This window comes from Roseateles chitinivorans (genome assembly GCF_002761755.1).
Lineage (GTDB): Bacteria > Pseudomonadota > Gammaproteobacteria > Burkholderiales > Burkholderiaceae_C > Roseateles > Roseateles chitinivorans.
This window is the reverse complement of record NZ_PEOG01000025.1, coordinates 1-57,671: the sequence shown is the minus strand read 5'-3', so window position 1 is coordinate 57,671 and position 57,671 is coordinate 1. Positions and strand designations below refer to the sequence as shown.

General features: G+C 70.2%; 48 protein-coding genes (1 of these 48 running past the window's edge). 27 read left to right on the top strand and 21 right to left on the bottom strand.

Annotated features, from left to right (window positions below; all coding sequences use genetic code 11):
* The 4 genes from CS062_RS11215 to rocF all read left to right on the top strand — a co-directional run.
* Window positions 1–1,022: the 3' portion of a trypsin-like peptidase domain-containing protein gene (locus CS062_RS11215; RefSeq protein WP_099861726.1), read on the top strand. 142 nt of this gene lie to the left of the window's left edge; 1,022 of the gene's 1,164 nt are visible here — the last part of the coding sequence; its start codon lies beyond the left edge, outside the window; its stop codon occupies window positions 1,020–1,022.
* A 3-nt stretch (window positions 1,023–1,025) separates the two neighbouring features.
* Window positions 1,026–1,775, top strand: coding sequence for a HesA/MoeB/ThiF family protein (locus CS062_RS11210; protein ID WP_099861725.1), 750 nt, complete (start codon window positions 1,026–1,028; stop codon window positions 1,773–1,775).
* A 96-nt stretch (window positions 1,776–1,871) separates the two neighbouring features.
* Window positions 1,872–2,780, top strand: a complete 909-nt coding sequence (locus tag CS062_RS11205; protein WP_099861724.1) for an LOG family protein — start codon at window positions 1,872–1,874, stop codon at window positions 2,778–2,780.
* Between the two features lie 41 nt (window positions 2,781–2,821).
* Window positions 2,822–3,742: an arginase gene (gene rocF / locus CS062_RS11200; protein ID WP_099861723.1), complete on the top strand. Its 921-nt coding sequence runs from the start codon at window positions 2,822–2,824 to the stop codon at window positions 3,740–3,742.
* Between the two features lie 66 nt (window positions 3,743–3,808).
* On the opposite strand, the gene CS062_RS11195 is transcribed toward rocF, so the two are convergent.
* Both CS062_RS11195 and CS062_RS11190 read right to left on the bottom strand, forming a co-directional pair.
* On the bottom strand, window positions 3,809–4,702 hold the full coding sequence (locus CS062_RS11195; RefSeq protein WP_099861745.1) for a ketopantoate reductase family protein: 894 nt from the start codon (window positions 4,700–4,702) through the stop codon (window positions 3,809–3,811).
* Between the two features lie 60 nt (window positions 4,703–4,762).
* Entirely contained in the window at window positions 4,763–5,587 is an 825-nt protein-coding gene (locus CS062_RS11190) for a DUF429 domain-containing protein (RefSeq protein WP_099861722.1), read from the bottom strand.
* A gap of 180 nt (window positions 5,588–5,767) precedes the next feature.
* On the opposite strand from CS062_RS11190, the gene CS062_RS11185 reads away from it, so the two are divergent.
* On the top strand, window positions 5,768–7,450 hold the full coding sequence (locus CS062_RS11185) for a GGDEF domain-containing protein (protein ID WP_099861721.1): 1,683 nt from the start codon (window positions 5,768–5,770) through the stop codon (window positions 7,448–7,450).
* An 84-nt stretch (window positions 7,451–7,534) separates the two neighbouring features.
* Here CS062_RS11185 and CS062_RS11180 read toward each other — a convergent pair whose 3' ends face one another.
* From CS062_RS11180 to hutC, 7 genes are all read right to left on the bottom strand, one after another.
* The gene (locus CS062_RS11180) at window positions 7,535–9,091 is read right to left on the bottom strand and encodes a methyl-accepting chemotaxis protein (protein ID WP_099861720.1); all 1,557 of its coding nucleotides are present in this window, start codon (window positions 9,089–9,091) and stop codon (window positions 7,535–7,537) included.
* A gap of 117 nt (window positions 9,092–9,208) precedes the next feature.
* Window positions 9,209–10,765: a methyl-accepting chemotaxis protein gene (locus tag CS062_RS27280; protein WP_158238752.1), complete on the bottom strand. Its 1,557-nt coding sequence runs from the start codon at window positions 10,763–10,765 to the stop codon at window positions 9,209–9,211.
* Between the two features lie 88 nt (window positions 10,766–10,853).
* Window positions 10,854–12,242, bottom strand: coding sequence for a formimidoylglutamate deiminase (hutF, locus tag CS062_RS11170; RefSeq protein ID WP_099861718.1), 1,389 nt, complete (start codon window positions 12,240–12,242; stop codon window positions 10,854–10,856).
* Complete coding sequence (gene hutG / locus CS062_RS11165) at window positions 12,239–13,063, bottom strand: N-formylglutamate deformylase (protein WP_099861717.1); 825 nt, start codon at window positions 13,061–13,063, stop codon at window positions 12,239–12,241. Before hutG ends, hutF begins: the two co-directional genes overlap by 4 nt.
* Before the next feature lie 87 nt (window positions 13,064–13,150).
* On the bottom strand, window positions 13,151–14,383 hold the full coding sequence (gene hutI / locus CS062_RS11160; protein WP_233218019.1) for an imidazolonepropionase: 1,233 nt from the start codon (window positions 14,381–14,383) through the stop codon (window positions 13,151–13,153).
* A complete protein-coding gene (locus CS062_RS11155) occupies window positions 14,380–14,934 on the bottom strand; it encodes a HutD/Ves family protein (RefSeq protein WP_158238751.1) in 555 nt (184 codons plus the stop codon). Before CS062_RS11155 ends, hutI begins: the two co-directional genes overlap by 4 nt.
* Before the next feature lie 88 nt (window positions 14,935–15,022).
* On the bottom strand, window positions 15,023–15,778 hold the full coding sequence (gene hutC / locus CS062_RS11150; protein ID WP_099861715.1) for a histidine utilization transcriptional repressor HutC: 756 nt from the start codon (window positions 15,776–15,778) through the stop codon (window positions 15,023–15,025).
* Window positions 15,779–15,878: 100 nt separating this feature from the next.
* Here hutC and CS062_RS11145 point away from each other — a divergent pair, with 100 nt between their 5' ends.
* The 4 genes from CS062_RS11145 (at window position 15,879) to CS062_RS11130 (ending at window position 22,134) form a co-directional block, all read left to right on the top strand.
* Complete coding sequence (locus CS062_RS11145; protein ID WP_099861714.1) at window positions 15,879–17,330, top strand: purine-cytosine permease family protein; 1,452 nt, start codon at window positions 15,879–15,881, stop codon at window positions 17,328–17,330.
* Window positions 17,331–17,381: 51 nt separating this feature from the next.
* The gene (gene hutU / locus CS062_RS11140) at window positions 17,382–19,067 is read left to right on the top strand and encodes a urocanate hydratase (RefSeq protein WP_099861713.1); all 1,686 of its coding nucleotides are present in this window, start codon (window positions 17,382–17,384) and stop codon (window positions 19,065–19,067) included.
* A gap of 55 nt (window positions 19,068–19,122) precedes the next feature.
* Window positions 19,123–20,682 carry a histidine ammonia-lyase gene (gene hutH, locus CS062_RS11135; RefSeq protein ID WP_099861712.1) on the top strand — a complete coding sequence of 520 codons (1,560 nt, stop codon included), beginning with the start codon at window positions 19,123–19,125 and terminating at the stop codon, window positions 20,680–20,682.
* Between the two features lie 81 nt (window positions 20,683–20,763).
* Window positions 20,764–22,134 carry an alpha/beta hydrolase gene (locus CS062_RS11130; RefSeq protein ID WP_099861711.1) on the top strand — a complete coding sequence of 457 codons (1,371 nt, stop codon included), beginning with the start codon at window positions 20,764–20,766 and terminating at the stop codon, window positions 22,132–22,134.
* Window positions 22,135–22,178: 44 nt separating this feature from the next.
* On the opposite strand, the gene clsB is transcribed toward CS062_RS11130, so the two are convergent.
* The 3 genes from clsB to nudB all read right to left on the bottom strand — a co-directional run bounded on the left by clsB (window position 22,179) and on the right by nudB (window position 24,795).
* On the bottom strand, window positions 22,179–23,453 hold the full coding sequence (gene clsB, locus CS062_RS11125; protein WP_233218018.1) for a cardiolipin synthase ClsB: 1,275 nt from the start codon (window positions 23,451–23,453) through the stop codon (window positions 22,179–22,181).
* A complete protein-coding gene (locus CS062_RS11120; RefSeq protein WP_233218020.1) occupies window positions 23,450–24,157 on the bottom strand; it encodes an endonuclease/exonuclease/phosphatase family protein in 708 nt (235 codons plus the stop codon). Before CS062_RS11120 ends, clsB begins: the two co-directional genes overlap by 4 nt.
* A gap of 119 nt (window positions 24,158–24,276) precedes the next feature.
* The gene (gene nudB, locus CS062_RS11115) at window positions 24,277–24,795 is read right to left on the bottom strand and encodes a dihydroneopterin triphosphate diphosphatase (RefSeq protein ID WP_099861709.1); all 519 of its coding nucleotides are present in this window, start codon (window positions 24,793–24,795) and stop codon (window positions 24,277–24,279) included.
* Window positions 24,796–25,126: 331 nt separating this feature from the next.
* On the opposite strand from nudB, the gene CS062_RS11110 reads away from it, so the two are divergent.
* The 3 genes from CS062_RS11110 (at window position 25,127) to CS062_RS11100 (ending at window position 26,847) form a co-directional block, all read left to right on the top strand.
* Entirely contained in the window at window positions 25,127–25,540 is a 414-nt protein-coding gene (locus CS062_RS11110) for a hypothetical protein (protein ID WP_099861708.1), read from the top strand.
* A 2-nt stretch (window positions 25,541–25,542) separates the two neighbouring features.
* Window positions 25,543–26,079, top strand: coding sequence for a cell division protein FtsI (locus CS062_RS11105; protein WP_099861707.1), 537 nt, complete (start codon window positions 25,543–25,545; stop codon window positions 26,077–26,079).
* A 69-nt stretch (window positions 26,080–26,148) separates the two neighbouring features.
* Complete coding sequence (locus CS062_RS11100) at window positions 26,149–26,847, top strand: flagellar basal body L-ring protein FlgH (RefSeq protein ID WP_233218017.1); 699 nt, start codon at window positions 26,149–26,151, stop codon at window positions 26,845–26,847.
* 91 nt (window positions 26,848–26,938) lie between these two features.
* Here CS062_RS11100 and CS062_RS11095 read toward each other — a convergent pair whose 3' ends face one another.
* On the bottom strand, window positions 26,939–27,412 hold the full coding sequence (locus tag CS062_RS11095) for a hypothetical protein (RefSeq protein ID WP_099861706.1): 474 nt from the start codon (window positions 27,410–27,412) through the stop codon (window positions 26,939–26,941).
* A 370-nt stretch (window positions 27,413–27,782) separates the two neighbouring features.
* Between CS062_RS11095 and CS062_RS11090 the strand changes: the two genes are divergently transcribed.
* On the top strand, window positions 27,783–30,722 hold the full coding sequence (locus tag CS062_RS11090; RefSeq protein WP_099861705.1) for a hypothetical protein: 2,940 nt from the start codon (window positions 27,783–27,785) through the stop codon (window positions 30,720–30,722).
* Window positions 30,723–31,401: 679 nt separating this feature from the next.
* Here CS062_RS11090 and CS062_RS26175 read toward each other — a convergent pair.
* Complete coding sequence (locus CS062_RS26175) at window positions 31,402–31,947, bottom strand: hypothetical protein (protein WP_158238750.1); 546 nt, start codon at window positions 31,945–31,947, stop codon at window positions 31,402–31,404.
* Between CS062_RS26175 and CS062_RS11085 the strand changes: the two genes are divergently transcribed.
* Window positions 31,915–36,204: a type I secretion C-terminal target domain-containing protein gene (locus tag CS062_RS11085; protein WP_158238749.1), complete on the top strand. Its 4,290-nt coding sequence runs from the start codon at window positions 31,915–31,917 to the stop codon at window positions 36,202–36,204. The two genes, CS062_RS26175 and CS062_RS11085, sit on opposite strands and share 33 nt — an antisense overlap.
* A 23-nt stretch (window positions 36,205–36,227) precedes the next feature.
* Here CS062_RS11085 and CS062_RS11080 read toward each other — a convergent pair whose 3' ends face one another.
* From CS062_RS11080 to CS062_RS11060, 5 genes are all read right to left on the bottom strand, one after another.
* Window positions 36,228–37,514, bottom strand: coding sequence for a hypothetical protein (locus tag CS062_RS11080; protein ID WP_143742312.1), 1,287 nt, complete (start codon window positions 37,512–37,514; stop codon window positions 36,228–36,230).
* Between the two features lie 47 nt (window positions 37,515–37,561).
* The gene (aspS, locus tag CS062_RS11075; protein ID WP_099861702.1) at window positions 37,562–39,355 is read right to left on the bottom strand and encodes an aspartate--tRNA ligase; all 1,794 of its coding nucleotides are present in this window, start codon (window positions 39,353–39,355) and stop codon (window positions 37,562–37,564) included.
* Between the two features lie 164 nt (window positions 39,356–39,519).
* Window positions 39,520–40,194, bottom strand: coding sequence for a DUF502 domain-containing protein (locus CS062_RS11070; RefSeq protein WP_099861701.1), 675 nt, complete (start codon window positions 40,192–40,194; stop codon window positions 39,520–39,522).
* Between the two features lie 20 nt (window positions 40,195–40,214).
* Window positions 40,215–40,559: an FmdB family zinc ribbon protein gene (locus CS062_RS11065; RefSeq protein WP_099861700.1), complete on the bottom strand. Its 345-nt coding sequence runs from the start codon at window positions 40,557–40,559 to the stop codon at window positions 40,215–40,217.
* Window positions 40,560–40,589: 30 nt separating this feature from the next.
* The gene (locus CS062_RS11060; protein WP_099861699.1) at window positions 40,590–42,053 is read right to left on the bottom strand and encodes a high affinity choline transporter 1; all 1,464 of its coding nucleotides are present in this window, start codon (window positions 42,051–42,053) and stop codon (window positions 40,590–40,592) included.
* Window positions 42,054–42,354: 301 nt separating this feature from the next.
* On the opposite strand from CS062_RS11060, the gene CS062_RS26170 reads away from it, so the two are divergent.
* Window positions 42,355–42,576 carry a FliM/FliN family flagellar motor switch protein gene (locus tag CS062_RS26170; protein WP_158238748.1) on the top strand — a complete coding sequence of 74 codons (222 nt, stop codon included), beginning with the start codon at window positions 42,355–42,357 and terminating at the stop codon, window positions 42,574–42,576.
* A gap of 121 nt (window positions 42,577–42,697) precedes the next feature.
* Window positions 42,698–43,417: a sigma-70 family RNA polymerase sigma factor gene (locus CS062_RS11050; protein WP_099861697.1), complete on the top strand. Its 720-nt coding sequence runs from the start codon at window positions 42,698–42,700 to the stop codon at window positions 43,415–43,417.
* A gap of 37 nt (window positions 43,418–43,454) precedes the next feature.
* Here the strand turns inward: CS062_RS11050 and ubiB are convergent, their stop codons facing one another.
* Together ubiB and CS062_RS11040 are read right to left on the bottom strand one after the other, a co-directional pair.
* Window positions 43,455–45,008, bottom strand: a complete 1,554-nt coding sequence (gene ubiB / locus CS062_RS11045) for a ubiquinone biosynthesis regulatory protein kinase UbiB (RefSeq protein ID WP_099861696.1) — start codon at window positions 45,006–45,008, stop codon at window positions 43,455–43,457.
* 11 nt (window positions 45,009–45,019) lie between these two features.
* Window positions 45,020–45,553, bottom strand: coding sequence for a hypothetical protein (locus CS062_RS11040; protein WP_099861695.1), 534 nt, complete (start codon window positions 45,551–45,553; stop codon window positions 45,020–45,022).
* Between the two features lie 192 nt (window positions 45,554–45,745).
* On the opposite strand from CS062_RS11040, the gene CS062_RS11035 reads away from it, so the two are divergent.
* From CS062_RS11035 to CS062_RS10985, 11 genes are all read left to right on the top strand, one after another.
* A complete protein-coding gene (locus CS062_RS11035; protein ID WP_099861694.1) occupies window positions 45,746–47,140 on the top strand; it encodes an undecaprenyl-phosphate glucose phosphotransferase in 1,395 nt (464 codons plus the stop codon).
* Between the two features lie 21 nt (window positions 47,141–47,161).
* Window positions 47,162–48,328, top strand: coding sequence for a porin family protein (locus tag CS062_RS11030; protein WP_099861693.1), 1,167 nt, complete (start codon window positions 47,162–47,164; stop codon window positions 48,326–48,328).
* A 14-nt stretch (window positions 48,329–48,342) separates the two neighbouring features.
* Complete coding sequence (galE, locus tag CS062_RS11025; protein WP_099861692.1) at window positions 48,343–49,365, top strand: UDP-glucose 4-epimerase GalE; 1,023 nt, start codon at window positions 48,343–48,345, stop codon at window positions 49,363–49,365.
* A gap of 122 nt (window positions 49,366–49,487) precedes the next feature.
* Entirely contained in the window at window positions 49,488–50,897 is a 1,410-nt protein-coding gene (locus tag CS062_RS11020; RefSeq protein ID WP_099861741.1) for a mannose-1-phosphate guanylyltransferase/mannose-6-phosphate isomerase, read from the top strand.
* 163 nt (window positions 50,898–51,060) lie between these two features.
* Window positions 51,061–52,341, top strand: coding sequence for a nucleotide sugar dehydrogenase (locus CS062_RS11015; RefSeq protein WP_099861691.1), 1,281 nt, complete (start codon window positions 51,061–51,063; stop codon window positions 52,339–52,341).
* Between the two features lie 57 nt (window positions 52,342–52,398).
* Window positions 52,399–53,457, top strand: a complete 1,059-nt coding sequence (rfbB, locus tag CS062_RS11010; protein WP_099861690.1) for a dTDP-glucose 4,6-dehydratase — start codon at window positions 52,399–52,401, stop codon at window positions 53,455–53,457.
* A 21-nt stretch (window positions 53,458–53,478) separates the two neighbouring features.
* Window positions 53,479–54,360 carry a dTDP-4-dehydrorhamnose reductase gene (gene rfbD, locus CS062_RS11005; RefSeq protein ID WP_099861689.1) on the top strand — a complete coding sequence of 294 codons (882 nt, stop codon included), beginning with the start codon at window positions 53,479–53,481 and terminating at the stop codon, window positions 54,358–54,360.
* Window positions 54,361–54,374: 14 nt separating this feature from the next.
* Window positions 54,375–55,265, top strand: a complete 891-nt coding sequence (rfbA, locus tag CS062_RS11000) for a glucose-1-phosphate thymidylyltransferase RfbA (RefSeq protein WP_099861688.1) — start codon at window positions 54,375–54,377, stop codon at window positions 55,263–55,265.
* Window positions 55,265–55,816, top strand: coding sequence for a dTDP-4-dehydrorhamnose 3,5-epimerase (rfbC, locus tag CS062_RS10995; protein ID WP_099861687.1), 552 nt, complete (start codon window positions 55,265–55,267; stop codon window positions 55,814–55,816). The genes rfbA and rfbC overlap by 1 nt, the downstream gene beginning before the upstream one ends.
* Before the next feature lie 7 nt (window positions 55,817–55,823).
* Complete coding sequence (gene wecB, locus CS062_RS10990) at window positions 55,824–56,981, top strand: non-hydrolyzing UDP-N-acetylglucosamine 2-epimerase (RefSeq protein ID WP_099861686.1); 1,158 nt, start codon at window positions 55,824–55,826, stop codon at window positions 56,979–56,981.
* 129 nt (window positions 56,982–57,110) lie between these two features.
* The coding region (locus tag CS062_RS10985; RefSeq protein ID WP_158238747.1) for an acyltransferase family protein at window positions 57,111–57,671 on the top strand (561 nt) is incomplete at its 3' end.

Here is a 57,671-nt window from a genome sequence, read left to right as displayed (position 1 = left end):
CGCGCGCGGCGGTTCAGTTCAGCTTCGCGGCGGCGGCCCAGGCGGCGTCGCCCGCGGTCGTCGCGGTGCTCGCCAACAAGCCCGCGCCCAGCCAGCGCGAGATCGACGCCGACCCCTGGCTGCGTTTCCATTTCGGCAAGCGGCTGCCGCAGCAGCAACGGCCGCAGACGGGCCTGGGCTCGGGCGTGATCGTCTCGCCGGACGGCTACGTGCTGACCAACAACCATGTCGTTTCGGGCGCGACCGAGATCCGTGTCCAGCTGGCCGATGGACGCGACACCGCCGCGCGTCTGGTCGGCACGGATCCCGAGACCGACCTGGCCGTCCTGCGCATCACCCTGCCGCCACCGCTGCCGGTGATCCATCCCGGCAAGGCCGGCGAGCTGCAGGTCGGCGACGTGGTGCTGGCGATCGGCAATCCCTTCAACGTCGGCCAGACGGTCACCTCCGGCATCGTCAGCGCGCTGGGCCGCACACAGCTGGGCCTGAGCACCTTCGAGAACTTCATCCAGACCGACGCCGCCATCAATCCCGGCAATTCCGGCGGCGCGCTGGTCGATGTGCAGGGCCGGCTGGTCGGCATCAACACCGCGATCTACTCGCGCACCGGCGGCGGCAGCCTGGGCATCGGCTTCGCGATCCCGGTGGACTCCGCCTACCAGGTGCTGGAGGCGCTGGTGAAGGACGGCAAGGTCTCGCGCGGCTGGCTCGGCGTCATCACCGGCGACGTCAACCCGGAGGTCGTGGACACGCTCAAGCTGGCCGTCGATCACGGCGTCCTCGTCAAGGAGGTCTTCAAGGCCAGTCCCGCCGCGAAGGCCGGCCTGGAGGCGGGCGACGTCGTCACCGAGGTCGGTGGCCGGTCGGTGCGCTCGCCGCGGGAACTGGTCAACGTGGTGGCGGCGCTCCGGCCGGAGAGCCAGACGGTGATCGCGGTGCAGCGCGGCAAGGAGCTGCTCAAGCTGCCGCTGCAGGTGGGGCTGCGCCAGCCGCAGACCAACGACGAGACCCCGCCGGAATGAGCCATGGATGACGACCAACTGCTGCGCTACTCGCGCCACATCCTGCTGGACGACATCGGCGTCGAGGGCCAGCAGCGCCTGCTGGACGCGCATGCGCTGGTGATCGGCGCGGGCGGGCTGGGCTCGCCGGCGGCGCTGTTCCTGGGCACGGCGGGCGTCGGGCGCATCACGCTGGTCGACCATGACCGCGTCGACGTGACCAACCTGCAGCGGCAGATCGCGCACAGCCTGGCCCGGGTGGACCAGCCCAAGGCCGAGTCGGCCGCCGCCGGCATCGCCGCCATCAATCCCGAGCCGCGCGTGCGCGCGATCACCGAGCGGGCCGACGCCGCGCTGCTGGACGCGCTCGTGCCGCAGGCTGACGTCGTGCTGGATTGCACCGACAACTTCCCCACCCGCCACCTGGTCAACGCTGCCTGCGTGAAGCACGGCAAGCCGCTGGTCTCGGGCGCCGCGCTGGGCTTCGACGCGCAGTTGAGCGTCTACGACAGCCGCGGGCGGACGTCCCCCTGCTACGCCTGCCTGTTCCCGGCCGACCAGCCGCCCGAGGAGCAGCGCTGCGCGGTGATGGGCGTGTTCGCGCCGCTGGTGGGCATCATCGGCAGCATGCAGGCGGCCGAGGCGCTCAAGCTGCTCGCCGGCATGGGCTCCGCGCTGCCGGGCCGGCTGCTGATGCTGGACGCGCGGCGGATGGAATGGACCGACCTGCAGGTCGCGCGCGACCCGCGCTGCCCGTGCTGCGGCGACCGCTGACAGCGCGCAACAAACCATCGTCCGAGCCGGTGCGCCGCCGCGCGAGACGAACAGAAATTAAGTGCCAACGCCCGTAAGCTCCCGGGCCATCGAATCATGATCAGAAGCGACAAACTCACCGCCCGCAACTTTCCCTCCGCCCAGGAGGAGGCCGAACAGCAAGCGGCCTTCGATGCCGCGTTCGACGCCAATCCGCCGCCTGCCTACCGGCTCGCCTTCACCGACACCGACTTCCTGGTCCGTCCGGAACTGCGGCCGGTGCGCATGCAGCTCGAGCTGCTGAAACCGGAACTGGTGCAGCAGGAGCTGGACATCCAGTCGACGGTGGTGATCTTCGGCAGCGCGCGCATCGCCGACCGCGAGTCGGCGCAGGCGGCCGTCGACGCCGCGCGCGCCGCCAAGGACGAAGCCGCGCTCCAGCGCGCCGAGCGCCGCCTGGTGATGAGCGGCTACTACGAGGAAGCGCGCAAGTTCGCGCGCCTGATCACCGAGCACACCAAGGACTTCGCGCATCCGCTGTACGTCGTCACCGGCGGGGGCCCCGGCATCATGGAAGCCGGCAACCGCGGCGCGCACGAAGCCGGCGGCCGCAGCATCGGCCTGAACATCGTGCTGCCGCACGAGCAGCGGCCCAACCAGTACATCACCCCGGAGCTCTGCTTCCGCTTCCACTACTTCGGGCTGCGCAAGATGCACTTCCTGATCCGGTCGGTGGCGCTGGCGGCCTTCCCGGGCGGCTACGGCACGCTGGACGAGCTCTTCGAGACGCTGACGCTGATCCAGACCGGCAAGTGCCGCCGCCGCCCCATCCTCCTGTTCGGACGCGACTTCTGGTCGCGCCTGATCGACTTCGAGCTGCTGATCGACACCGGGATGATCAGCCCGGGCGACGAGCAGCTCTTCCACTACGTCGAGACCGCCGACGAGGCCTGGGCGCTGCTGATGAAGGAATACGACATCGGCTCGACCGCGAACGGCAACGGCAGCGCGGGCGACGGCCACTGATCCGCCCTTCGGGGGCATCCCAAAGCAAGAGAGGTTCGACCATGACCGCAGCACGACACGTGAGCCTGATCGGCGCCCCCACCGACGTGGGGGCCGGCGCCCGAGGCGCCAGCATGGGGCCGGAGGCCCTGCGGGTGGCGGGCCTGGCCGAGGCGCTGCAGGCGCACGGCGTCGAGGTCAAGGATTGCGGCAACCTGGCCGGTCCGTCCAACCCCTGGCAGCCGCCGACTGCGGGCTACCGCCACCTGGACGAGGTCACCGCCTGGAACCAGGCGGTGCACGACGCGGTCTATGCCGAACTGGGCGGCGGTCGCATGCCCATCCTGCTCGGCGGCGACCACTGCCTGGGGCTGGGATCGATCGCCGCGGTGGCGCACCACTGCCGCGACACCGGCAAGAAGCTGCGCGTGCTGTGGCTGGACGCCCATGCCGACTTCAACACCAGCCAGCTCACGCCCAGCGGCAACATCCACGGCATGCCGGTGGCCTGCCTGTGCGGCTACGGCCCGCAGGAGCTGATCCAGATCGGCGGCAAGGTGCCGGCGATCGATCCGAAGTGGATCCGCCAGATCGGCATCCGCAGCGTCGATCCCGGCGAGAAACGCTTCGTCCACGAGGTCGGCCTGGAAGTCTTTGACATGCGCTACATCGACGAGATGGGCATGCGCCACACGATGGAGCTGGCGCTGGCGACAATGGACGCCAACACCCACCTGCATGTCAGCTTCGACGTCGACTTCCTGGACCCGGACGTCGCGCCCGGCGTCGGCACCACCATCCCGGGGGGGCCGACCTACCGCGAGGCCCAGCTCTGCATGGAGATGATCGCGGACACCGGCCGTCTGGCGTCGCTGGACATCATGGAGCTCAACCCGGCGCTGGACGTGCGCAACAAGACCGCGCTGGTGGCGGTCGACCTGGTCGAGTCCCTGTTCGGCAAGTCGACGCTGATGCGCAAGTAAGCGCGGCGACGCGCAACGGCCGGCCACGCGCGACGGCCCGGCCACGCACCGGCTGCCCGTGCCAGCTCAGGCGCGGCTGAGTTCCGCCAGGTGCACCAGCGTGTGCAGCACGCGGTTCGCAGGGGTGGGCACGCCGAGCGCCTCGCCCCGCCGGACCAGGAATCCGTTCAGGTGATCGATCTCGGTCGGCTTGCCCCGGGCCAGGTCCTGCGCGGTCGATGAGAACTGGCCCGGCATCGTCTCGGCAATCTTGCGCACCGCCTGACGCACGTCCCCCACCAGGGTGACGCCATCGGCCGCGGCCACGGCCAGGCCCTCGTCGACGAGCTGGTCCATCACCGTCCAGACGCCCTCCCCCTTCACCAGTTCGCCGTAAGGCTGCTGCGTCAGCGCGGACAGCGCGTTGTAGGCGCAGTTGATCAGCAGCTTGGACCAGAGCGCGCCGCGCACGTTGTCCGAGAGTTCGACCGGCACGCCGGCCGCGACCAGGGCCTGCGCCAGCGCGTCGGCGCCATCGGCCGGCTCGATGACCAGTTCGCCGCGGCCGTGGTGCTTGACGTGGCCGGGCCCGGCCATCTCGGTGGCGACGTACACGACCGCCGCCGACACCGGCTGCGGCACCGTCTCGCGCAGGCGCTCGGCGTTGTCGACGCCGTTCTGCATCGACAGCAGCAGCGTGTCCGCGCCGAGGTAGGGCGCCAGTTCCCGCGCCGCCGAGACGGTGTCCGTCGATTTCACGCAGAACAGCACCACCTGCGCGCCGCGGGCGGCGGACGGGTCGGTGTCGGCGTGCAGGCGAACCTGCTCGTCGAACAGGCGGGTCTCCATGCGCAGGCCGTGGTCGCGGATGGCCTCGACATGGGCCGGCCGGCCGATCAGCGTCACCGCATGGCCGGCACGCGCCAGCATGCCGCCGAAGAAGCAGCCCACCGCGCCGGCGCCCATCACGGCGACCCGCAGCGGCGGAAGGGTCGAAACAGCATCGGGTCGAGTCATCGCGTCATCCTCCGGGTCGGAACATCAGGCACACACGATCCAGCCTTCGAGCGGATCCATGTCGGCGGGGCGGCCGTAGTTGGGCTGGGTCTCGGCCCAGGCCGCCTGCATCAGGCACAGCACCGCGTCGAGCTTGTCGCCGGAGCCGTCGGCGGCCAGGTCGTCGCGCTGCGCATGCGACAGCTTCAGCCGCAGGCCGAGCCGGCTGCGGCCCTGCTCCAGCGCCTCGATCAGATCCTTGCGGGCGATCAGGCGCTCCGGCGTCTGCTTGGCGCGGTCGTCGCTCTTGTAGCTGCGCGCGCCGATCAGCTCCCGCGCCAGCAGGCCCGGATAGGCCTCCAGCGCCACCCGCGCCGGATCCCCCGCATGCAGGCCGGGCAGGTGCGCGCCGGCCGCCACCAATCGCGGCACGCCGGCGTGCAGCATGTAGGCCACCGGCGGATTGACCCACTTCATGCTCGGCGAGGAGCCGGCCGGGCCGTCGCAGGCGCGGTGCGCGAACTTGCGGCCCACCGGACGGGCATCGCAGAAGGCGGCGAAAGTGGCGCGGATCTCGGCCCGCGACAGGCTCGCGTAATGCGCGATCAGCGGCGCCCACTCGGTGGGCCAGCCCAGTGTCTCGACCAGCTCGCGCGGCAGCCCGAACGGCAGGTCGAAGCCGCCCAGCCACGACCCGGGCGCGGCCAGCCAGGTCTCGAAGGCCGCCAGCGAGGCCAGCGCCTCCTGCCGCTCCAGCTTCACGACCGCGCCGCGCCGGTGGCCGAAGGCGAGCCGGATCGGCTTGCGGGCCGTCGGCGCGCTGCTGAAGTCCACGCCGACCAGCACCCGCTCGACCGGTACCGCAACCATCGATGCGGGTGCATCGACGGGCGGGGCGGGTGCGACGTTCGGCACCGGCGCTTTCGAGACTTTTGGCATGCCTGCGACTGTATCCATCGTCCACTGGGGCCAGCCGCGATTGACGTGCGATGTGCGCCGACGAATGCTGCGGCATTCCAGTCGACCGCATCGCCGAAGGAGGAATCCGCCTTGTTCCAACGCGAACTGGCCCGAGCCTTGCACCTGAGCCGCCGCGGCGCCTACCGCGACGCGACCGATGCGCTGGAGCTGTCGCTGGTGGCGGCCGATTCGGTGCGGGAGCGCGCGCGGGCGCTGATCCTGATCGCCCACAACCTGCCCCGGCAGGGCGACCTGCCGGCGGCGCTGCGGCGCGCCAGCGAGGCGGTCGCGATGGTGCGGCTGATCGACGGCCCTGACCAGGACGAATGGACCGCGGAGGCGCTGACCGAGCTCTGCTACGTCTACGCGCAGTTCCAGATGGGGCGGGACGCGATGCAGGCCGGCTGGCAGGGCCTGGCCGCGGCGCGGCGCGCCCAGGACCCGGCACGCGAAGCCTGGGCGCTGAACCGGCTGGCGGTGGCCTTCGCGGTGACCGACCAGGTCGAGCAAGCCTGCCAGCACACGCTGCAGGCGCTGGAGATCGCGCAGCAGCAGGCCGCCGGCGAGCGCGAGCTGCTGCTGTCCTGCCTGAACAACCTGGCGCATTTCTGGCTGCAGGCGCACGCCGAGGCGATCCGCGACGAGGACCGGCGATCGGCCGCCGAGGCGCTGGCCCAGGCCGAGCCCTACGCGGTGCGCGCCGCCGACCTGGTGCGGGAGGAAGGCAATCCCTTCCTGGTGGTGGTCTCGCTGTCCAACCTGGTCGAGTTGCAGCTGGGCACCGGCGCGATCGACGACGCGCTGCTCATCGCCGATGAATACGAGCGGCTGGCCCAGCGGCACGGCTATGCCGGCATGGTGCTGCAGGCGCGCGCGCAACGGGCGCTGCTGCAGCTCAAGCGCGACGACTGCGCCGGCGCGACCGACGCGTTGCCGGCGCTGGCGACGCTGCAGGACCTGGTCAGCCAGCAGGCGCCGCAGCAACTGCCCACGCGCCTGCGGCGGCAGCTCGCGCTGGCGATCTATCGCGCCTGCAAGCTGCGCGGCGACACGGCCCGGGCCCTGGCGGCGCATGAACTGCTGTCCTCGCTGGAGCGCCAGACGGCCCGCAGCGCGATGGCGCTGCAGACCGAGGCGATGCTGATCCGGCAGGAGTTCGAGCAGGCCCAGGCGCGGGCCGAGCATGCCTTGCAGGACGCGCGTCGCGAGCGCGAGCGGGCCGAGCTCGCGGAGCAGGAGCAGCAGCGCCTGCGACGCGAGGCCGCGGAACTCGGCCGCATGGCCCATGAGGACGCGCTGACCGGCCTCAACAACCGGCGCCATGCGGAATTCGCGCTGCCGCTGCTGCTCGAGCGGGCCCGGCAGGAGCACAAGCCGATCGCGCTGGGCCTGCTGGACATCGACCACTTCAAGCAGGTCAACGATGCCTTCGGACATGGCGTCGGCGACCAAGCGCTGCAGAAGGTGGCCCAGGTCCTGCGGCGGCAGCTGCGCAGCGCCGACCTGCTGGCGCGGGTCGGCGGCGAGGAATTCATGCTGGTCTTCGTCGGCGTCCCGGCCGAACGCGGCCAGGAGATCTGCGAGCGCCTGCGCGGCGCGATCGCGAACCACCTGTGGGGCGAGCTGGTGCCGGGGCTGCGCGTCACCGTGTCCATCGGCCTGGCGGCCGGAGAGCCGCCGGCGAAGGCCGCGATGCTGGTGGAGACCGCGGACCAGGCGCTGTACGCGGCCAAGCACGCGGGACGCAATCGGGTGCAGGTGATGGGCGTCTGAATCGGCCGGCCGGTGCCGGCCTCAGCCCTCCCCGGCGTCACCGCCCTGCGCGGTTCAGGCAGCAGGGGACGGTGACGGGTCGCGTCAGTTCAGCTTGAAGACGGCGACCGACAGCGACAGCGCATCCGCCTGGTGCTGCAGGCTTTGCGCCGCGGCCGCGGATTCCTCGACCAGCGCGGCGTTCTGTTGCGTCATCTGGTCCAGTTGCGCGATCGCCGAGCCGATCTGGTTGATGCCGCCGCTCTGCTCGGCGGTCGCATGGCTGATCTCGGCCACGATGCGCGACACGCGGGTGATCGACTCGGAGATCTCGTTGATCGTCTCGCCCGCCCGCTCGACCAGGGCCGCCCCGCTGGCGACGCTCTCGCCGCTGGCGGTGATCAGCTGCTTGATCTCCTTGGCCGCCTCGGCGCTGCGCTGCGCGAGCGAGCGCACCTCGCTCGCGACCACCGCGAAGCCGCGGCCCTGCTCGCCCGCACGCGCGGCTTCCACCGCCGCGTTGAGGGCCAGGATGTTGGTCTGGAAGGCGATGCCGTCGATCGTGCCGATGATGTCGCCGATGCGGGCCGACGACGCGCTGATGCGCCCCATCGTCTGCACCACCTCGCCGACCACGCTCACGCCGCGGCCCGCGACGTCGGCGGCCTGCTCGGCCAGCGCCTTGGCCTCGCCGGCCGAGGCCGCGTTGTGCTGCACGCTGGCGGTCAGCTGTCCCATCGCGGACGCGGTCGCCTGCAGGTTGGACGCCGCCTGTTCGGTGCGCTGGCTCAGGTCGTGCGCGCCCGCGGCGACCTCGCGCGACGCGGTGGCGATGCTGTCGGTGGCGCTGCGCACGCCGCCGACGACCTCGCGCAGCGCGTCCTGCATGCCCTGCACACCGCGCGCCATCGCGGTCGTCTCGTCCGCACCCTGCACCGTCACCGGCTCGCTCAGGTCCTTGCGGGCGATGCGTTCGGTCGTGCTCACCGCCTGCGCGAGCGGCGCCAGGATCGAGCGGATGTTCAGCACGGTCAGCAGGCCGATCAGCACCACGCCGATCACCAGCACCACGCCGAGCGCGCCGCGCACCGCGCCTTCGCGGGTGCTCAGGCGTTTCACCTCGTCGTCGCCATGCTGCAGGATGGCGCGCGTCATCTCGGTCACGCCGCTGTCCATCGCCTGCACCGGCGCCTTGATGACGTCGGTGGAGCGGTTGGCCTCCGCGGCGTCGACGAAGTCGGCGTTCAGGATGCGTTTGGCGATGTCGTCCACGCCGGCCTTGTAGGCCTCGAGTGCCTGCTTGAGCTTGGGCGGCATGGCGCCGGTTTCCGCGCCCGTCTCCATCGCGGAAAGCGCGTCCAGGCTGCGGATCACGCCGGCGTAGGTCTTCTGCCAGTCGGCCTGGGCCTGCTTGACGGTGCCGTCGTCGCCGATGTTGATCAGCATGTCCTTCTCGAAGCGACGCAGGTTGCCGATGCCGGCGCGCACCTCGGAGAGCTGGGTCAGCGAGCCCACGTCCTGGGCGACGTACTGCTGGAACTCGGACCGCGTGCTGCCCATGGCCCAGAGGCCGGCGCCACCGATCAGCAGGAGCGCGAGGACCGACAGGAGCCCCAGTCCCAGCAGGCGGGTCCGGATCGTGTAATTGCGCAGAGACTGCATGTTTTCCCGACGATTGGATCGAAGCGAAAAGCCTAGCAGCCCGCATGCCGGCGCACGAGGACACGACGCGCCAAACCGGCCCGACCGTGCACTCCTCCCGGACGGAAGTCACGCTCCTCAGGAGAGCTTGAACACCGCCACCGACTGCGACAGCGCATCGGCCTGATGCTGCAGGCTCTGCGCCGCGGCGGCAGACTCCTCGACCAGCGCCGCGTTCTGCTGCGTCATCTGGTCCAGCTGCGAGATCGCGGTGCCGATCTGGTTGATGCCGCCGCTCTGCTCGACGGTCGCGTGGCTGATCTCGGCCACGATGCGCGACACCCGCGTGATCGACTCCGAGATCTCGTTCATCGTCTGCCCGGCCCGCTCGACCAGGGCCGAGCCGCTGGCGACGCTTTCGCCGCTGGCGGTGATCAGCTGCTTGATCTCCTTGGCGGCCTCGGCGCTGCGCTGCGCCAGCGTGCGGACCTCCCCGGCGACGACGGCGAAGCCGCGGCCCTGCTCGCCGGCGCGCGCGGCTTCCACCGCCGCGTTCAACGCCAGGATGTTGGTCTGGAAGGCGATGCCGTCGATCGTGCCGATGATGTCGACGATGCGCGCCGACGAGGCGCTGATCCGTCCCATCGTCTGCACCACCTCGCCCACCACGCTGACGCCCCGATCGGCGGCGCCGGCGGCTTCCTCGGCCAGCTGGTTGGCCTGGCGGGCCGAGTCGGCGTTGTGCTGCACGCTCGCGGTCAGCTCCTCCATCGCCGACGCGGTCTCCTGCAGATTGGACGCCGCCTGCTCGGTGCGATGGCTGAGATCGTGGGCGCCGGCCGCGACCTCGCGCGAGGCCGTCGCGATGCTGTCGGTGGCCTGGCGCACCCCGCTCACCACATGGCGGATCGAGTGCTGCATGCCCTGCACGCCGCGCATCATCGCGGCGGTCTCATCGGCGCCGTGCACATCCACGCGCTCGCTCAGGTCCTGGCGCGCGATGCGCTCGGTGGAGCTGACCGCCTGGGCCAGCGGCGTCAGGATCGATGCGATGTTGAAGAAGGTGAAGGTGCCGATGACCACGACGCCGAGCAGCATGACGCCGCCCAGCGCCATGCGGATGCGGGTCTCCTCGGCATCGATGCGCTGCACCTCCTGGTTGCCGCGCGCCATGATGGCCTGCGTCATTTCGCCGAGCTGCTTGTCCATCTCCCGGACCGGCCCCTTGATCGGCTCGGTTTGCCGGTTGGCCTCGGCCGAGTCGACGAACTCCTGCTTCAGGATGCGGGCCACGATGCCGTCCAGGCCGTTCCTGTAGTTGCCCAGCGAGGCCTTCATCGCCGGCGGCATCGCCTTGATCTCGGGCAGGATGTCCAGCGCGCCGATCACCTCCAGGCTGCGGATGACGCCCTCGAAGGTCTTGCGCCACTCCTCGTGATAGCGCTTCACCGCGGCATCGTCGCCGATGTTGATCAGCATGTCCTTCTCGTAGCGGCGCAGGTTGCCGACGCCGGCCCGCACCTCCGAGAGCTGCACCAGCGACTCGACGTCCTGCCGCACGTAGTGCTGGAAGTCCTGCTTGGTGCGGGCCATCGCCCAGAGCCCGTCGCCGCCGATCAGCAGCATCGCGAGGACCGACAACAGGCCGAGCGCCATGAGGCGCGTCCGGATGGTGAAGTGGCGCAGGGTCCGCATGGCTGCTCCCGACAAAGTTGCCGAACGGAAACAGCCTAGCAGCCGGCGTGCCGGCCCGGAACCCTGTGGAAACGGGGGGCCGGCCGCCTCAGCGCCAGAGCGCGGCCATCGTCGCCATGAAGCGCTCGCGCCGGCCGGCGTCGTCGATCGGGCGCCGCTGGCCGGCGACATAGACCTCGCGCCAGGCGGGGCCCTGGCTGGCGAAGACCAGGCCGTCGAGCAGCGCGGCGTCCGGCAATCCCGCCAGTCCACTGGCCGCCGTGTCCAGCACCAGGAAGTCCGCCCGGGCGCCGGCCTTCAGGCCCCAGGACGGCAGCCCCGCCGCCCGAGCGCTGCCCGCGACGCAGGCGTCGAACAGCCGCGCCGCCGTCGAGGGCTGCGCCCCCGGCCGTGCCGCCACGTTGCGCCGCTGCTGGCCCAGGCGCTGGCCGTACTCCAGCCAGCGCAATTCCTCGACCCAGCCGCGGGTGACCTGGCTGTCCGAGCCCACCGTCAAGGGCACGCCGGCCGCGAGCCAGCCCGGCAGGTCCGCCAGGCCGTCGCCGAGGTTGCCCTCGGTCCCCGGGCAGATCACCACGCCCGCGCCACTGGCGGCGACGGCGGCGATCTCCTCGGGCGTGCTGTGCGTCGCATGCACCAGGTGCCAGCGCGGATCCAGCCGGTAGCCGGCCAGCAACTCGATCGGCCGCTTGCCGGTCGCCGCCAGGCAGTCATCGACCTCCTGCTGCTGCTCGGCCACATGCACATGGATGGCGATGTCCGCGTCGCCCACCAGCGCCTGCAGCGCCCGCACGTCGGCCTCATGGGCCGCGCGCAGCGAATGCACCGCCACGCCGGCGCGCACCAACGGCAGGCCTGCGGCATTGATGCGCCGGCAGGCCCGCCAGACCCAGTCGGCATCGGTGCGGAAACGCCGCTGCGTCTCGCGCAGCCCGCGCTGCGCGAAGCCCGCATGGGCATACAGCACCGGCAGCAACGTCAGGCCGATGCCGGTCTCCTGCGCCGCCTCGGCCAGCGCCATCGCCATCGCATGCTCGTCCTCGTAGGGCGTGCCGTCCTCGCGATGGTGCAGGTAGTGGAACTCGCAGACCTGCGTGTAGCCGCCGGCCAGCAGCTCGGTGTAGAGCTGCGCCGCGATGTCCTTCAACTGGGCCGGCGTCACGCGCAGCGCCACGCCGTACATGCGGTCGCGCCAGGACCAGAAGTCGTCGCTGTCGCTGTCGCGCTGCTCGGCCAGGCCGGCGAAGGCGCGCTGGAACGCATGGCTGTGGGCATCGACCAGCGTCGGCAGCACCGGTCCACCCAGCCGCACCGCGTCGGCCGGCGCCGGCTGTCCGGCGCTCAGGGCGGCCCAATGCCCGTCGGTGCCCACGCGCATCAGCACGTCGGCCTGCCAGCGTCCGTCCAGCCAGGCCAGCGGCGCGTGGAAGGCGGTCGGCGTCGCGGGGGCCGCGGAAGCCGCGGAAGCCGCGCTCATGCGGCGCTCCGCGACGGGTTGGCCATCAGATAGGCCTGCAGCAGCATCGTCAGCACCGGCCGCACCCGTTCGACGCAGGCCGCATCGAGTTCATAGCCGGTGAAGCCCATGTCGTTCTCGACCATGTAGCAGCGGTAGCACATCTCCAGTTGCACCGCCTGCTGGCCCAGCTCGGGCCGGCCGTACTGGCGGGTGATGTAGCCGCCCTTGAAGCGGCCGTCGACCACCCAGCTGAAGTCGTCCTGCGCCTGCAGCACGATCTCGATCGCCTGGCGGGTGACCTGCTTGCAGGACTTGCCCTCGACGGTGCCGATGTTGAGGTCGGGCAGCTGCCCCTCGAAGAGCCACGGCAGTTCGGAGCGGATGCTGTGGGCCTCGAACAGCAGCGCGAAGCCATGTTCCTGCCGCAGGCGCTGCAGCTCGCCCTGCAGCGCCTGGTGGTACGGCGCCCAGTACTGCTCGATGCGGCGCTGCTTCTCGGCCGCGTCCGGCGCCAGGCCGTCCTTGTAGAGCGACTCGCCGGTGAAGAAGCGCGTCGGGCAGAGCTCGGTGTTGGAGGCGCCGGGATACATCGGCGTGTCCTCGGGCGGGCGGTTCAGGTCGATCAGGTAGCGCGAGAAGCGCGGCACCAGCATCCCGGCGCCAAGCTGCTCGGCGATCGGCGCATACAGCGGCTCCAGGTGCCAGTCGGTGTCCTCGCTGCCGAGCGCGCGCTCGACATAGCGATGGTGCTGGTCGGCCGAGATCTCGCGGCCCACATGCGGCATGCTGATCAGCAGCGGGGTGCGGCCACGCCGCAGTTCAAAGACGTCGTGCTTCATCGCTCGTTCCTCTTGTCTCCTCGCGGCGGCAACAGGCCGTCGCGCGCCGGCGCGATCGCGTCGTCGCGCGATCGTCCGCCGCTCGTCTCACGCCCGCGGCCGGCCGCCCACCACGACCTGTCGCAGCGGATTGCGGCCGAACCAGTAGGCCAGCTCACGCGGATGCGCGGCATTCCAGATACAGAAATCGGCGCGCAGGCCGGCGACCAGCCGCCCGCGATCGGGCAAGCCGAGCGCCCGCGCCGCGTTCACCGTCAGGCCGCGCAACGCCTCCTCCGGCGTCATCCGGAAGAAGGTGCAGGCCATGTTCAGCATCAGCAGCAGCGACAGCCCCGGCGAGCTGCCCGGGTTGTGGTCGGTCGCCAGGGCGATCGGCACGCCGGCGTCGCGCAGCGCCTGCACCGGCGGCAGCTTCGTCTCGCGCAGGAAGTAGAACGCGCCAGGCAGCAGCACCGCGACGGTACCGGCCCGCGCCATCGCGGCGATGCCGTCCTCGCTCAGCCATTCGAGGTGGTCGCAGGACAGCGCGCCGAACTCGGCCGCCAGCGCGGCGCCGCCCTGGTCGCTGAGCTGTTCCGCATGCAGCTTGACCGGCAGTCCGAGCGCCCGCGCGGCCTCGAAGACGCGCCGGGTCTGCGCCGGCGTGAAGGCGATGCGCTCGCAGAAGACGTCGACCGCGTCGACCAGCCCCTGGCGCTGGAGTTCCGGCAGCCAGCCGCACACCGCGTCGACATACTCGTCCTGGCGGCCTTCGAATTCCGGCGGCAGCGCGTGGGCGCCCAGGCAGGTGGTGCGGACCGTCAGGCCGAGCGCGGCCAGCTGGCGCGCCACGCGCAGGCACTTGGCCTCGTCCGCCAGCGACAGGCCGTAGCCCGACTTCACCTCCAGCGTCGTCAGTCCCTCGGCCATCAGCGCGCGGGCGCGCGGCACCGCGAGCGCGTGCAGCTCGGCCTCGCCCGCGGCGCGCGTCGCCGCGACGGTGGAGCGGATGCCGCCGCCGGCGCGGGCGATCTCCTCGTAGGTCGCACCCTGCAGGCGCAGCTCGAATTCCGCCGAACGCTCGCCGCCGTAGACCAGGTGGGTGTGGCAGTCGATCAGCCCCGGCGTCACCAGCGCACCGCCGAGGTCGTGCGTGTCGGCGACACCGGCACGCAGCTCGGCCGGCAGTTCGGCCGCGGGACCGGCCCAGCGCAGTTGTTCGCCCTCGACCAGCAGCGCGCCATCGTTCACCAGTCCCCAGTCGCGCTCGCCGGCGAAGGTCGCCAGCGTCGCGTGGGTCCACAGGACGCGGCGTGGCGCAGCGGTCGAGGTCATCGTCATGTGTCGCTCCAGACCAGCCACCAGGCCGGTCCATGTTGATCGCCGTCGTCGAAGACGCAGCTGTGCGCGGCCGGCGATTCGCACCAGGCCAGCGTGCGGGGCGCCAGCGGCACCGAGCGATGCCCGTGGATCAGCAGGCCGCCTTCCTGCGTGAACAGGCCCAGCCAGCGCGCGCCGTGCGGGATCAGCGGCCGGTCGGCCGGCTGCAGCCGGAAGACGCCGGCATCGCGCCGGTGCATCACGTTGAAATCCTGCGTCGGCCCGTCGATCAGCGCGCAGTCCGGCGCGTCCTCGCCGGGAAACCCGACCATGCCCTCGTTGGGCTTGAGCGCGCGGCCGCGCATGATCACGCCTTCTCCCGACAGCACGCCGAACCACCGGTCCACGCCGGGGTAGGCCGAGAACGGCCCGTCGCGATCGATGTCCGCGACGCTGATGCGCACCTTCCAGTCCGCGACGTGCGGCCACGCGAGCAGCTCGCGGGTCTGGCCTCCTCCATTGCGCCACGGGGTCGGTGCAACCTCATCGGCGGTGATCCTCATCCAGCTCATGTCATCCAACTGCGCAGGGCTATTGCTGAAGGGCGGGATTCTCGAAGACTCGCTCATGAGGACACGTCACCAAACGTCAACCCGCGGGTCACGCCTGGAAGCTCCCCTCTAGCAGGTAGCGGCTGGCCGGATGCACCAATCGCACCGCCGTCACCGCGCGACCCTGGCTGGATGTGACACGTTTCACGACCAGGCAGGGTTCGCCGCGCGGCATGCCCAGCAGCCGGGCCTCGAGCGCGCCCGGCATGGCGGCCTCGATGGTGTAGCGCGCTTCCGACAGCGGCGCCACTTCCAGCAGGTAATGGGTGGGCGTGATGCGCGCGAAGTCCTGGTCCATGTAGTCCGGCGCGCAGGCCGGATTCACGAGCCGGTCCTCGCACTGGATCGCGATGCCGTTCTCGCGATGGACGATGACGCTGTGGAAGACGGTGGCGCCGGCGCGCAGGCCGAGCAGCGCGGCTTGCCCCGCATCGGCGCGCAAAGTCTCCAGCACATGGACGCTGGCCTCGTGCCGGTGGTTGCGCGCGGCGATTTCCTCATGCACGTCGCGCACCGTCAGCGTCGAGGCGATCCGGTGCAACTGGGCGACGAAGCTGCCCACGCCCTGCACCCGCTCGACCAGGCCTTCCTGATGCAGCTCGCGCAGCGCGCGATTGACCGTCATGCGGCTGACGCCGAAGGCCTCGGTCAGGTCCGCCTCCGACGGCAGGCGCTCGCCCGGCCGCCAGCGCCCGCCCGCGATGCCTTCGCGCAGGTGCGTCTTCACCTTCAGGTACTGCGGCGCGGGGCCGCCCGCACCGCTCAACGCGGAGGCCGGAAGGGAGCTCGAGGACTTCGTCGCCATGGGGTCGCATCCTACTTGACTGTACTTGTATAGACAACTAGAGTCCGCCGCATCCCGCCAACAGATGCGAAGAGCACGACGGCGCGCCCAGGAGACTCCCATGACCGTATCGACTTCCGCCGCGTCGCCCGCCGGCGCGACCGCCCCACCGGACCGGCTGCTGGAGACGCGCACCATCGATCGCGTGCCCGAACGCGAACGCCACGGCAGCCCGGGCAGCCAGTTCAGCCTCTGGATGGCGGCCAACCTGCAGATCACCGCGGTGGTGGACGGCGCCCTGGCCATCGTCTTCGGCGCCGAGGCGCTGACGGCGATCGTCGGCCTGCTGCTGGGCAACCTGCTGGGCGGCGCGGTGATGGCGCTGCACTCGGCGCAGGGGCCGCGGCTGGGCCTGCCGCAGATGATCTCCAGCCGGGTGCAGTTCGGCGTCAAGGGCGCGGCGCTGCCGCTGCTGCTGACGCTGGTGATGTACCTGGGCTTCGCCGCCACCGGCACGGTGCTGTCGGGCCAGGCGATCAACCTGCTGCTGGGCGCGGAGTCGCCGCTGGTGGGTATCGCGGTCTTCGGCGGCCTCACCGCGCTGATCGCCACGGTGGGCTACAAGCTGATCCACGTCGTCGGCCGCATCGCCACGGTGCTGGGCATCCTGGGCTTCGGCTACCTGGCGCTGCGGCTGTTCCAGCAGCACGACATGGGCGCCGTCTTCGGCCAGAAGCCGTTCACCATGGCCTCGCTGCTGCTGACGATGGCGCTGTCGGCCGGCTGGCAGCTGACCTTCGCGCCCTATGTCGCCGACTACTCGCGCTACCTGCCGTCGGGCACCTCCACCGCGCGCACCTTCTGGACCACCTTCACCGGCACGGTGCTGGGCGCGCAGCTGGCGATGACCTTCGGCGTGCTGGTGGCGGCCGCCGGCGGCGGCTTCCTGAAGAACCAGGTCGGCTTCATGGGCGAGCTCGCCGGACCGGCCGTGGCCGCGGCGATCTACACGGTGATCGTCGCCGGCAAGCTGACCGTCAACTGCCTGAACGCCTATGGCGGCTGCATGACGCTGCTGACCACGCTGGGCGCCTTCCGGCCGTCGCTGCGCATCGGCGCGGCGGCCCGCGCGGCGACCATCCTCGGCTTCGTGCTGGCCTCGATGGCGATCGCGGTGCTGGCCAGCGCCGACTTCCTGAACCACTTCAAGAACTTCGTGTTGCTGCTGCTCGCGGTCTTCGTGCCCTGGAGCGCGATCAACCTGGTGGACTACTACCTGGTCTCGCGCGAGAAGGTCGACATCCCCGCGCTCTACGACCCCAACGGCCGCTACGGCGCCTGGAACGCGATGGCGCTCGGCTGCTACCTGCTGGGCGTGATCGTGCAGATCCCCTTCCTCAATCAGAAGCTGTACCGCGGCCCGATCGCCGACTGGCTGGGCGGCGCCGACATCTCCTGGATCGTCAGCCTGGTGCTGACCTCGCTGGTCTATTACCCGCTGGCGCGCCGCACGATGCGCGTGCCGGCCACCATGATCTACCCCGACGGCGAGACGGCTTCCAGCCGCCGCTGATCCTGACCTCCCACGCCTCTCAAGATCCCACGATTCCCGGAAGGAACCGCCATGAGCCACGCCCAACCCCGTCCCGTCCGTGCCCCGATCGGCACGCAGCTCACCTGCAAGAACTGGCTGATCGAGGCCGCCTACCGGATGATCCAGAACAACCTGGATCCGGCCGTGGCCGAGAACCCGGACGCGCTGGTGGTCTACGGCGGCATCGGCAAGGCCGCGCGCAACTGGGACTGCTTCGAGCAGATCCTCGAATCGCTCAAGAACCTGAACGAAGACGAGACCCTGCTGATCCAATCGGGCAAGCCGGTCGGCGTCTTCCCCTCGCATGTGGACGCGCCGCGGGTGCTGCTGGCCAACTCCAACCTGGTGCCAGCTTGGGCCAACTGGGAGCACTTCAACGAGCTCGATCGCAAGGGCCTGATGATGTACGGCCAGATGACGGCCGGCTCGTGGATCTACATCGGCTCGCAAGGCATTGTGCAGGGCACCTACGAGACCTTCGCCGAGGCGGGACGTCAGCACTTCGGCGGCGACATGGTCGGCCGCTGGGTGCTGACCGCCGGCCTGGGCGGCATGGGCGGCGCGCAGCCGCTGGCGGCGACCTTCGCCGGCGCCTGCTCGCTGACCGTCGAGTGCCAGCAGTCGCGCATCGACTTCCGCCTCAAGACCCGCTACGTCGACGAGCAGGCCCGGGACCTGGACGACGCGCTGGCCCGCATCGCCAAATACACCGCCGAGAAGAAGGCGGTCTCCATCGCGCTGCTGGGCAATGCGGCGGAAGTGCTGCCCGAGTTGGTCGCCCGGGTGAAGGCCGGCAGCGCGATCAAGCCGGACCTGGTCACCGACCAGACCTCCGCCCACGACCTGATCAACGGCTACCTGCCGGTGGGCTGGACGGTCGAGCAGTGGAAGGCCGCCGCGGGCGACGCGTCCAGGCACGCCGACCTCAAGGCCGCCGCCGCACGCGGCTGCGCGGTGCATGTGCAGGCGATGCTGGACTTCCAGGCGATGGGCATCCCCACCGTCGACTACGGCAACAACATCCGCCAGGTCGCCTTCGACCAGGGCGTGAAGAACGCGTTCGACTTCCCCGGCTTCGTGCCCGCCTATGTGCGCCCGCAGTTCTGCGAGGGCCGCGGCCCGTTCCGCTGGGTCGCCCTCTCCGGCGATCCCGAGGACATCTACAAGACCGACGCCAAGATCAAGGAGCTGTTCCCGCACCATGCCGGCGTGCACCGCTGGCTGGACATGGCGCGTGAGCGCATCGCCTTCCAGGGCCTGCCGGCGCGCATCTGCTGGCTGGGCCTGGGCGAGCGCCACAAGGCCGGCCTGGCCTTCAACGAGATGGTCCGCACCGGCGAGCTGAAGGCGCCGATCGTGATCGGCCGCGACCACCTGGATTCGGGCTCGGTGTCCAGTCCCAACCGCGAGACCGAGTCGATGAAGGACGGCTCCGACGCCGTCTCCGACTGGCCGCTGCTCAATGCGATGCTCAACACCGCCGGCGGCGCGACCTGGGTGTCGCTGCACCACGGCGGCGGCGTGGGCATGGGCTACTCGCAGCACAGCGGCGTCGTGATCGTCTGCGACGGCACCGAAGCCGCCGACAAGCGCCTGGCCCGCGTGCTGTGGAACGATCCCGGCACCGGCGTCATGCGGCATGCCGACGCGGGCTACGAGATCGCGCAGCAGACCGCGCAGGAGCGCGGCCTGAAGCTGCCGATGCTCGGCCGCTGAGACCGCTGTCCCCGTCCATCCCCGATCCACGAATCCGTTCTCGAACCGAGTTCCCATGACGACTTCCCTTGAACTCATCCCCGGCCGGCTGACGCTGGACCAGCTGCGCCGCATCCGCGCTGGCGGCGTGACGCTGACGCTGCAGGCCGACGCCTGGCGGACGATCCGCCGCGGCGCCGCCGTCGTGCAGGCGGCCGCGGCCGGCGACGATCCGGTCTACGGCGTCAACACCGGCTTCGGCAAGCTGGCCTCCAAGCGCATCGGCAAGGACGAGCTGGCCGCGCTGCAGCGCAACCTGATCCGGTCGCACTGCGTGGGCGTGGGCGCGCCGCTGGCGCCCCCGGTCGTGCGGCTGATGCTGGCGACCAAGGCGGCCTCGCTGGCGCGCGGTTTCTCCGGCGTGCGCGAGTCGGTGGTGCAGAGCATCCTCGACGCCTTCAATGCGGGCCTGGTGCCTTATGTGCCGGCGCAGGGCTCGGTCGGCGCCTCGGGCGACCTCGCGCCGTTGTCGCACATGACGCTGGCGCTGATGGGCGAAGGCGAGATGCTGGTCGACGGCCAGCGCCAGCCCGCGCTCGCGGTGCTCGAGCGGGCCGGCCTGAAGCCGCTGGTGCTGGAGGCCAAGGAGGGCCTGGCGCTGATCAACGGCACGCAGACCTCGACGGCGCTGGCGCTGGAAGGCCTGCTGCGCTTCGAGACCGTCTATGCCGCCGCCGTCGTCAGCGGCGCGCTGAGCCTGGACGCGGCGCGCGGCAGCGATGGCCCCTTCGATCCCCGCATCCACGAGGTGCGCGGCCAGCCCGGCCAGATCGAGACGGCCGCGGCCTATCGGGCGCTGCTCGCCGGCAGCCCGATCCGCCAGTCGCATCGCGAGGGGGACGACCGGGTGCAGGACCCCTACTGCCTGCGCTGCCAGCCGCAGGTCATGGGCGCCTGCCTGGACCAGTCGCGCTACGTCCGCGACGTGCTGCTGCGCGAGGCCAACGCCGTCACCGACAACCCACTGGTCTTCGCGCCGGCCGACGGCCCGGCGGCGATGATCTCCGGCGGCAACTTCCACGCCGAGCCGGTCGCCCTGGCGGCCGACGCGCTGGCCTGCGCGATCGCGGAAGTCGGCGCCATCGCCGAGCGCCGCATCGCGATGCTGATCGACACCGGCGTGTCGCGCCTGCCGCCCTTCCTGACCGAGAACGCGGGGCTCAACTCCGGCTTCATGATCGCGCACGTCACCGCCGCGGCGCTGGCCAGCGAGAACAAGTCGCTCGCGCATCCGGCCAGCGTCGACAGCCTGCCGACCTCGGCCAACCAGGAGGACCACGTCTCGATGGCGACCTTCGGCGCGCGCCGCCTGGGGCCGATGCTCGACAACACGGCGCACATCGTCGCGATCGAGCTGCTGGCCGCGGCGCAGGGCATCGAGTTCCTGCGCCCGCTGCGCAGCTCGGCGCCGCTGGAGGAGATGCATGCGCGGCTGCGCGAGCGTTGCCCCGCGATGCCCACCGACCACTACCTGGCGCCGGACATCGAGCGTGCCTTCGCGCTGGTCAACGACGATGGCCCGCGCGGTCCGGCCGCGCTGCTGCGGGCGCGCACAGAGCTGGTCGTGCTGGACTAATATCCGGGGCCTCGGCGGGCCTGGCCCGCCACCGACCCGCCGGGCGGCCCCCGACCGTCCGGCTCATCCGGTGAGTTCCGCATGCCTCACACCGCCTCCACGGCGCGCCTCCCGCGCGCCGTTGTCGTTTCCGCCCTCGCCGCGCCGGCCCGCCCCTCGCCCGCGCTTGTCCGCTTCATTGCCACGCTGTTGCTGCTGATCGCGGCGATGCTGGTCGCACCGCGCGCCTTCGCCGCGACCCGGGTCGTCTTCGACATCGACCTGCGCGACGAGATCGCCGCCGGCCGCTTCGATCCGGCCCGCGACATGGTCGGCGTGCGCGGCGGCGCGGCGCCGCTGAGCTGGTCGCGCTCGCTGATCGCGCCGGCCGCCGGCCTGGGCCGCGACGGCTGGTACAGCGTCACCGCGACCTTCGAGCGCATGCCGCCGGGCGGCACCGTGCCCTACAAGTTCCGCATCGAGCGCCCCGGCCAGGGCGAAGGCGATGCGGGCTGGGAGACTGGCGGCAACCGGGCGATCGAACTGGTCACGGACGAGGTGCGGGTCACGCGCGCGTTCAACGCGCCGGGCGCGCCGATCTCGTTGAGCCGCGCCGGCACCATCGAGCGGCTGGAGCCGCTGCCGGAGCGATTCGTCGGCGAGCGGGGCGTGCAGGTCTGGCTGCCGCCGAACTACGAGCGGGACACGCAGCGTCGCTATCCGGTGCTCTACCTGCACGACGGGCAGAACGTCTTCGACGCGGCGGCGGCGGGCGCCGAGTGGCAGGTCGACGAGACGGCGCAGCGCCTGACGGTCGACGGGCAGATCCAGCCGATGATCATCGTGGCGGTCAACAACACCGCGCGCCGCATCGACGAGTACACCGCCACCGCGATGAGCCGCGACGGCCACACCCAGGGCGGCCGGGCGGCGGCTTACGCGCGCTACCTGATCGAACAGCTCAAGCCGGCGATCGACGCGCGCTATCGCACGCTGCCGGACGCGGGGCACACGGCGGTGGGAGGCTCCTCGCTGGGCGGCATCATGAGCCTGTGGCTGGCGGTGCACCACGGCGAAGTCTTCGGCACGGCGCTGGTGGTGTCGCCGTCGCTGTGGTGGGACGACCAGTTCCCGATCCGCGACACGCGCAAGACACCGCTGCCGATGTCGCAGGCGCGTCCCAAGCTATGGCTGGACATGGGCACCGGCGAAGGCGCGGAGGCCATCAGGCAGTTGCGCCAATTGCGGGCGGTGCTCCAGGCGCGCGGTTGGGCCAGCGCCGACATCGGCTACCTCGAGGCGCAGGGTGCGACGCACGACGAGGCGAGTTGGGCGGCGCGCGTCGAGCCGATGCTGCGTTTCGTCGACAAGCAGTTCAACGCCCGGCCCGGCAATGCCAACACCACGCAGCAGGACCCGTTCCCGACCGGCGTTCGTCCGCCGATGCCGGGGCCGGGGACCTATACGAACTGAGACTGGAAGCGCCTCGCCCGCGCTCCAGCGCGGTCGTTGCAGGCTCAATACCGGCCGGTCGCTCCCGCCACCCGCAGGTAGACATACGCGACCCACGCCACCAGCGCCCGCCCGAGGACGCCCCGCAGCCCGCGGCCTTCCGGCCGCTCCACCCGCCGCGACTGCGCGACCGCCGCATCGAACTCCCGCGCCACGTCGCCGGCGAACGGTGCATCGCGCACCACCACATTGGCTTCCAGGTTGAGCAGCAGCGACAGCGGATCGATGTTGGAGCTGCCCACCGTCGCCCAGTCGTTGTCGACGACGCAGACCTTGGCATGGAGGAAGGCGGGCGTGTACTCGTAGATCTGCACGCCATGGCCGAGCAGCTCGTCGTAGAGCGCATGGGCCGCCATCGCGGCGATCCTGTAGTCCACCTTGCCCTGCAGCAGCAGCCGCACCTGGACGCCACGCCTGGCCGCGTCCTTCAACGCGCGCCGGAAGCGCTGGCCCGGATAGAAGTAGGGCGTGATCAGGTCCACCCGCGCGGTCGCGCCGCGGATCGCCTCGACATAGGCGCGCTCGATCGTGCGGCGCTGGCGCAGGTTGTCGCGCAGCACGAAGGCGGCGCGCACCGGGGGCAGGCGATCGGGATCGCGCCGGCGGTGCTCCCCGCGCGGCATCCGGATGCGACGCATCAGGCGCTTCGCGCGCTGCCCCGGCGAGGCGCTGCGGATCATCGCGCGCATCTCGTCGCCGAAGTCATGCCCGAGCCAGGCGCGCGTCCAGACGGCGCGCGCGGCCTGCTCGATCGCCCGCACCGCCGGGCCGCTGACGCTCACCGCGAAGTCCAGCCGCGGCGCCTCGGTGCGTCCGTGGTGCAGGTCGACGCGGTCGTCGATCACGTTGATGCCGCCGACGAAACCGATCCGGCCGTCCACCACGCAGAGCTTCTGGTGGAGCCGCCGCAGCTGACCGGGATGCAGCCAGTTCCACCAGCGGTCGATCGGCCGGAACACCGCCAGCGCCACCGGTGCGCCGTCCAGCTGCTCGCGCAGCCAGCCCAGGCTGGCCTTGGAGCCGAAGCCGTCGACGACCACCCGCACCCGCACGCCGCGCAGCGCCGCGCGCCGCAATGCGCCCAGGGTCGCGGCCCCGGCCTCGTCGTCATGAAAGATGTAGGTGGCGAGCCAGACCTCGTGCTCGGCCCGGTCGATCGCCGCGATCTGCGCCGGGAACAGCGCGTCGCCCCCGCACAGCAGCGACACCGCGTTGCCGCCCGAGAAACTGGGCTGCGACCCGAGGGTCCAGGGGAAGAGGGGTTCCTGCGGCCGCTTCAAGATTCCAGGACGAGTTCGGCCAGCAGCGGCAGGTGGTCGGACATGCGCGCCCAGGCGGGACCGCGCGGCACCTTCATGTCGACGCAGCGCAGCCCTCGGGTGTAGATGCGGTCCAGCGAGAACACCGGCACCCGGGACGGGAAGGTCGGCAGCGAGCGCCGCGCGCCGGGCAGCGAAGCGCGGCGCAGGCCGCCGGCCTGCATCGGCTCGTCCAGGCGCTCGCCCCAGTCGTTGAAGTCGCCAGCCACCACCAGCGGCGCGCCATGCGGGACATGGTCCTCGATGAACGCCGCCAGCCGCTGGACCTGCCGCACCCGGCTGCCGTGGATCAGCCCCAGGTGCGCCACCACCGCATGCACCTCGGTCCCCTGCCATTGCACCGGCACGTGCAGCAGGCCGCGCTGCTCGAAGCGGTGGTCCGACACGTCATGGTGGCCGACATCGCCGATCGGATAGCGCGACAGCAGCGCATTGCCATGCTCGCCATGGCGCGTCACCGCATTGGTGCGGTAGGCCACCTCGTAGCCCTCGGGCGCGAGGAACTCCGCCTGGCCCTGCTCCGGCCAACCGAACCAGGTGCGTTCGAACTGGCGGGCCTCGCGGTGGTGGAAGAGCCGCACCTCCTGCAGGAACACCAGGTCCGCGTCCAGCGCCTGCACGCCCATGCCGAGGTTGTGGATCTCCAGGCGCTTGCCCGGCCCCATGCCGCGCACGCCCTTGTGGATGTTGTAGGTCGCCACTCGCAACCGGCCGACGCTGTCCGCCGGCGAGGTGTCGGTGGTCGCCGAATTGGTCACGGCCGCGTGGCGCGGGGTGCGGCGGATCATGCGGCACTCCCGGATCGGCGGGCGCGCTGCGCGGGCAGCTGCAGCACGGCTTCGGCATTGGACGGCGAGAAGCACAGGTCCGCGGCCTCGCGCCAGGGCAGCCAGCGGTAGCGCAGGTGCTCGCGCGGCGCCAGCGTCACCGCCGTGCCCGCCGGCACCGTCAGGCCGAAGACGTGCTCGGTGTTCCGGCTCACGCCCGGTGCGTAGCGGTGGCGCCAGACCGGGTAGATCTCGTAGACGTTGACCAGGCCCCAATCGTCGAGCGCCTCCGGGGCCAGGTCTTGCACGCGGATGCCGGTTTCCTCGAACACCTCGCGCCGGGCGGTGTCCTCCAGCGCTTCGTCGAGGCTGTCCTTCGAGCCGGTCACGCATTGCCAGAACCCGGGCCGGTCGGCGCGTTCCAGCATCAGCACCTCCAGCGCCGCGGTGTGGATCACGACCAGCACGGATTCGGGAATCTTGTAGGGGCGCGCCGACGCATCGGTATCGACGTCGGCGGCGGCCGGCTGCGGCATCGCGGCAGGGGCGAGAGGCACTTCGCTCATAGCGGGCAAGCATATCCCAGCGCCATGGCGCGACCGGACCGTGCCGGGTCTGGCACGCGACCGACATGGACGTCCACCAGCGGGACAAACAGTCGACAAGAACGGGCGCATCTCGGTGTCCGACATGAGGAATGCCGACGGCCGCAACCCTTGTTCACAGGCGCGGCACAAGGGCGTCGGCAGATGTGCGGCAGGAAATATAGAAAGTTTGTAGAGGCGTTGCCTCTCTACGCTCATGCGGGCATCCGCCGTGCCGGCCGCCGGAAGAATGACCTCACCAACCACACACCCAGGAGGGGTCATGACCACGGTCTCCCACATCAACGGCACCGGCGCCGCGCCGGTCGCGTCACGTCAGCTCGTCAGCCGGCCGAGCGGCAGCTTCGAGCTCAATGCCCGCGAGTACGGCAGCGTCGCCGCCGGCGCGATCGGCCTGGCGCAGGCCGCCTGGCAGGGCGGCGAGAACGCCGTCAGCACCGTCGTCCATTGGAGCGAGGACGGCCTGCAGGCGATCGAGGACGGCGCCAAGGCGGTGGGCCATGCGGTCTCCAGCGGCGTGTCCGAGGTGACCGAACTGGCGGGCGAGGTCAAGGACGCGGTCGCCCATGGCGCAAGCACCGTCATGAAGGAGGCGGGCGAGCTCGGCAGCAGCGTCGCCGGCTACCTCGCGGCCGGAGCCGTCGCCGGCAAGGCGCTGATCGACGAGATCCTCTGACGATGCGCGCCGCCGCCCTCCTCCTGTGCGCCGCGCTGGGCGGCTGCTCGCTGCTGAGCCCGATGCCCGGCATCGAGCTGGCCAAGGCCACGGCCGGCATGGCGACGGTGGCCATCGGCCAGGGCCCGGCGCATGCGTCGCAGACGGTCTTCCACGACGCGGCGCTGCCGGAGCGCGTCTGCATCGAATACAACCGCGCGCTCGCGCTCCCCGAGTTCGTGCCGGCGCTGATCGCCGAGTTGCGCGAGCACGAGGTGCGGGCGCGGGTCTTCGAGCCCGGCGTTCGACCCGGCGACGAGACCTGCCCCGCCTGGGTGCATTACCAGGGCCTGCAGCAGTGGGATCGGCCGCCGCTGTCGGACCAGATCCGGCCCTACCTGGCGCAGGCGACGCTGAGCCTGCACGACGCCGGCGGCCGCCTGATGGCCGCCAGCAGCTACCGCAGCGAGGACGCGACGATGGGCCTGGGCAAGTGGGCCAGCACCCGCAACAAGCTCGCGCCGGTGGTGCGGGCGCTGCTGACCGGTTTCGAAGGCTGAGGCCGGATGTCGCGGCGGCCGGGTCGGCCGCCGCGACGTGTTCCAACGACAAGCATCGACGAGGGAATCATGTTCAACCCATTCATCGCCGGGCGCCGCGCCGCGGCCCTGCTGCCGGCCGTGGCGCTGGCCGCCTGCTCGCACCCGCCGACACTGGTGCAGGGACCGGTGCAGGTGATGCCGGCGCTCGACGGCGCCTATGTCGAGCGCGTCAACAACGGCGCGATCTACCAGCCCGGCATGGCCGCCGCCTCGCTCTTCACCAGCGAGCGGCGCGCGCGCCAGGTCGGCGATTCGCTCAAGGTCGCGATCAGCGAGTCGCTCAGCGCCGCGCAGAAGAGCAGGACCGACACCAGCCGCGACAACAAGCTCGCGGTCAAGGGTCCGGGCGGCTCGAGCAGCGTCGGCATCATCGACCGGCTGCTCAAGGCCGATGCCACCGCCTCGGGCAGCGATGCCTACAAGGGCAGCGGCGACACCGAAGCCAGCGGCAGCCTCAGCGGCCAGATGGCGGTGTCGGTGATCAACGTGCTGCCCAACGGCCACCTGGTCGTCGCCGGCGAGCGCAGCATCGCGATGAACGGCGGGCTGCAGACGCTGCGCTTTTCGGGCGTCGTCAATCCGCAAGACATCCGCACCGGCAACCAGGTGGCCTCGGCCGATGTCGTCAATGCGCGGATGGAACTCGCGGGCCAGGGCGAGGTGTCCGAGGCCGCTCGGCGCAGCTGGCTGCAGCGGGTGCTGACCTCCAGCCTCGCGATCTGGTGAGACACCGCGCGGTGAGGCGGGCGCGCGGGCCGGTTCCCGACCCGAGCCTTCCGGAGCGGTGTTTCTGCGGGCCTCAGCTGACTGAACTCTGCTAGGGACCGCCAATCTCACGTTGTTTCCGGTCATCGATCGAACGGTTCCGGCTCGGAACACTGCGGGCTTCCTTGTTGATCCCCGTCTTGCCCATGTCTGACCATCGCCCCCTGACCGCCCCTTCGACATCGCTCGCCGCCGCGTCCCTGGCTTCGCCGCCGCCCTCCCGGGCGGCATCCCCGCGAGGGGTCGTCGCTTCGGTCGTTCCCCGCGAAAAGCGACCCGCGGACGAAGCGGCGGACCGGCCGGCCGCCGGCGGCGAGCAGCCGCCCGCGATGTCGACGGCGGCGGCCCCGGCCGTCGAGGCGGCGGCGACGGAGACGACGCCAGACTGTCCCGCGCCCTCCTCCGACGATCCGACGCCCACGGTCGAGACGACGAGCCTTCCCTGCGTGGTGCCCGCCGGGACCTCGGGCGATGACGACAAGGCCGCCGTCGGCTGGGTCTGGCCGGGGGTCGGTCTCACCGCCATCGGGGCGCTCGGACTGATCGCCACCGGCCGGGGCTACACGCCACGCGACCCGGCTGTCGCTCCACCCCAGTCCGTCGGACCGGAGCGGCCCGCGGAGCCCGCGCGGCCTCAGGAGCCCCCGCCGCCGACGGATCCTTCGCTGCCTGCCGATCCGGCCCGGCCGACAGAACCAGCCCAACCGGGGGGCTCGACCGGTCCGACAGACCCGCACCCGCCTGGCGATTCCACCCCGCCCGAAAATCCGCCCCCTCTGGACGACCCGACCCCTCCGAAGGACCCGACTCCGCCGGAGGATTCCCATCCCCCGTCGGAGCCCCCGAAGACCGATGAGCCGACCCAGCCGGTCGATCCGGGCCGCCCTGGACAACCCGTGGACCCGCTACCGCCTGCGGACCCGGTCACGACGGATCCCGCGCCGCTCCCGCCGCCTCCCTTCCTCGCACTGGCGGATGACGGCGGACTCTCCACGACGGACCGCCACACCCGCGATGCACGGGTCGCCGTGTCCGGGCTGGCGTCGGGCGCCAGCTGGCAGTTCAGCCTCGATCGCGGGCAGACCTGGAGAGATGGCCAGGGCGACGCCCTCGAGGCGGCCCTGTTCCCCCGGGATGGTCTCCACACGGTGCTCGCTCGGCAGACCGACGCCCACGGCACCAGCGCGATCCGCACCCTGCGCTTCGTCCTTCACACCCACGCCGACACGCCGGATCTCTCGTCGCAACCCGGCCCCCAGGCGGCGCTGAACCAGGTCGTCGACCGCGCGGCGCTCGCCGCCGGCATCGCGCTGACCGCCACGGCAGAAGCGCTGACCCTGCAGGACCTCCATGAGCTGCGTCTGCGCCTGGGTGGCGACGGCTTCGACCCGCTCAACGACCGACTCCATCTCGACCGCGCTCTGGACCTGAACCGGAGCGCCGAGGCGGAAGGCGTGCGCATCGGTGGCCTGGAGGGCCTGGCCTACCGCTACGACGCGGCGACCGCATCGCTGGCGATCTGGCGCGCCGACGGCAGCGCGATGACCGGTTCCGAAGCCGCCGCGCTGACCAACGCGATCCGTTTGAACAACCTGCAGGAACGCCCGCGCGAAGGCGAACGGACCGTGACGCTGAGCGTGCTCGATGTCGCGGGCAATCTCGGCGCTGAGGCGCGGGTGTCGGTGACGGTGGACAGCCGCGTCCCCACGCTGGACTTCAACGGCGTCCAGGCCGGCCTCGACGCCGACATCGTGTTCCGGAGCCTCGACACGCCGCGTCCGCTGCTGCCGGATGGCGCCGGCCTGCGACACGCCAATCCCGACGCGCGCTTCCAGCAGGTGACGATCGAGGCCAGCGGCTCGGGCGCGAGCCGGGACGACGTCCTGGGCAGTCAGGACGGTGGCACCGTGACGGCGTTCGACCAGACCGACACCCGGTTCACCGTGGCGGGCGCCACATGGCAGGCGACCCGCGTCGCCGACCGGATCGTGTTCCGCCTCGACGACGGCGCCTGGGCCAGCGCGGCCCAGACGCAGGCGCTGCTCGAGTCGCTGATGCTGGGCAACGCCGCGACGCAGCCGCTGGAAGGCGCCCGGCAGTTCAAGGTCACCGTCACCGATCACCTGGGGCGGACCGGCTCGGCCACCAGCGTCCTGTCGCTGGACACCACACCGCCGCTCATCGACTTCGACGGCACCGCGCCCGGCCGCGATGTCGGCCTGACGGTCGCGTCGGGCGTGCCCATCGCCGTCCCGCTCGGCACGCCGACGAAGACCCAGGTGGCCGAGACCAGCGGCGTCGTCGAGTTGAAGTTCAGGTTCACCAGCGCGGTCGCCGGTGCGCTCGCATCCAATTCGCCCTCGGGGCCCGACCAGCGGACCGACGCGGAGCTGTTCGGCTTCTACGACCGGGACAAGCCGGACCAGCTTTTCCGGTTGGGCGACCTGGGCCATGAATGGGCCTTCACGGCGGTGGGCTGGGTCAAAGGTCTGCTGCTGGACATGGCCTGCACCCGTCCCGCCGACGGCTCGGTCGTGGTGACGATCACGCCCAACATGACGCTGACGGCGGACATGACGAACTACCTCCTCGAGCACCTGGCCTACCACAGCGGCGTCGGGCCGGTCGCGGGCCTGCGTCAGCTCGAGATCACCGCGACGGATCGGGCCGGCAACGTCGGGGTCGTTCCGACGCTCGCCACGCTCGACGTCAAGCCGGTCGGCACGCCGGTCGTCCTGCTCGGACGCGCCAGCGACACCGGCGTGTCGCCGCACGACGGGCTCACGTCCGCCAATGGCAGCGCCGCGTCGCCGATGACGATCGGCGGCTACGCCGCGGCCGACGCGACGCTGACGCTGTTCCGGGACGCCAACGGCGATGGCCGGTTCCGGGTCGGCGAGGAGCTGGGCACCGTGGTCGCGGACAGCGCCGGCCGCTGGCAGTACCAACTCAGCGGCGCGTCGCTGGCGGACGGGACCCACCACTTCGGCGCGGTCGCGAACGGCTTGACTTCCGGGCTGCTGGCAGTGACCGTCGACACGACCGCTCCGGACAGCGTGGTGGCTGTCGGTGCCACCGTGAGCCCCCGCCCGGTCGTGACCGGAACCACCGAGGCCGGTGCCGAGGTCACCGTCGAGTTCGACACCGACGGCAACCCGGCCAACGGCTATGAGCTGCGCTACCTCACCCGCGCCGACGCCGATGGGCACTGGCGCGTGGACACGGGCCTCGCCTCGCCCACCGTGGGAACCGCGCACCGGTTCGAAGCGGGCGACACGGTCCACCTGCGCGTGCTCGCGGCCGACCGCGCCGGCAACCTCACCGTCCGGACCGCGGAGGCGCTGGTGGCGGACACGCAGTACCGCATCTCCGACGCGCAGGTGATCGATGGCCCCGAGGGCTCGCGGCAGATGGTGTTCACGGTCTCGCGCAGCGGCGACTTGAGCGAGGCCGGCAGCGTGCGCTTCGCGGTCGATCGGGCGTCCACGACCGCGAGCCAGTCCGCCGACGAACTGGCCGGCGGCCTCGACTTCTCAGGCCCGAGCGCCGGCACGCTGGCATTCGCGTCCGGAGAAAGCAGCAAGACGATCCGCTTCACCGTCCACGAGCGCGCCGACCGCGAGGCGGACGAGCAGGTCGTGGTTCGGCTGGAGGCGCCGATCCATGGCGCCATCGACGACGGGGTGGGCCTGGGCCGCATCGAGGCAGTCCGCGCCGACCCGCTGCAAGGCGTCGCGGACGACTTCGCGCAGGCCGACCTGCTCGTCAGGCTGACGGAGCCGACGTCGGCTGCGGCGATCGCCCTCATGAATGCCGGGGGACAGTCGGTGATCTGATTCAGATTGGGGGGGCTTTGTCGAATGCTGCAAATTGACCAACTCATAGTTGCTAGTGACCCCCTCGTTACTTGCCGCTTGCAGCTATGGAGCGAACGGACGACGGTGCAGAGACTGATCGGGTTTCCATTCAACCCCATCACCCATCATGTCCACCGCTCGCTCTACCGCTCCGGTCATCCAAGGCCCTGACTCGACCTCCAACCGCTCGGACGCCGTCGGCGCGACCGCTCACGCTGCCGAGCCGCCTTCTGCGGTGCAAACCGCCCACGCCGCCCCGGTCAGCCCCTCTTCCCCGGCTGCCGGGGCGTCGCTCGTCCCGCCCGGCGCACCGCACCGCCTCCGTCGTGATGAAGCGCCGGCCGCGTCCGTCGACGATGCGGAGGCTGATCTGGCTCAGCCCGAGACGGCGGCGGAACCGCAGGAGACCAGCGCCGCATGCGTCGCGCCCGAAGCCTCGTCGCAGACCACTGCCCTTGACGGCGAGACCTCGGGCGATTGCGCGACCCCGCCCACGGCCGCGAACGAAGAAGGCCGCCAGGCGGTGCCCTGGGTGTTGATGGGCTTGACGCTGGCCGGCGCCGCTCTCGCCTCAGACGGTGGGGGCGGCAAAGGCAGCGCTGCGCCGATGCCGCCCGCCCTTCCGGGCGGTGACCTGCCGCCAAGACCGCCCGAGCCTTCACATCCGACGCCGCTCCCTCCGACCCGTCCGGACGATACCCAGCAACCGGGAGCGACTTCGCCGCAACCTGGTGAGCCCGCTGCGCCGCAGGACCCGGGTCACACCGAGGGTCCCGCGCAACCGCAGGACCCCGGCCATGCCGATGATCCCGTCCGCCCGCCGGACCCCGGTCCCACCGACGACCCCGCCCACCCGCAGGATCCCGGCCACACCGATGAGCCCATCGACCCGCAGGAGCCCGGCCATACCGATGACCCCATCAACCCGCAGGATCCTGGACACGACGACGACCCCGTCCACCCGCAGGACCCTGGCCATACCGATGTCCCCATCGACCCGCAGGATCCCGGCCATACCGATGACCCGATCAATCCGCCGGATCCGGGCCACATCGATGACCCGATCAATCCGCCGGATCCCGGCCACATCGACGACCCCGCAGATCCGCAGGATCCCGTCCAGCCGCCGGATCCCGTTGTCCCTCCTGAGCCCATCCCGCTCCCGCCACCGTTGACGCTCCAGCTCGCGCGCGACACGGGCCACTCCGACGCCGATGCGATCACCAACGACGCCACCATCGCGGTGACCGGGCTGGCTGCGGACGCCACCTGGGAGTACAGCCTGGACAACGGTCAAACCTGGCGGACCGGATCGGGCGACGCCATTGCGGCGAGCGCCTTCGGCTCCGATGGAGCGATGACGGTGCTGGCCCGCCAAAGCAATGCCGGCGGCACCAGCAGCACCACCACCTTGGACTTCACCCTGCTCACGCGGATGCAGGACCTGGACCTGCTGCCCACGGTCGGCGTCCAGACGACGTCGACGCGCACGGTCGACCGCGACACGTTCTCCACCGGCGTCGCGCTGACCGAGGACAACTTCCCGCTGGCCTCACGGGACGTCCATGAGCTGCGGCTTCGGATCGGCGGCGATGCCCTGGACCTCGTCAACGACCGGCTGCTGCTCGATCGAACGCTCAAGCTCGACGAAGACGCGCACGCCGATGACGTCGTCATCGGCGGCCTGGGAAATATGGCCTACCGCTACGACAGCGCCACCCGCACGCTGGTGATCGGGCGCACGGACGGCGGACCGCTGAGCGGGGAAGAAGCCGCCTTCGTGACCAACGGGATCCGGCTGTACAACGCGCAGGCCCGTCCGCACGAGGGCGACCGGCTCCTGTGGCTCAGCGCCGTGGACGTCGCCGGCAACGTCAGCCGGGAATCTGCCATCCAGGTCACGGTCGACCTGCGGGTCCCGTCCCTCGACCTCAACGGCGCGGCGGCCGGGCTCGACACGGACGTGGTGACGACGTCGCTGGCCCAGCCGCTGTCGCTGTGGTCGACCGGCTCCGTGCTGACGCACGCCAACCCGGATGCCACCTTCCGTAGCGTTCAGGTCCAGTTGAGCGGATCCGCCATCGGGCGCGATGACATGCTGTCCAGCACGGACGGCGGCAATGTCACCGCGATTGGCAGCGGTGCCACCCACTTCACTGTCGCGGGCACTGAATGGCGGTCGGTACAGGCCGGCGACACGCTGGTGTTCCTGCTGGCCGACGGATCGGAAGCGAGCACGGCCCAGACGCAGGCCATGCTGGCATCGCTGACGCTGCAGAACACGGCAGCCGCCCCGCTGCAGGGCGCGCGCAGCTACACCATCACGGTCGTGGACCACCTCGACCGCACCGCCACCGCCACCTCCACGATCAGCTACGACACCGTCGGTACCGTCATCGACCTCAATAGCCGGGAGCCCGGCCTCGATCAGTCGATCGCGGTGACGCCCGGCGCGCCCATGGCCTTCGCCATCGGCAGCCCGACGCGCATCACCGTGGCCGATGACACCGCGATCGTCCATCTGACCCTGAAGTTCACCAGCTCGGTCAGCGGGGCCTTCGCGACCGATGCCACGCGGCGGGAGCTGTTCGGTTTCATCCCCGCCGGCTCGCCGGACGACCTCAGCCGGATGTACGACCTGGGCAAGGGCAACATGGCGATGGACCTCGGCGCCACCTTGCCCGGCCTGCGCCTGTTCATGGAATTCAACGCGGTGGCCGGCGAGCCACCGACGGTGACGATCTCGTCCCGCCCCCTTGAGGACCCGCAGATCCCGTTCACCCCCGAGCAGGTGGTCCAGATCCTCAACGCGCTGTACTACCGCTGCGAAGCGAACACGGCGACAGGCAGCCGCACGATCGAGATCACGGCCACCGACCGCGCCGGCAATGTGAGCGCCGTCGCCGCGCGCACCCTGATCGACGTACGCACGCCCGACACGCCGGTGGTGACGCTGGACCGCGCCGGGGACAGCGGCCTGCACAACAACGATGGCGTGACCGCCGCCAACGGCAGCGACACCGCGCCGCTGCGGCTGACGGGCTTCGCCAAGGCCGGCTCGACGGTGACCGTGTTCGACGACCGCGACGCCGACGGCAGCGCCGGAACCGGCGAAATGCTGGGCACGGCGGTCGCCGGCAGCGACGGACGCTGGAGCCTCGCCTACACCGGCACCGCGTTGAGCGACGGCGCCCATCGCTTCGTGGCGACGGCGGACGGACGGACATCGGCGGCCTGCCAGGTCACGATCGACACGCAGTCGCCGCCCAGCCTGCTGACGATGGGCCATGCGCTCGCGCCGCGCCCGCTGCTGTCAGGCACCACCGATGCCAACATGGCGGTCACCGTGGAGGTGGACACCGACAACGACCTGTCCAATGGCTACGAGGTCCGCTACGCCACCCGTTCCGATGCGACCGGCCACTGGGCCGTCGACACCGCCACCGCCAAGCCCGCGTCGGGACTCGCGCGCGAGTTCGCTATCGGGGACACCGTCCAGGTGAAGGCGAGCACGGCGGACCTCGCAGGCAACGTCACCGTGCGCACGGGCAGCGGCAGTGTCGCCGCCTCGATGTACTCGATCTCCGACTCGCATGTGATCGAGGGCACCAGCGGCAGCCGGGACATGGTGTTCATGGTCACCCGCAGCGGCGACCTCACCGACGCCGGCAGCGTCCGTTATGCCCTCGACCGGAACGCCAGCTCGGCCAGCGACCTGGCGACGGACTCGGGTCGGGACTTCCAGGGCATCGACTCCGGCGAGGTCCGGTTCGAGGCCGGCGAGTCGAGCAAGATGATCCGCTTCAGCGTCTCGGGCGACTACTACCGTGAGGTGAACGAGAAGCTGGTGGTCCGCCTCGAAGCGCCCGCCAAGGGGGAGATCTCCGACGGTGTCGGCATCGGCAACATCAACGAGATCGACATCAACCGCCTGCAGGCCGCCTATGGCCTGCGCGACCTGAATCCGCGGCAGAACGATTTCGCGATCCGCGTGCGGCGCAGTTCGGACAACGCCGAGCAGGACATCGGATTCGACGTCAATGGCGAGCTCGACCGGACGGCGCTGCTGGACTTCGTCGGCCGGAGCGTGTCGGACCAGGGCTTCGTGACCCGGTGGTACGACCAGTCCGGCAATGGCCGGGACATGTCGCAAACCGAGGCGACCCGGCAGGGGGTGATCGTCAGTGAGGGCGTGGTCGTGCAGCGCGCCGACGGTTCCGCGGCGATCAGCTTCAACAACGGGCGCAACGGCACCAACAACGACTACATGGTGGCCGACGGCGTCGCGGCGACCGACTGGAAAAGCGCGGTGGTGTACGCCAAGGTGCAGTCGGAGGGCGGCGCCGACGGCACCCTGTTCAACCTCGGTGACGTCGATGGCGGACGACTGAGCGCCTGCTATCCGGAAGCGACTGCCGGCAGAGGCTACGTGTTCGACGTCAACGGCTACGACGGCAGCGCGCGCCTGACGCGCGCGCTGAGCGCGTCGGACGCGCTGCTGGGTCGCAGCAACGACCTCGTGTTCGAAGCCCACAGCGGCAACGCCGACCAAGGCTCGGCCTCGATCAACTACACCGATGGCCGACAGGTGATCTTCGAGAACGGCGTCAGGGTCATCTCCGACGGCACCCTGGCGGATCAGTTCCAGACCGGGACCGAGTGGAAGCTGGCTTGGCACGGCCTCCGCGCCGGTGTCGACACCGGCTACTACCAACAGGCGATGTACAACGAGTTTCTCGTCTTCCTCGACAAGGAGGGGACCGCCACGCCAACGGTCCAGTCGTTGCTGGGCACGGCGGGCAACGATGTGCTGACCTATGCCGGCGAGGCCGCGGTCACCCGCATGGACGGCCTGAACGGGCAGGACGCGCTGTACCTGTCAGGCGCCGCGAACCTCGACTTCGGCGCGTTCTCCGGCGGTGTGAAGGGCCTGGCGCAGGTGTGGATGGACAACGGATCCGCCAACACGCTGACCTTGACCTCGGCCACCGTGTCCGCCAACGGCATGCCGAGCCTGACCGTCCGCATGGACCAGGGGGACGCGGTGGTGCTCGATGGCCGCCGCATCGACCATGACGCCGAGCAGGCGCAGACCGTGATCGTCGGCAGCCGCTTCAACGATGTCCTGGTCAGCACGGAGCGCAATGACGCGATGGTCGGCGGCGCCGGGGCCGACACCTTCCAGTGGCTGAAGGGCCAGCACGGCCATGACACCGTCCTGGACTTCACCAACGCTCAGGGCGATCGGCTGGACGTGACGCAGTTGCTGCAGGGATTCGACGCCGGCCTCGAGGCGCAGTATTTCAACCGCACGGTGGACGCCAACGGTCATGCGGTCCTGCAGATCGACGCGGACGGTCACGGCGACTTCGCGCAGGCCGACTTGACGATCACGCTGGCCCAGCTGAGCACCACCGACGCGATCGCTGTCCTGACCTCGGCGGGGATCTCGGTGCTCTGACCGATCGGTGTGCCGCCGGCCCGTCAGCCGAGCCGCGCCACGAGCCGACGCGCGCCCTCCAGCGCGTCGGCGAGCATCCCCGCTCGCTCGGCCTCGTCGGTGGACTGGCTCATCCGCTCGATCGTCTGAAGCAGCGCCTGCGCCTGCGCCGCGGCTTCGTGGCGCGAGGCGACCGGCGCCTCTTCCTGCGGCGGCTCCGCATCGAAGCGCGCCAGTTGCTCCAGGCGAGCCGGCAACTCCGTCTGCCCCAGCAGCGCCAGCGTCGCCTCCAGGCGTTGGCGCTGCTGCTGGTGATGCCAGCTCGGCCCCAACTGTCCTTGCTCGGCCATCAGCTGGCCCAGGCGGCCATGCGCGAGCGCCTGCACCGCACGCGACTGCAGCGCCTCGCCCAGCGCCAGGGCCTGCTCGGCCGGGGCCACCGCCTCGGCGCCGGACAGCAGCTCCGACATCAGCAACAGCACTTGCGCCTGCAGCCAGCGGTAGCGGCAGCGCCGCGCCAGGGACTCCGCCTGCGTGGCGAGCGCGAGCGCCTCGGCAGCCGCGGCGGTGTCGCGCGCGCAGCGGGCGTGATGCCACATGGCCTCGGCCTGGTAATCCAGATGGCCGGCCTCACGCGCGGCGGCTCGGGCTTTCTCCAGCCGCGCCATCGCCGCCTGCGGGCTCTGCGTCGCGCGCAGCGACACGGCCCGGTTCAGGCCGATCTTGGCGCGCAGGTAGGCGTCCTGCGTGAGCTGCGGATAGTGGCGCTCGGCTTGGTCCAGCATGCGTCCGCCACGCGCCCAGTCGCCCAGCGCGAAGCACAGCTGCGCCAGGCCGATGCGGGCCAGGCACGCCCAGCGTGTGGCATCGCCGGTGAGCTCCAGCGCCTCGCTCCATGCATTGCACGCCTGGACGTAATCACCGCGCTGGTAGTGCAGACGCCCCAGCGCCTCGCTGAGTTCCGAGGACTCCTCGCGCAAGCGCTGCTGATGGGCACGGTTCAGCGCACGTTCAAGTTCCCGCTGCAGCTCCGGCCCGCGGCCCCAGCGCTCCAGAATGAAGAACGCCCCGAGCAGCGCCTGGAACGGCGGCTCGCTCTCGCGCTCGATGATGCGCTGCAGCCGAGGCAGCGCCAAGCCGGGACGGCGCATGACCAGCCGCTCCCAGCGCGCCTGTGGCGACAGCGCCGTCCGCGCGGCAACACCACCACCGCGCCGCGCGCCCGCGGGACGCATCCGCCCGCTCCGGCCCTTGCCAACACCCTCACCCTGCTCGCCGATCGCCATGTCCGTTTCGTCCGAAGCCGCCTGGTCGGCGGAAGGCGGAAGCATATACGGGTGGCGGACGGCGCCGACGGGCGCCGCCGCTCAGAGGGCGATCAGGCCGACGCCGCGCCCGGGTTGCGCAGGCGGATGTGCAGTTCGCGCAGCTGCTTCTCGTCGACATAGGACGGCGCGCCCGTCAGCAGGCATTGCGCGCGCTGCGTCTTCGGGAAGGCGATCACGTCGCGGATGGACTCGGCCTTGGTCATCAGCGTCACCAGGCGGTCCAGGCCGAAGGCCAGGCCGCCGTGCGGCGGTGCGCCGTACTGCAGGGCGTCCAGCAGGAAGCCGAACTTCACGCGCTGCTCCTCGGGGCTGATGTTCAGCGCCTCGAAGACCTTGGCCTGCACGTCGGCGCGGTGGATACGCACCGAACCGCCGCCCAGCTCCCAGCCGTTGAGCACCATGTCGTAGGCCTTGGCCACGCACTTGCCGGGGTCCGAGACCATCAGGTCCTCATGGCCGTCCTTCGGCGCGGTGAACGGGTGATGGACCGCGGCCCAGCGCTTGTTCTCCTCGTCTTCCTCGAACATCGGGAAGTCGACGACCCACAGCGGCGCCCACTTGTCCTCGAACAGGCCGGTCGACTTGCCGAATTCGCTGTGGCCGATCTTCAGGCGCAGCCCGCCGATCGCGTCGTTGACGATCTTGGCCTTGTCGGCGCCGAAGAAGATCAGGTCGCCGTCCTGGGCGCCGGTGCGCGACAGGATGTCGGCCACCGCCTTGTCGTGCAGGTTCTTCACGATCGGCGACTGCAGGCCTTCGCGGCCCTTGGCCGTTTCGTTGACCTTGATCCAGGCCAGGCCCTTGGCGCCGTAGATCTTCACGAACTCGGTGTAGCTGTCGATCTCGCCGCGGCTCATCGTCGCGCCGCCCGGCACGCGCAGCGCGACCACGCGGCCGCCCGGCGTCGTGGCCGGACCGGAGAAGACCTTGAAGTCCACGTCGCCCATCACGTCGGTCAGCTCGGTGAACTCGAGCTTCACCCGCAGGTCGGGCTTGTCCGAGCCGAAGCGGTGCATCGCCTCGGCGTACTTCATGACCGGGTAGTCGCCCAGCTCGACGTTCAGCGCCTTGCGGAAGACGTGGCGGATCATGCCCTCGAACATCGCGCGGATCTCTTCCTCGTTCAGGAACGAGGTCTCGATATCGATCTGCGTGAACTCGGGCTGGCGGTCGGCGCGCAGGTCCTCGTCGCGGAAGCACTTGGTGATCTGGTAATAGCGGTCGAAGCCGGCCACCATCAGCAGCTGCTTGAACAGCTGCGGCGACTGCGGCAGCGCGAAGAACATGCCGTCATGCACCCGCGACGGGACCAGGTAGTCGCGCGCGCCCTCGGGCGTGCTCTTGGTCAGCATCGGGGTCTCGATGTCGACGAAGCCGTGCTCGTCCAGGAACTTGCGCGCCTCCATCGCCACTCGGTAGCGCAGCATCAGGTTGTTCTGCATGTACGGGCGGCGCAGGTCCAGCACGCGATGCGTCAGGCGGGTGGTCTCGGAGATGTTCTCGTCGTCCAGCGGGAAGGCCGGCGTCACCGACGGGTTCAGCACTTCCAGTTCATGGCACAGGACCTCGACCTTGCCGCTGACCAGGTTGGCGTTCTCGGTGCCGGCCGGACGCGCGCGCACCTTGCCGACGATCTTCACGCAGAACTCGTTGCGGACCTCTTCGGCCACCTTGAACATCTCGGGGCGGTCCGGGTCGCAGACGATCTGGACCAGGCCTTCGCGGTCACGCAGGTCGATGAAGATCACGCCGCCATGGTCGCGGCGGCGATGGGCCCAGCCCATCAGGGTCACGGTCTGGTCCAGCAGCTTCTCGCTGACTTGGCCGGCATAGCAGGTACGCATGGGGTTCTCCGGAAATTTCGATGGTCGGGACGGCGCTGGCGGCGAGGCGTCGATGCGGATCGGGACGCGCGCGGCCAGCGCGGGAAAGACGGATTCAGGGAATGGGCGCTGGCGGGGTCCCGCGGACCCTCAGGACTGAGCGCTTGCCGGGGCGCTCAGCCCGGTCAATTTCGGGCGGCCTCGCTCGGCAGGACGATCGCCGGCTCCCCCTGAGGAGCGACGACCCCCATCGAGATGATGTATTTGAGCGCCTCGTCGACGCTCATCGCCAAAGGCCGCAATTGCGCGCGGGGCATCATCAGGAAGAAGCCCGAGGTCGGGTTCGGCGTCGTCGGCACGTACAGCGCGACGTGATCCTCCGGATCCGCGCCGCTGAGCGTGCCCAGCTGCTGGGCCACCTCGCCGCCGGGCTTGCCGGTGACGAAGGCGATCGTCCACGAGCCCTGGTGCGGGTACGGCACCAGCACGGCTTCACGGAAGGCGTTGCCGCTGGAGGAGAACAGCGTGTCCGAGACCTGCTTGACCGAGCTGTAGATGCTCTTGACGATCGGGATCTTGTAGAGCAGCCGGTCCCATTGGCGGAGCCACCACTGGCCGAAGATGTTCGCGACGAACATGCCGGTCAGCATCAGCAGCGCCACCATGACGACCACCCCCAGGCCGGGGATGTCGTGCAACTGCTTGAGCGAGGTCTGCGCCGACAGCGGCAGCACCGCGCCAACCGCCGACAGCAGCCAGACGAAGACGCCGTCGATCATGCCGAGGACCCACAGCAGCACCCAGACGGTGATCGCGAGCGGGAGCCAGACCAGCAGGCCGGTGATGATGTACTTTCTCATGCCTGGGTCCGGCCTCGGCGTCAGTGGCAGGCGCAGGAACCGCCGCAGGCGGTGCCCGACGAGGCCGACGTGCCGGAGGAGGATTCGGACGAGGCAGCGGTGGTCCCACCGGAGGCCGGGGCGGCCTCGCCACCGGCGGCCGGCGCGGCGGCCGGCGTGGCTGGCGCGCTGGCGCCCCCCGATCCGCCGCGGAAGTCGGTCACGTACCAGCCCGACCCCTTGAGCTGGAAGCCGGCGGCAGTGACTTGCTTCGAGAAGCTCTCCGCGCCACAGGCGGGGCAGAGGGTCAACGGGGCATCGGACAGCTTCTGCAGCACGTCTTTCGTGTGGCCGCAGGCGCCGCAGCGGTAGGCGTAGATCGGCATTTGGTGGGGGAACGGGTCAAAAACCCGAAATTATATAGAGTGGCCCGCCGGCTCCGCGCCGGCCAGGCGGTGGTGGCTGCCGTGCACGTCGCGGATCGCCTGGGGGCCCAGCGAGCCGACCAGCATGCCGACGATGCCCGCCAGCAGGCCCGCCAGCTGGGCGGGGAACTGCTCGCCGGCCGGCGTCACCAGGAACAGGATCCAGGTAACCACGCCCAGCACGATCGCGAAGATCGCGCCCTGCGTCGTCGCGCGCTTCCAGTAGAGGCCGAACAGCAGCGGCACGAAGGCGCCGACCAGCGTGATCTGGTAGGCGCTGGAGACCATCTCGTAGATCGACGTCCCCTGCAGCGCGATCGCATAGGCGCAGACGCAGACCGAGAACAGCAGCACCGCGATGCGCATCGTGCGCAGTTCCTGCTTGTCGGACACGCGCGGGAAGAACTGGCGCCAGATGTTCTCGACGAAGGTCACCGACGGCGCCAGCAGCGTGGCCGAGGCGGTCGACTTCAGCGCCGACAGCAGCGCGCCGAAGAACACGACCTGCATCACGAAGGGCATCTTGTCGATCACCAGCGTGGGGATCACCTGCTGGGGGTCCTCGGCGATCAGCTGCTTGGCCTCGGTGGGCATGATGATCAGCGCGCTGACGACGATGAACATCGGCACGAAGGCGAACAGGATGTAGCAGATGCCGCCGATGACCGGGCCGCGGGTCGCGGCCTTGATGTCCTTGGCCGACATGACGCGCTGGAACACGTCCTGCTGCGGGATCGAGCCCAGCATCATCGTGATGGCCGCACCGAGGAAGAACACGATGTCGTGGAAGCTCGGCTCGGGCAGGAAGCGGAACATGTCCTGGCTGGACGCCAGTGCGATGACCTTGTCGGCGCCGCCGGCCATGTCGGCTGCGAACCAGGCGATCAGCGACAGCCCCACCACCAGGATGATCATCTGGATGAAGTCGGTCACCGCCACCGACCACATGCCGCCGAACAGGGTGTAGGCCAGGATCGACGCCGTGCCGATCATCATGCCCACCGGGATGCTGATCGCGCCCCCCGACAGCAGCTTGAACACCAGGCCCAGCGCCGTGACCTGCGCCGCCACCCAGCCCAGGTAGGACAGGATGATGATGAAGCTGCAGACCACCTCGACCACGCGGCCGTAGCGCTCGCGGTAGTAGTCGCTGATCGTCAGCAGCGTCATCTTGTAGAGCCTGGCCGCGAAGAACAGGCCCACCAGGATCAGGCAGGAGCCCGCGCCGAACGGATCCTCGACCACGCCGTTCAGGCCCGTCTGCACGAACTTGGCCGGAATGCCCAGCACGGTCTCGGAGCCGAACCAGGTGGCGAAGGTGGTGGTGACGATCATCACCAGCGGCAGGTGCCGGCCGGCGATGGCGAAGTCCGCCGTGTTCTTCACCCGCTTGGCGGCCCACAGGCCGATCGCGATGGTGACAAGCAGGTAAAGGATGACCAGGGTCAGGAGCATGGCAGCGGGCCTTGGGAATGCGGGGAGGCGGGAGCGCAGGAGTCCGGCGCACAAAAAATTGCGCGCGGATTATCCCCGGAACCTCGGGGACCGCTGACCAGGGTCCTCCCGCTCAGGAAATCCGCATTTCAGCGGCACCCGAGCGGGGGGACCGACCCCTTCTCACCATAAATCTGCATGTCTGCTCCTCTATTTAGGTCAGGGGGCGCATGTCTCACGCGAGTTCCAGGGATGGGGCCGCCAAGGGGCTCCCATTCCAATCCCTTCCACGCCCTGCCACCGCCACCCGGAGCCCCGCAACGTGGATGCCCTGACCGTAGACCTGGATTTCATCGTCGGCCGCGTCGCCCTGACTGTCGGCGAACTGAGCGGACTCGCGACCGGTCGGATCCTCCCGCTGGACACCTCGACGCCGGCGCTCGTGCGCATCGTCGCTCACGGCACCGAGCTCGGCCTCGGCCGGTTGGTCGAGGCCGAGGGCCGGTTGGCGGTCGAGGTCCTGCAGTGGGGCAACCCGCGCTGATGCGCGCGGCGCGCTCTTCCCTCCCCTGCCCCAGGGAGCCACCGGCTCCGGGAGACACCCACCGGACCGCGGTCCGGGTCCTCGCCGGACGGGTTTCCCGAGGTCTTCTTCGAGTCTGTCCATGAGTCATCACACCGAAGTCACACGCCGCCCGGCCGGCCCCCTCGCGAGCTCCGGGGCGACGAGCGCCACGCCGCCCCACCCTTCCAGCGACGGCGCCTCCGCGCCGCACGCCGCGCCAGACGAACCGGTCGACCCGGAGCTGGCCCGGCAGCGTCAGCAACTGGTCCTGTCCCACATCGTCAAGATCGCGCACGAGGCACGCAGCGACTCCAGCAAGCTCAAGCGCTTCCTGCGTCGCTACGAGCGCTCACCGGGCGAGCTGGACGACATCATCCAGGACGCCATGCTCGAGGCCACCCGCTGCGCCGACCGCTTCCAGGGCCGTTCCACCGTCGAGACCTGGTTCTTCGGCATCGCGGCCAACGTCGCTCGCAACCATGTCGCGCGCTGCGCCAAACGCAATCGCCAGATGGAAAGCCTGGACGACGCGCCGCACACGCGGGATGGCGAATCGGTCCACCATTCGCGCGACCGAAGCAAGGACGTCAGCCAGCAGGTCGCCTACCGGCAGCTCGCCGGCATCGTCGACGTGACGCTGTCGGGCCTGTCGCCCGACCTGCGCTGCACCTTCGATCTGGCATGTCTGCAGGAGGAGTCCTACCGCGAGGTCGCCGCGCTGCAGGCGATCCCGATCGGCACCGTGCGCTCACGCGTGAACCGCGTCCGGACCCTGCTGCGGGCCCGCCTCAAGCAGGAATTCGCCGACTACGCGGTCTGATCCCGGCGCGCCCGGCCTCCCGGCCGGACGAGCGCGGTCAGTCGATCCAGCGCATGACGAGTTGGGTCAGCACCAGGGCGAGCGTGAAGCCGCCGATGCCCCAGAGCAGCGTCTGAAGCAGATGATTGGTCCGCCGCTGCTCCAGCAGCAGCTGCCGTGTCAGATCCGAATGCCCGCCTTCGGCGCGTTGGCGCAGCACCTCGTGCATCAGGCGCGGGAACTCCGGCACCATCTGCGCGAAGCGCGGCGCCTCCTTTTTCAGTTGCCGCACGAAGGCGCGCCAACCCACCTGCTCATCCATCCAGCGCTCGAGGAAGGGCTTGGCGGTGGCCCAGAGGTCCAGCTCAGGATCCAGCTGCCTGCCCAATCCTTCAATGTTGAGCAGCGTTTTTTGCAGCAAAACCAGCTGCGGCTGAATCTCGACGTTAAATCTGCGGGAGATCTGAAACAGCCGCATCAGCACCTGGCCGAGCGAGATGTCCTTCAGCGGCTTGTCGAAATGGGGCTCGCAGACGGTGCGCACCGCCCCTTCGAGCTCATCGACCCGGGTTTCGGGCGGGACCCAGCCGGATTCGATGTGGAGCTCAGCCACGCGCTTGTAGTCGCGACGGAAGAAGGCGATGAAGTTCTGCGCGAGGTAATCCTTGTCGACCTCGGTGAGCGTGCCGATGATCCCGAAGTCCAGCGCCACGTAGTTGCCGAAGGTGTGCGGATCCAGGCTGACCTGGATGTTCCCGGGGTGCATGTCGGCATGGAAGAAGCCGTCCCGGAACACCTGGGTGAAGAAGATCGTGACGCCATCGCGGGCCAGCTTCTTGATGTCGACCCCCGCCTCCCGCAAGCGCTCGAGCTGCGAGATCGGCACGCCGCGCATCCGCTCCATCACGATGACCTCGCTCCGGCAGAGCTCCCAGATCATCTCCGGCACCAGCACCAGGCGCAGGTCCTGCATGTTGCGCCGCAATTGGGCGGCATTGGCGGCCTCGCGCACCAGGTCGAGCTCGTCGTGCAGGTAGGTGTTGAACTCGGCGACCACCTCGCGCGGCTTGAGCCGGCGGCCGTCGGCGGAGAATCGCTCCACCCAGCCCGCGACGGTGCGCATCAGCGCCAGGTCGTCCTCGATGATGTCGAGCATCCCCGGCCGCAGCACCTTCACGGCCACCTCGCGGCCGTCCGGCAGCGTCGCGAAGTGGACCTGCGCGATCGATGCGCTGGCCACCGGCTCGGCTTCGAAGGTGGCGAACAGCTCCTCGATGCGGCGCCCGAAGGCGCGCTCGATCAGCTCGCGGGACAGCTCGGCCGGGAACGGCGGCACGTTGTCCTGCAGCTTGGCCAGTTCCTCGATCATGTCCGGCGGCACCAGGTCGCGCCGCGTCGACAACAGCTGCCCGAACTTGACGAAGATCGGTCCGAGCCGCTCCAGCGCGAGCCGCAGCCGCACGCCGCGCGGCTGGTCCCAGGCGCGGCCGACCGAGATCAGCCGGCGCAGGAAGCGGAAGCGCCGCCGCTTGAGCGTCGACAGCGCCAGCTCATCCAGCCCAAATCGGTAGAGGGTCCAGACGATGACCAGCAGGCGGGACAGATACCTCATGCCTCAGGACCTCATGCCCGGCCCTGGCCGTCCGGCATGAAGCGGCCCGCCTGACGGGCCAGGGCCGCCATCGCGCCGGCGGCGGCACGGCCGACGCGGCCGAGCTGGTGCGCCACGGCCGGGCCGGTGATGGCGGCGAGGTCGTCCTCGATGTCCCAGCGCACATGGTCGATCAGCCAGTTGAAGTCACCGGCCAGTTGCGCATCGCCGTCCACCCGCACGTCGGGACGGGCGCCGGACAGCGCAGCGAAGGCCGCGGCGGCCGGATTCGACGCATCGAGTTCGATGAGCAGGTCCGGTTCTTGCCTAGGGCCATCCTCGTCGCCCATCCGTTCCAGAAGACCGGCCGGGGTGATGCGCAACCGAAGGTCCGGCGCGGCCGGCAGCATCGCCGGCCAGCCGGCCAGACGCAGCCGCAGCGTCTTGCCCGTGTGCGGGGCCAGACGCGCGGTGGCGACCGGCTCGCGGGACATGACATGGTTGAGCAACAGCGTGATGCGATCCTGGACCGCGGGGGCCAGGAGCTTGGACCATTCTTGGAGCATGGGGCGGATTGTAGGCAGGCCCGGAGGCGGCCTCGCGAACGAGGGAACCGGTGACAAGCTAGGGGGTCCGGTTACGAGTTCGCCGTTTGAATTGAGAGAGAATTTCCGGCTCCGGCCGGACAGGAGCGGCAGGCCGGCCTCGAAGCCGCCAGCCGTACGGCAACGAGGGCAGCAACGAAGGACCAACGGGTGATGTTTGAGGACCGGAACTACAAGAGAACCTTCTACAGCGCGCCGCAGTCGGTCCAGTCGTTCATCGCGGCTTTCCTGGAACCGACGCTGATCGTCCTGATCTACCTGTGCCTGCTGGCCTGGTTCGGCGAACCGGTCATGCGCTCCACCTACACGCTGTGCATGCTGGTGTTCGCGCTGACCTTCCCGGGGCGCAACCGCTTCTCGGACCACCCCGCCAGCGCCGTGACCGACATCGTCGGCTCCTGGCTGATGCTGCTGCTGATCCTGGGCATGTTCGCCTACGCCACCAGCAGCTTCCATTACTTCGAGCGCCCGGTGCTGCTGTGGTGGGCGCTGCTGACGCCGCTGGCGCAGATCCTGGCCGTCGAGATCGGCCGCCGCGTGCTGCGCTGGCGCGCGCAGCAGCCTTCGGTGCGGCGCACGGCGGTGATCGTCGGCGCCGGCCCGCTGGGTGCCAAGGTCGGCCGCGCGCTCTCCTTCGGCTCCATCCGTGGCGTCGAGTGCCTGGGCTTCTTCGACGACCGCACCGACGACCGCCTCCATCCCGACAGCGTCGGCCGGGTGTTGGGCACGCTGCCGGAGCTGAGCGACTATGTCCGCGCCAACGGCGTGCGCGAGGTCTACATCACCCTGCCGCTGGGCTCGCAGCCACGCATCCTGCAGCTGCTGGAACAGCTGCAGGGCACGACCGCGTCGCTGTTCTTCGTGCCGGACGTCTTCGGCATCAGCATCATCCAGGGCCGGCTGCAGGATGTGAACGGCGTGCCGGTGGTGGGCATCCTCGAGACCCCGTTCACCGGGGTCAACGAGGTCGTCAAGCGCATCAGCGACATCATCCTGGCGGCAATGATCCTGGTGCTGATCTCGCCGATCCTGCTGGTGCTGGCGATCGGCGTGAAGCTGAGCTCGCCGGGTCCGGTGATCTTCAAGCAGCGCCGCAACGGCCTGGACGGCGAGGAGATCGTCGTCTACAAGTTCCGCTCGATGCGCGCGATGGACAACGGCGCCGTCGTCAAGCAGGCCACCAAGGGCGACCCGCGCATCACGCCCTTCGGCGCCTTCATCCGCAAGACCTCGCTGGACGAGCTGCCGCAGTTCATCAACGTGCTGCAGGGCCGCATGAGCATCGTCGGCCCGCGCCCGCACGCGGTCGCGCACAACGAGGAGTACCGCCAGCTGATCAAGGCCTACATGGTCCGCCACAAGGTCAAGCCCGGCATCACCGGCTGGGCGCAGGTCAACGGCCTGCGCGGCGAGACCGACACCGTCGACAAGATGAAGGCGCGTGTCGAATACGATCTGGAGTACCTGCGCAACTGGTCGCTCGGCCTGGATCTCCAGATCATCGTGCGCACCGTGCGGCTGATGCTCTTCGACCGCCACGCCTATTGACCCGCAGGAGACCTTCCGACGATGAACCGCCTCCACCGACTGTCGCTGCCGTTCGCCCTGCTCGCGTCCGCCTCCTGCTGGGCCCAGAGCGACCAGGGCAGCCCCTGGTACCTGGGCGCCTCGCTGGGCCATTACTACACGGACAACGTCTTCCGCGCGAATGCCGCCGCCAGCAGCGACCGGTTGACCTCGCTGAGCCTGCTGGCCGGCGTGGACACGCGCCTGGGCCGCCAGCGCCTGCATGCCGACGCCCGCCTCAACGACACCCGCTACCAGGACAACAGCCGGCTGGACAACCGCGGCTACAGCCTGGACACCGGCCTGGACTGGGAAACCGTGGGCAACCTGTCGGGCACGCTGGACTACACCCGCGCACGCACGCTGGCGGACTTCAACAGCAACACCGGCATCGCCCCGACGACCGAGCGCAACCTGCAGACCGACCAGAGCGCCGGCGGCAGCGTGCGTCTGGGACTGCCGGGGCTCTCGCCGTTCACCCTCGAGGGCACCTTCGTGCGACGCCAGCGGGACTACTCGCTGCCGCTGTGGGACACGCAGGAATACCGGCAGAACACCTCCTCGCTGGGCCTGCTCTACAACGCCAGCAGCGCCTGGCGCTTCGGGCTGGCCGGCCGCTACACCAAGGGCCGCGTGCCGGTGAACGGCTTCGAGTGGGACCGCAAGGACATCGACCTGACGGCGCTGTGGCGCGCCACCGGGTCCAGCAGCCTGAACGCGCGCCTCAGCCGCAGCACTTCCGACACCTTCACCGGGCTGACCGGCTCGCTGAACTGGAACTGGGCCCCGGGCGGCCGCTGGACGCTCAACACCAAGCTGTCGCGGGACACCGGCGTCGAGACCTACTACCTGGGCATCAACAACGGCCAGTCCGACTTCAACCGGGTGCAGACGGCGTTCCAGACCCAGTTCAACTACCGCATCACCGGCAAGCTGACCGCGCAGGCCGGCGTGGGCTTCACCCGCCTGAGCCGCGATCGCGACATCGCCCTGGGCGGGGTGCGTTCCAAGGACAACTCCAAGCAATACAGCCTGGGCCTGGCCTGGGAAGCGCTGCGCAACGTCACCGTGGGTTGCCAGTACACGCGCCTGGACCGCGACACGACGGACGCGATCTACTCCTACAACGCCTACACCGCTGGCTGCTACGTGCAGGGCATGATCCGCTGACCGCCTCCAACGCCATGCCCAACGACACCATCCTGCTGACCGGCGCGACCGGCTACATCGCCTCCCACACCTGGCTCGCGCTGCAGGCGGCCGGCTACCGCGTCGTCGGCGTGGACAACTTCAGCAACAGCTCGCCCAAGGTGCTGGAGCGCCTGGCCGAACTGAGCGGCCAGACGCCGCTGTTCGAGAAGCTCGACGTCTGCGACGGCGCGGCGCTGGACGCGGTGTTCAACGAGTACCAGCCGGCCGCGGTGGTGCACTTCGCCGCCTACAAGGCGGTCGGCGAATCCACCGCCAAGCCGCTGAGCTACTACCGCAACAACCTCGACGGGCTGCTGACGGTCTGCGAAACGATGCGCCGCCATGACTGCAGGCGGATCGTCTTCTCGTCCAGCGCGACCGTCTACGGCCAGCCCAGGTCGCTGCCGCTGCGCGAGGACGCCGAGCTGATGGCGGTCAACCCCTACGGCGCGACCAAGCTGATCGGGGAAGGCATCCTGCGCGACCTGGGCGCCTCGGACCCGCAGTGGCAGACCGCCTGCCTGCGCTACTTCAACCCGGTCGGCGCGCACGAGAGCGGCCGCATCGGCGAGGACCCGCGCGGCATCCCCAACAACCTGATGCCCTACGTGACGCAGGTGGCGATCGGTCGACGCGCCAAGCTCTCGATCTTCGGCGGCGACTACGACACACCCGACGGCACCGGCGTGCGCGACTACATCCATGTCCTCGACCTGGCCGAAGGCCATGTGGCCGCGCTGAACTTCCTGCTGCGCGGCAACGAGTCGATCTGGGTCAACCTGGGCACCGGCCGCGGCTACAGCGTGCTGGAGCTGGTCAATGCCTTCGCGAAGGCCAGCGGCCGCGAGATCCCTTATGAGATCGTCGCCCGCCGCCCCGGCGACGTCGCCGCCTGCTACGCCGATCCGGCGCTGGCGCGCGAGAAGCTCGGCTGGACCGCCCGCCACGACCTGCAGCGCATGTGCGAGGACAGCTGGCGCTGGCAATCGTCCAATCCGAACGGCTTCGAGGGCTGACCCGCCGCTCTGCGACACTTCCGACCCTTCTTTCCGAATCCACAGCCCCACGTCGACGTGCAAGGGGCGCCAGTCCCAGAGGGAGCAGTACCTTGAGCAAGATCGATACGCAACCGGTGATCATGGCGGGCGGCAGCGGAACGCGGCTGTGGCCGCTCTCCCGCGCCGGCTATCCCAAGCAGTTCCTGGTGCTGAACGGCAACACCAGCCTGTTCCAGCAGGCCGCGGACCGCCTGGCCACGCTCGGCGCCGAGGACATCGCGGTGAAGCCGCCGATCGTCGTCGGCAACGAGGAGCACCGCTTCATGGTGCTGGACCAGCTGCGCGAGCAGCGGCTGAGTCCCAGCGCGGTCGTGCTGGAGCCGGTCGGCCGCAACACCGCGCCGGCGATCACGCTGGCCGCGCTCCAGGCGCTGGAAGGCGGCGAGGATCCGGTGCTGGTGGTCACGCCGGCCGACCAGACCGTCACCGACGGTCCCGCCTTCACCGCCGCGCTGCAGGACGCGGTGCGCCAGGCCAAGGACGGCGCCATCGTCATCCTCGGCATCACGCCCGATCGGCCCGAGACCGGCTACGGCTACATCCGCGCCGGCGCCGAAGGCACCGGCCTGCGCGTCGAGGCCTTCGTCGAGAAGCCCGATGCCGCGACCGCCCAGAAGTACCTCGACCAGGGCGGCTACTACTGGAACAGCGGCATGTTCGTGCTGCGCGCCAGTGTCTGGCTGAAGGCGCTGCAACAGTTCCGTCCCGACATCGACCAGGCCACGCGCGTCGCCTTCGGCGGCAAGGCGGTGGACGGTCCCTTCGTGCGTCCGGCCAAGGAGGCCTTCGCGGCCGTGCCGTCGGAGTCGATCGACTACGCGGTGATGGAGCGCTGCCCGGGCAGCCCGGTCGCGCTGCGCATGGTGCCGCTGGATGCCGGCTGGAACGACCTCGGCGCCTGGGAGGCCGTCTGGCAGGTGGCGGAGAAGGACGCCGCCGGCAACGCCAGCCGCGGCGACGCGATCATCGCGGACAGCCGCAACACGCTGGTGCATGCGACCAGCCGGCTGGTCTCGGCGGTGGGGCTGGACAACGTCGTCGTCGTCGAGACGCCGGACGCGGTGCTGGTCGCCGATCGCAGCAAGAGCCAGGACGTCAAGAAGATCGTCAGCCAGCTGACCGCCGCCCAGCGCGACGAGCAGAACCTGCATCGCAAGGTCCATCGCCCCTGGGGCTGGTACGACAGCATCGACATGGGCGAGCGCTTCCAGGTCAAGCGCATCATGGTCAAGCCGGGCGCCTCGCTGAGCCTGCAGATGCACCACCACCGCGCCGAGCACTGGATCGTGGTGCAGGGCACCGCCGAGGTCGTCAACGGCGACAAGACCATCCTGCTGACCGAGAACCAGTCGACCTACATCCCGCTGGGCCAGGTGCACCGCCTGTCCAACCCGGGCAAGGTGCCGCTGGAGATCATCGAGGTCCAGTCCGGCTCCTACCTGGGCGAGGACGACATCGTCCGCTACCAGGACACCTACGGCCGGAACTGAGAGCCGGGCCCCGCTTGAGGGGTCGGCGAGGACCTGAAAACCGGATACAAAGCCGACCATCGCGCGGGGCGCCCGGACCTTCCGGTCCGGGTGGGACGCTCCGGGCCCACCACAACAGGACGCCGGCCGTCGCATCGACGCCGGCGGTCGACAGGAGAAGATCGTGGCCGTGATTGCCGTCGTCGGATTGGGATATGTGGGACTGCCGCTGGTGGTCGAGTTCGGCAAGCACGGACGGACCATCGGGTTTGACATCGCCGTCGACAAGGTCGCCAAGTGCCGTGCGGGCACCGACCCGTCGCGCGAGCTGAGCGACGAGGACGTGCGCGCGGCCGTGCACGCCGAGTACCACAGCGACCCGGCCTGCCTGGCCGAGGCGGACGTCATCATCGTGGCCGTGCCCACGCCGGTGGACGAAGCCAAGATCCCCGACTTCCGGCCGCTGATCGGCTCGTCCACCAGCGTCGGCCGCCATATGAAGCGCGGCGCCGTCGTCGTCTATGAATCGACCGTCTACCCCGGCGCGACCGAGGAGGTCTGCATCCCCGTGCTGGAACGCGAATCCGGCCTGAAGTGGAAGCAGGACTTCTTCGTCGGCTACAGCCCGGAGCGGATCAACCCGGGCGACAAGGACCACACGCTGACGAAGATCCTCAAGATCGTCTCCGGCGACACGCCCGAGACGCTGGACATCGTCGCGCGGACCTACGAGAAGATCATCGTGCCCGGCGTGCACCGCGCGTCCAGCATCAAGACCGCCGAGGCGGCCAAGGTCATCGAGAACACGCAGCGCGACCTGAACATCGCGTTGATGAACGAGCTGGCGATCATCTTCGAGCGCCTCGGCCTGGACACCTCCGAGGTCCTGGAAGCCGCCGGCACGAAGTGGAACTTCCTGAAGTTCAAGCCGGGCCTGGTCGGCGGCCACTGCATCGGCGTGGACCCCTACTACCTCACGCACAAGGCCGACATGCTGGGCTACCACCCGCAGGTCATCCTGGCGGGCCGGCGCATCAACGACGGCATGGGCAAGTTCATCGCCGAGCAGACCATCAAGCAGATGATCGCCTCCGGCTCGCCGATCAAGGGGGCCAAGGTCAATGTGCTGGGCCTGACCTTCAAGGAGGACTGCGGCGACCTGCGCAACTCCAAGGTGATCGACATCATCCGCGAGCTCAAGACCTACGGCGTGGAAGTCTTCGTCACCGACCCGGCAGCCGAGGCCGACGAAGCGATGCACGAGTACGGCGTGCGGCTGCATCGCTTCGAGGACCTGCCCCGTGCCGACGCCATCGTCGCGGCGGTCGCGCACCGCGAGTACAAGGCGATGGCGGCCGGCGCGCTGGCCGTCAAGCTGGTGGAAGGCGGTGCCTTCATCGACGTCAAGGCGGCCTTCCCGGCCGACGATCTCCGCGCCGCCGGCCTTCGGGTCTGGCGGCTGTAATCCGACCTGCTTCGCCGCCCTCCGGGGTGGGGAAGCCTCACGTTTCAGGGAAGTTTCATGACGATCCTCGTCACCGGCGGCGCCGGATTCATCGGCAGCAATTTCGTGCTCGACTGGTTCAAGACCTCGGACGAGCCCGTCGTCAACCTGGACGCCCTCACCTATGCGGGCAACCTCGAGAACCTGGCCTCGCTGAAGGACGATGCGCGCCACATCTTCGTGAAGGGCGACATCTGCGACCGCGCGCTGGTCGATCAGTTGCTGGCCACGCACCGCCCGCGCGCGATCGTGCACTTCGCGGCGGAGTCGCACGTCGACCGCTCGATCCATGGCCCCGGCGCCTTCATGCGCACCAATGTCGAGGGCACCTTCACGCTGCTGGAAGCCGCCCGCGGCTACTGGGGCGCGCTGGAGGGCGATGCCAAGGCGGCCTTCCGCTTCCATCACGTCTCCACCGACGAGGTCTACGGCTCGCTCAAGCCGCAGGACCCGCCCTTCGCCGAGACCAACGCCTACGAGCCCAACAGCCCGTACTCGGCCTCCAAGGCCGCCAGCGACCACCTGGTCCGCGCCTGGCACCACACCTACGGGCTGCCGGTCGTGACGACCAACTGCTCCAACAACTACGGTCCGTATCACTTCCCGGAGAAGCTGATCCCGCTGATGATCGTCAACGCGCTGGCCGGCAAGCCGCTGCCGGTGTACGGCGACGGCCAGCAGATCCGCGACTGGCTCTACGTCACCGACCACTGCTCGGGCATCCGCGCGGTGCTGGCCGGCGGCACGCTGGGCGAGACCTACAACATCGGCGGCTGGAACGAGAAGGCCAACATCGACATCGTGAAGACGGTGTGCGCGCTGCTCGACGAGCTGCGCCCCGATCCGGCCGGTCCCTACGCGCGCCTGATCACCTATGTGAAGGACCGCCCCGGCCACGATCGCCGCTACGCGATCGACGCGCGCAAGATCGAGCGCGACCTGGGCTGGCGTCCCGCCGAGACCTTCGAGACCGGCATCCGCAAGACGGTGCAGTGGTACCTGGCCAATGAGGACTGGGCCTCGCGGGTGCTCTCGGGCGCGTACCGCGAGTGGGTTTCCAAGCAATACGGCGCCTGAGCGCGCCAGCAGGACATCGGCATGAAGATTCTGCTGCTCGGAAAGAACGGCCAGCTGGGCTGGGAGCTGCAACGCGCGCTGGCGCCGCTGGGCGAGCTGGTCGCGCTGGACCGCCATGAGGGCGGCGACCTCGGCGACAGCGACGCGCTGCGCGCCACGGTGGGCCGCGTCGCGCCCGACGTCATCGTCAATGCGGCCGCCTACACCGCGGTCGACAAGGCCGAAAGCGAACCCGAGGCCGCCCGCCAGATCAATGCGCTCGCGACCGGCGTGCTGGCCGACGAAGCCAAGAGGCTCGGCGCGCTGCTGGTGCATTACTCGACCGACTACGTCTTCGACGGCAGCGGCAGCGACTGGCGCTTCGAGGATGCGCCGACCGGTCCGCTGAGCGTCTACGGCAAGACCAAGCTCGAGGGCGAGCAGGCGATCGCCGCCAGCGGCTGCGACGCGCTGGTGCTGCGCACCAGCTGGGTCTACGCGGCACGCGGCGGCAACTTCGCCAAGACCATGCTGCGGCTGGCGGCCGAGCGCGAGCAGCTCAAGGTCGTCGCCGACCAGATCGGCGCGCCGACCGGCGCCGACCTGCTGGCCGACATCACCGCCCACATGATCCGCGCCACGCTGAAGGACCGCGCGCTGTGCGGCATCTACCACGCGGTGGCCAGCGGCGAGACGAGCTGGCACCAATACGCCCAGCACGTGCTGACGCGCGCGCGGGACAAGGGCCTGGCGCTGAAGGTGCCACCCGAGCAGGTCGAGCCGCTGCCCAGCAGCGCCTATCCGACGCCCGCGCCGCGCCCGCTGAACTCGCGCCTGGACAACCACAAGCTGCAGGACCGCTTCGGCCTGGTGCTGCCGCACTGGCAGGCGGGCGTCGACCGCCTGCTGGAAGAAATCCTGTGATCGGAGAGACCACGATGAGCACCACCACCCGCAAGGGCATCATCCTGGCCGGCGGTTCCGGCACCCGGCTGCATCCGGCGACGCTGGCGATCAGCAAGCAGCTGCTGCCGGTCTACGACAAGCCGATGGTCTATTACCCGCTCAGCACGCTGATGCTGGCGGGCATGCGCGACATCCTGCTGATCAGCACGCCGCAGGACCTGCCCCGCTTCGAGGCGCTGCTGGGCGACGGCTCGCGCTGGGGCGTGAACCTGCAGTACTGCGTGCAGCCCAGCCCGGACGGCCTGGCACAGGCCTTCATCCTGGGCAAGGACTTCATCGGCGGCGCACCCAGTGCGCTGGTGCTGGGCGACAACATCTTCTACGGCCACGACTTTGCCGGCCTGCTCGAGAGCGCCGACCGGCAGACCGATGGCGCCACCGTCTTCGCGTACCACGTGCACGATCCGGAGCGCTATGGCGTGGTCGAGTTCGATGGCGACAAGCGCGCCGTCAGCATCGAGGAAAAGCCCAAGGCGCCCAAGAGCAACTACGCGGTGACCGGCCTGTACTTCTATGACCGCCAGGTCTGCGACATCGCCGCCGACATCCAGCCCAGCCCGCGCGGCGAGCTCGAGATCACCGACGTCAACGCCCGCTACCTCGCGCAGCAGCAGCTGCGCGTCGAGATCATGGGCCGCGGCTATGCCTGGCTGGACACCGGCACGCATGACAGCCTGATGGAAGCCGGCCAGTTCATCGCGACGCTGGAGAAGCGCCAGGGCCTGAAGGTCGCCTGCCCCGAGGAGATCGCCTACCGCAAGGGCTGGATCAACGCCGAGCAGCTCGAGCGGCTGGCACAGCCGATGCTCAAGAACGGCTATGGCCAATACCTGAAGCAGGTGCTCAACGAGAAGGTGTTCTGATGAATGTGATTCCGACCGCGCTGCCCGAAGTGCTGATCATCGAGCCGAAGGTCTTCGGCGACGCGCGCGGCTTCTTCATGGAGAGCTGGACCGAGCCGAAGTTCAATGCCGCCTGCGGCTACGACGTGCGCTTCGTGCAGGACAACCATTCGCGCTCCAGCCAGGGCGTGCTGCGCGGCCTGCACTTCCAGCTGCCGCCGCATGCGCAGGGCAAGCTGGTGCGCTGCACCGCCGGCGCGGTGTTCGACGTCGCCGTCGACATGCGGCGCAGCAGTGCCAATTTCGGCAAGTGGGTCGGCGTCGAGCTGACCGGCGAGAACCATCGCCAGCTGTGGATCCCGCCGGGCTTCGCGCACGGCTTCCTGGTCCTGAGCGAGACCGCCGACTTCCTCTACAAGACCACCGACCTCTATGCGCCGCAGGCCGAAGGGTCGGTGCGCTGGGACGATCCGGCCATCGGCATCGACTGGCCGAAGCTCGGCGTCGAGTTCAAGCTCGCCGAGAAGGACGCGAAGGCGCCGCTGCTCGCCGACGCGAAGTCCTTCGACTGAAGCGCCGATGGCCGCGCCCCTGCTGCACCTGATCGCGGGCGCGCGGCCCAACTTCATGAAGCTGGCGCCTCTGGTGCGGGCGCTGCGCGCGGATGGCCGGCTCGACTGGAAGCTGATCCACACCGGCCAGCACCATGACGCGGCGATGAGCGGTGTCTTCTTCGACGAGCTCGGATTGCCGCCGCCGGACGTCTCGCTGGACTGCCACGGCGGTGGCCATGCGCGGCTGACGGCCGCCATCCTGCAAGCCTATGAGCCGCACCTGCTGGCCGACCGGCCGGCGGCCTGCGTCGTCGTCGGCGACGTCGATTCGACGCTCGCCTGCGCGCTGACGGCCCGCAAGCTCGGCGTGCCGGTGGCGCATGTCGAGGCCGGCCTGCGCAGCGGCGACATGTCCATGCCGGAAGAGATCAACCGCCGCGCCACCGACGCGATCGCGGACTGGCTCTTCACGACCGAGCCGAGCGCCGCCGCCCACCTGCGCCGCGAAGGTCACCCCGAGCCGCGCATCGTCGAGGTCGGTCATGTGATGGTCGACAACCTGCTGTTCCAGCTCGATCGCCTGGAGGCCGGCGATGCCGAGGCCCAGGCCGCCCAAGCCACCGCACTCGCCGCGCTCGACGCGGCCGGCGCGGGGCGGGCGCTGGCGGGCCGTTTCGGCGTCGTCACGCTGCACCGGCCGTCCAATGTCGACGAGCCGGCCCAGCTCGCGGCGCTGATGGCGGCGCTGGGCGCGCTCGCCGAACGCCTGCCGCTGATCTTCCCGGTCCACCCGCGCACCCGCGATCGGCTGGCGGCGCTCGGCCTGGCGCCGGCGCCGGGCCTGCACCTGCTGCCGCCGCTGCCTTACCGGCCCTTCCTGGCGCTGTGGCGCCGCGCCGCCCTGGTGCTCACCGACAGCGGCGGCCTGCAGGAAGAAACGACCGCGCTGGGCATCCCCTGCCTCACCGTGCGCGACAACACCGAGCGGCCGGTGACGGTCGAACTCGGCACCAACCGCATCGCCGGCACCGACGCCGCGCGCGTGCTGGCGCTCGCCCGGCAGCGGCTGGACGAGCTCGACGCCGCCGGCGCGGCCCCCGTGCCGGTGCGCCGACCGCCGTTGTGGGACGGCCGATCGGCCGCCCGCATCGTCGAGCGCCTGGCCGCGGACCTGCTCCGCTGAGTCCCTCCCCCGCGTTCCGGGGGCCACCACGCGAATTTGTCACCTTCGCGTGAAGCCCCACGGTGCGACCAGCGTACAGTCGCAGGTTCAGATGCCCGGAGAGGCGTCCGCATGGCCGAGGGGGAATTCATGAATGCTTCAGTCGCCTCCTCCGGGGAGGCGCCCCGCTCCGGCGCCGCCGGCGCGGTCGATGTCGACCTCGACAGGATCCGCGCGACGCTGATGGTCCTGGGCATCGCCCTGCACGCGGCGGACGTCTTCGTCACCGCCGGCGACTGGCTGGTCGCCGACCGCCACCGCAGCGTCGTCTTCGACGCGCTCGTCGCGCTGATCCACAGCTTCCGCGTGCCCGGCTTCTTCCTGCTGTCCGGCCTGCTCTTCGCCGGCAGCCTGCGTCGCCACGCCACGCCCGACCTGCTCGCCCGCCAGTTGCTGCGCCTGGGCGTGCCGCTGCTGACCTGCTGGCTGCTGCTCAACGGCGCGCAGCAGGCGCTGCTGGCCTGGCAACGGGGCGCCGACCCCTGGGCCGCGCTGGAGGGCCTGTCCGCGCCGATGTACCACCTCTGGTTCCTGCGCGACCTGCTGGTGCTGAACCTGCTGGTGCTCGCCGCCTGGGCGGTCGCCCAGGGCCGGCATCGCCGCGCCGCCCGGACGTCCGCTGGCGCGCCGGGGCGCCTCGCCGCCTGGGTC

What these genes read in the sequence shown, in the direction of transcription:
- CS062_RS11210 (WP_099861725.1), top strand. Translation starts at nt 1,026, where the DNA reads ATGGATGACGACCAACTGCTGCGCTACTCGCGCCACATCCTGCTGGAC.
- CS062_RS11205 (WP_099861724.1), top strand. Translation starts at nt 1,872, where the DNA reads ATGATCAGAAGCGACAAACTCACCGCCCGCAACTTTCCCTCCGCCCAG.
- rocF (WP_099861723.1), top strand. Translation starts at nt 2,822, where the DNA reads ATGACCGCAGCACGACACGTGAGCCTGATCGGCGCCCCCACCGACGTG.
- CS062_RS11190 (WP_099861722.1), bottom strand. Translation starts at nt 5,587, where the DNA reads ATGGTTGCGGTACCGGTCGAGCGGGTGCTGGTCGGCGTGGACTTCAGC.
- CS062_RS11180 (WP_099861720.1), bottom strand. Translation starts at nt 9,091, where the DNA reads ATGCAGTCTCTGCGCAATTACACGATCCGGACCCGCCTGCTGGGACTG.
- CS062_RS27280 (WP_158238752.1), bottom strand. Translation starts at nt 10,765, where the DNA reads ATGCGGACCCTGCGCCACTTCACCATCCGGACGCGCCTCATGGCGCTC.
- hutF (WP_099861718.1), bottom strand. Translation starts at nt 12,242, where the DNA reads ATGAGCGCGGCTTCCGCGGCTTCCGCGGCCCCCGCGACGCCGACCGCC.
- hutG (WP_099861717.1), bottom strand. Translation starts at nt 13,063, where the DNA reads ATGAAGCACGACGTCTTTGAACTGCGGCGTGGCCGCACCCCGCTGCTG.
- hutI (WP_233218019.1), bottom strand. Translation starts at nt 14,383, where the DNA reads ATGACGATGACCTCGACCGCTGCGCCACGCCGCGTCCTGTGGACCCAC.
- CS062_RS11155 (WP_158238751.1), bottom strand. Translation starts at nt 14,934, where the DNA reads ATGAGCTGGATGAGGATCACCGCCGATGAGGTTGCACCGACCCCGTGG.
- hutC (WP_099861715.1), bottom strand. Translation starts at nt 15,778, where the DNA reads ATGGCGACGAAGTCCTCGAGCTCCCTTCCGGCCTCCGCGTTGAGCGGT.
- CS062_RS11145 (WP_099861714.1), top strand. Translation starts at nt 15,879, where the DNA reads ATGACCGTATCGACTTCCGCCGCGTCGCCCGCCGGCGCGACCGCCCCA.
- hutU (WP_099861713.1), top strand. Translation starts at nt 17,382, where the DNA reads ATGAGCCACGCCCAACCCCGTCCCGTCCGTGCCCCGATCGGCACGCAG.
- hutH (WP_099861712.1), top strand. Translation starts at nt 19,123, where the DNA reads ATGACGACTTCCCTTGAACTCATCCCCGGCCGGCTGACGCTGGACCAG.
- CS062_RS11130 (WP_099861711.1), top strand. Translation starts at nt 20,764, where the DNA reads ATGCCTCACACCGCCTCCACGGCGCGCCTCCCGCGCGCCGTTGTCGTT.
- CS062_RS11120 (WP_233218020.1), bottom strand. Translation starts at nt 24,157, where the DNA reads ATGGGGCCGGGCAAGCGCCTGGAGATCCACAACCTCGGCATGGGCGTG.
- nudB (WP_099861709.1), bottom strand. Translation starts at nt 24,795, where the DNA reads ATGCCGCAGCCGGCCGCCGCCGACGTCGATACCGATGCGTCGGCGCGC.
- CS062_RS11110 (WP_099861708.1), top strand. Translation starts at nt 25,127, where the DNA reads ATGACCACGGTCTCCCACATCAACGGCACCGGCGCCGCGCCGGTCGCG.
- CS062_RS11105 (WP_099861707.1), top strand. Translation starts at nt 25,543, where the DNA reads ATGCGCGCCGCCGCCCTCCTCCTGTGCGCCGCGCTGGGCGGCTGCTCG.
- CS062_RS11100 (WP_233218017.1), top strand. Translation starts at nt 26,149, where the DNA reads ATGTTCAACCCATTCATCGCCGGGCGCCGCGCCGCGGCCCTGCTGCCG.
- CS062_RS11095 (WP_099861706.1), bottom strand. Translation starts at nt 27,412, where the DNA reads ATGGCGGTGAGACCGACCCCCGGCCAGACCCAGCCGACGGCGGCCTTG.
- CS062_RS11080 (WP_143742312.1), bottom strand. Translation starts at nt 37,514, where the DNA reads ATGCTTCCGCCTTCCGCCGACCAGGCGGCTTCGGACGAAACGGACATG.
- aspS (WP_099861702.1), bottom strand. Translation starts at nt 39,355, where the DNA reads ATGCGTACCTGCTATGCCGGCCAAGTCAGCGAGAAGCTGCTGGACCAG.
- CS062_RS11070 (WP_099861701.1), bottom strand. Translation starts at nt 40,194, where the DNA reads ATGAGAAAGTACATCATCACCGGCCTGCTGGTCTGGCTCCCGCTCGCG.
- CS062_RS11065 (WP_099861700.1), bottom strand. Translation starts at nt 40,559, where the DNA reads ATGCCGATCTACGCCTACCGCTGCGGCGCCTGCGGCCACACGAAAGAC.
- CS062_RS11060 (WP_099861699.1), bottom strand. Translation starts at nt 42,053, where the DNA reads ATGCTCCTGACCCTGGTCATCCTTTACCTGCTTGTCACCATCGCGATC.
- CS062_RS11050 (WP_099861697.1), top strand. Translation starts at nt 42,698, where the DNA reads ATGAGTCATCACACCGAAGTCACACGCCGCCCGGCCGGCCCCCTCGCG.
- ubiB (WP_099861696.1), bottom strand. Translation starts at nt 45,008, where the DNA reads ATGAGGTATCTGTCCCGCCTGCTGGTCATCGTCTGGACCCTCTACCGA.
- CS062_RS11040 (WP_099861695.1), bottom strand. Translation starts at nt 45,553, where the DNA reads ATGCTCCAAGAATGGTCCAAGCTCCTGGCCCCCGCGGTCCAGGATCGC.
- CS062_RS11035 (WP_099861694.1), top strand. Translation starts at nt 45,746, where the DNA reads ATGTTTGAGGACCGGAACTACAAGAGAACCTTCTACAGCGCGCCGCAG.
- CS062_RS11030 (WP_099861693.1), top strand. Translation starts at nt 47,162, where the DNA reads ATGAACCGCCTCCACCGACTGTCGCTGCCGTTCGCCCTGCTCGCGTCC.
- galE (WP_099861692.1), top strand. Translation starts at nt 48,343, where the DNA reads ATGCCCAACGACACCATCCTGCTGACCGGCGCGACCGGCTACATCGCC.
- CS062_RS11020 (WP_099861741.1), top strand. Translation starts at nt 49,488, where the DNA reads ATGGCGGGCGGCAGCGGAACGCGGCTGTGGCCGCTCTCCCGCGCCGGC.
- rfbB (WP_099861690.1), top strand. Translation starts at nt 52,399, where the DNA reads ATGACGATCCTCGTCACCGGCGGCGCCGGATTCATCGGCAGCAATTTC.
- rfbD (WP_099861689.1), top strand. Translation starts at nt 53,479, where the DNA reads ATGAAGATTCTGCTGCTCGGAAAGAACGGCCAGCTGGGCTGGGAGCTG.
- rfbA (WP_099861688.1), top strand. Translation starts at nt 54,375, where the DNA reads ATGAGCACCACCACCCGCAAGGGCATCATCCTGGCCGGCGGTTCCGGC.
- rfbC (WP_099861687.1), top strand. Translation starts at nt 55,265, where the DNA reads ATGAATGTGATTCCGACCGCGCTGCCCGAAGTGCTGATCATCGAGCCG.
- wecB (WP_099861686.1), top strand. Translation starts at nt 55,824, where the DNA reads ATGGCCGCGCCCCTGCTGCACCTGATCGCGGGCGCGCGGCCCAACTTC.